Annotated in this window: 51 protein-coding genes, 1 tRNA gene and 2 pseudogenes (1 of these 54 running past the window's edge); 23 read left to right on the top strand and 31 right to left on the bottom strand. The window is 71.0% G+C overall.

The features are described 5' to 3' along the window. Positions 1–362, top strand: a pseudogene (locus C3488_RS08205) (sugar hydrolase); the annotation flags it as partial. 18 nt (positions 363–380) lie between these two features. Here the strand turns inward: C3488_RS08205 and C3488_RS08210 are convergent. The 5 genes from C3488_RS08210 to C3488_RS08230 all read right to left on the bottom strand — a co-directional run bounded on the left by C3488_RS08210 (position 381) and on the right by C3488_RS08230 (position 5906). Beyond that, positions 381–908, bottom strand: coding sequence for an STM3941 family protein (locus C3488_RS08210; RefSeq protein ID WP_258053335.1), 528 nt, complete (start codon positions 906–908; stop codon positions 381–383). A 134-nt stretch (positions 909–1042) separates the two neighbouring features. Continuing rightward, positions 1043–2476 carry a GH1 family beta-glucosidase gene (locus tag C3488_RS08215; protein WP_103838660.1) on the bottom strand — a complete coding sequence of 478 codons (1434 nt, stop codon included), beginning with the start codon at positions 2474–2476 and terminating at the stop codon, positions 1043–1045. Between the two features lie 138 nt (positions 2477–2614). After that, positions 2615–3517 (bottom strand): carbohydrate ABC transporter permease, encoded by a 903-nt coding sequence (locus C3488_RS08220; protein ID WP_103838661.1) that lies wholly within the window; start codon positions 3515–3517, stop codon positions 2615–2617. 11 nt (positions 3518–3528) lie between these two features. Then, positions 3529–4539, bottom strand: a complete 1011-nt coding sequence (locus C3488_RS08225) for a carbohydrate ABC transporter permease (RefSeq protein WP_103838757.1) — start codon at positions 4537–4539, stop codon at positions 3529–3531. Between the two features lie 5 nt (positions 4540–4544). Further along, a complete protein-coding gene (locus C3488_RS08230; RefSeq protein ID WP_103838662.1) occupies positions 4545–5906 on the bottom strand; it encodes an ABC transporter substrate-binding protein in 1362 nt (453 codons plus the stop codon). 336 nt (positions 5907–6242) lie between these two features. Here C3488_RS08230 and C3488_RS08235 point away from each other — a divergent pair, with 336 nt between their 5' ends. Continuing rightward, positions 6243–7298, top strand: a complete 1056-nt coding sequence (locus C3488_RS08235) for a LacI family DNA-binding transcriptional regulator (RefSeq protein WP_103838663.1) — start codon at positions 6243–6245, stop codon at positions 7296–7298. Between the two features lie 48 nt (positions 7299–7346). On the opposite strand, the pseudogene C3488_RS08240 reads toward C3488_RS08235, so the two are convergent. Both C3488_RS08240 and C3488_RS08245 read right to left on the bottom strand, forming a co-directional pair. Beyond that, positions 7347–7852 (bottom strand): annotated as a pseudogene (locus C3488_RS08240) (GNAT family N-acetyltransferase). A 25-nt stretch (positions 7853–7877) separates the two neighbouring features. Further along, a complete protein-coding gene (locus tag C3488_RS08245; RefSeq protein ID WP_103838664.1) occupies positions 7878–8321 on the bottom strand; it encodes a helix-turn-helix domain-containing protein in 444 nt (147 codons plus the stop codon). 77 nt (positions 8322–8398) lie between these two features. Between C3488_RS08245 and C3488_RS08250 the strand changes: the two genes are divergently transcribed. The 3 genes from C3488_RS08250 to C3488_RS08255 all read left to right on the top strand — a co-directional run bounded on the left by C3488_RS08250 (position 8399) and on the right by C3488_RS08255 (position 10500). Then, entirely contained in the window at positions 8399–9040 is a 642-nt protein-coding gene (locus tag C3488_RS08250) for an NADPH-dependent F420 reductase (protein ID WP_103838665.1), read from the top strand. A gap of 116 nt (positions 9041–9156) precedes the next feature. Next, on the top strand, positions 9157–9279 hold the full coding sequence (locus tag C3488_RS41420; protein WP_258053336.1) for a hypothetical protein: 123 nt from the start codon (positions 9157–9159) through the stop codon (positions 9277–9279). Positions 9280–9375: 96 nt separating this feature from the next. After that, the gene (locus tag C3488_RS08255) at positions 9376–10500 is read left to right on the top strand and encodes a DUF4037 domain-containing protein (protein WP_103838666.1); all 1125 of its coding nucleotides are present in this window, start codon (positions 9376–9378) and stop codon (positions 10498–10500) included. Positions 10501–10775: 275 nt separating this feature from the next. On the opposite strand, the gene C3488_RS40065 is transcribed toward C3488_RS08255, so the two are convergent. The 5 genes from C3488_RS40065 to C3488_RS08280 all read right to left on the bottom strand — a co-directional run bounded on the left by C3488_RS40065 (position 10776) and on the right by C3488_RS08280 (position 14581). After that, positions 10776–11456, bottom strand: a complete 681-nt coding sequence (locus tag C3488_RS40065; RefSeq protein ID WP_146067845.1) for a hypothetical protein — start codon at positions 11454–11456, stop codon at positions 10776–10778. 226 nt (positions 11457–11682) lie between these two features. After that, positions 11683–11755 (bottom strand) — tRNA-His (locus C3488_RS08265). Between the two features lie 128 nt (positions 11756–11883). Continuing rightward, positions 11884–12486, bottom strand: a complete 603-nt coding sequence (gene orn, locus C3488_RS08270) for an oligoribonuclease (protein ID WP_103838668.1) — start codon at positions 12484–12486, stop codon at positions 11884–11886. Positions 12487–12647: 161 nt separating this feature from the next. Continuing rightward, the gene (locus C3488_RS08275) at positions 12648–13883 is read right to left on the bottom strand and encodes a helix-turn-helix domain-containing protein (protein WP_103838669.1); all 1236 of its coding nucleotides are present in this window, start codon (positions 13881–13883) and stop codon (positions 12648–12650) included. Positions 13884–14260: 377 nt separating this feature from the next. Next, a complete protein-coding gene (locus C3488_RS08280) occupies positions 14261–14581 on the bottom strand; it encodes a hypothetical protein (RefSeq protein WP_103838670.1) in 321 nt (106 codons plus the stop codon). Positions 14582–14919: 338 nt separating this feature from the next. Between C3488_RS08280 and C3488_RS08285 the strand changes: the two genes are divergently transcribed. After that, entirely contained in the window at positions 14920–15447 is a 528-nt protein-coding gene (locus tag C3488_RS08285; RefSeq protein WP_103838671.1) for a universal stress protein, read from the top strand. 323 nt (positions 15448–15770) lie between these two features. Beyond that, a complete protein-coding gene (locus tag C3488_RS08290; RefSeq protein ID WP_103838672.1) occupies positions 15771–16337 on the top strand; it encodes a GPR1/FUN34/YaaH family transporter in 567 nt (188 codons plus the stop codon). Positions 16338–16501: 164 nt separating this feature from the next. On the opposite strand, the gene glmS is transcribed toward C3488_RS08290, so the two are convergent. Further along, the gene (glmS, locus tag C3488_RS08295; protein WP_103838673.1) at positions 16502–18319 is read right to left on the bottom strand and encodes a glutamine--fructose-6-phosphate transaminase (isomerizing); all 1818 of its coding nucleotides are present in this window, start codon (positions 18317–18319) and stop codon (positions 16502–16504) included. A gap of 66 nt (positions 18320–18385) precedes the next feature. Then, positions 18386–18643 carry a hypothetical protein gene (locus C3488_RS08300; protein WP_103838674.1) on the bottom strand — a complete coding sequence of 86 codons (258 nt, stop codon included), beginning with the start codon at positions 18641–18643 and terminating at the stop codon, positions 18386–18388. A gap of 165 nt (positions 18644–18808) precedes the next feature. On the opposite strand from C3488_RS08300, the gene C3488_RS08305 reads away from it, so the two are divergent. Beyond that, entirely contained in the window at positions 18809–20374 is a 1566-nt protein-coding gene (locus C3488_RS08305) for a metallophosphoesterase family protein (RefSeq protein ID WP_103838675.1), read from the top strand. Positions 20375–20397: 23 nt separating this feature from the next. On the opposite strand, the gene C3488_RS08310 is transcribed toward C3488_RS08305, so the two are convergent. The 13 genes from C3488_RS08310 to C3488_RS08365 form a co-directional block, all read right to left on the bottom strand. Beyond that, complete coding sequence (locus tag C3488_RS08310; RefSeq protein WP_103838676.1) at positions 20398–21276, bottom strand: DUF4429 domain-containing protein; 879 nt, start codon at positions 21274–21276, stop codon at positions 20398–20400. A 128-nt stretch (positions 21277–21404) separates the two neighbouring features. Then, positions 21405–23177 (bottom strand): IucA/IucC family siderophore biosynthesis protein, encoded by a 1773-nt coding sequence (locus tag C3488_RS08315; protein ID WP_103838677.1) that lies wholly within the window; start codon positions 23175–23177, stop codon positions 21405–21407. Beyond that, positions 23174–23716, bottom strand: coding sequence for a GNAT family N-acetyltransferase (locus C3488_RS08320; protein ID WP_103838678.1), 543 nt, complete (start codon positions 23714–23716; stop codon positions 23174–23176). Before C3488_RS08320 ends, C3488_RS08315 begins: the two co-directional genes overlap by 4 nt. Further along, positions 23713–24996: a lysine N(6)-hydroxylase/L-ornithine N(5)-oxygenase family protein gene (locus tag C3488_RS08325; RefSeq protein ID WP_103838679.1), complete on the bottom strand. Its 1284-nt coding sequence runs from the start codon at positions 24994–24996 to the stop codon at positions 23713–23715. The genes C3488_RS08320 and C3488_RS08325 overlap by 4 nt, the downstream gene beginning before the upstream one ends. Further along, on the bottom strand, positions 24980–26446 hold the full coding sequence (desA, locus tag C3488_RS08330) for a lysine decarboxylase DesA (protein WP_103838680.1): 1467 nt from the start codon (positions 26444–26446) through the stop codon (positions 24980–24982). The genes C3488_RS08325 and desA overlap by 17 nt, the downstream gene beginning before the upstream one ends. Before the next feature lie 121 nt (positions 26447–26567). Continuing rightward, a complete protein-coding gene (locus C3488_RS08335) occupies positions 26568–27413 on the bottom strand; it encodes a siderophore-interacting protein (protein WP_103838681.1) in 846 nt (281 codons plus the stop codon). 68 nt (positions 27414–27481) lie between these two features. Next, positions 27482–28531 (bottom strand): ABC transporter substrate-binding protein, encoded by a 1050-nt coding sequence (locus C3488_RS08340; protein WP_103838682.1) that lies wholly within the window; start codon positions 28529–28531, stop codon positions 27482–27484. A 197-nt stretch (positions 28532–28728) separates the two neighbouring features. Next, entirely contained in the window at positions 28729–29103 is a 375-nt protein-coding gene (locus C3488_RS42355) for a Uma2 family endonuclease (RefSeq protein WP_308460659.1), read from the bottom strand. A gap of 77 nt (positions 29104–29180) precedes the next feature. After that, positions 29181–29345 (bottom strand): hypothetical protein, encoded by a 165-nt coding sequence (locus tag C3488_RS42360; protein WP_308460660.1) that lies wholly within the window; start codon positions 29343–29345, stop codon positions 29181–29183. Positions 29346–29380: 35 nt separating this feature from the next. Then, positions 29381–30541, bottom strand: a complete 1161-nt coding sequence (locus C3488_RS08350) for an acyl-CoA dehydrogenase family protein (RefSeq protein ID WP_103838683.1) — start codon at positions 30539–30541, stop codon at positions 29381–29383. Between the two features lie 2 nt (positions 30542–30543). Beyond that, positions 30544–31482: a hydroxymethylglutaryl-CoA lyase gene (locus tag C3488_RS08355; protein ID WP_103838684.1), complete on the bottom strand. Its 939-nt coding sequence runs from the start codon at positions 31480–31482 to the stop codon at positions 30544–30546. Further along, entirely contained in the window at positions 31479–33458 is a 1980-nt protein-coding gene (locus C3488_RS08360; RefSeq protein ID WP_103838685.1) for a biotin carboxylase N-terminal domain-containing protein, read from the bottom strand. Before C3488_RS08360 ends, C3488_RS08355 begins: the two co-directional genes overlap by 4 nt. Positions 33459–33471: 13 nt before the next feature. Next, on the bottom strand, positions 33472–35088 hold the full coding sequence (locus tag C3488_RS08365) for a carboxyl transferase domain-containing protein (RefSeq protein WP_103838686.1): 1617 nt from the start codon (positions 35086–35088) through the stop codon (positions 33472–33474). Positions 35089–35174: 86 nt separating this feature from the next. Here C3488_RS08365 and C3488_RS08370 point away from each other — a divergent pair, with 86 nt between their 5' ends. The 3 genes from C3488_RS08370 (at position 35175) to tesB (ending at position 37978) form a co-directional block, all read left to right on the top strand. Continuing rightward, complete coding sequence (locus C3488_RS08370; protein WP_103838687.1) at positions 35175–35783, top strand: TetR/AcrR family transcriptional regulator; 609 nt, start codon at positions 35175–35177, stop codon at positions 35781–35783. 135 nt (positions 35784–35918) lie between these two features. Beyond that, the gene (locus C3488_RS08375) at positions 35919–37076 is read left to right on the top strand and encodes an acyl-CoA dehydrogenase family protein (protein ID WP_103838758.1); all 1158 of its coding nucleotides are present in this window, start codon (positions 35919–35921) and stop codon (positions 37074–37076) included. Positions 37077–37111: 35 nt separating this feature from the next. Further along, positions 37112–37978, top strand: a complete 867-nt coding sequence (gene tesB, locus C3488_RS08380) for an acyl-CoA thioesterase II (RefSeq protein WP_103838688.1) — start codon at positions 37112–37114, stop codon at positions 37976–37978. 33 nt (positions 37979–38011) lie between these two features. Here the strand turns inward: tesB and C3488_RS08385 are convergent, their stop codons facing one another. Then, positions 38012–38809, bottom strand: coding sequence for a phosphatase (locus C3488_RS08385; RefSeq protein WP_103838759.1), 798 nt, complete (start codon positions 38807–38809; stop codon positions 38012–38014). Positions 38810–38980: 171 nt separating this feature from the next. Here C3488_RS08385 and C3488_RS08390 point away from each other — a divergent pair, with 171 nt between their 5' ends. The 6 genes from C3488_RS08390 to C3488_RS08415 all read left to right on the top strand — a co-directional run bounded on the left by C3488_RS08390 (position 38981) and on the right by C3488_RS08415 (position 44217). Beyond that, positions 38981–39982, top strand: a complete 1002-nt coding sequence (locus C3488_RS08390) for a serine protease (protein WP_181138929.1) — start codon at positions 38981–38983, stop codon at positions 39980–39982. Positions 39983–40131: 149 nt separating this feature from the next. Further along, positions 40132–41145 (top strand): hypothetical protein, encoded by a 1014-nt coding sequence (locus C3488_RS08395; protein ID WP_103838690.1) that lies wholly within the window; start codon positions 40132–40134, stop codon positions 41143–41145. Next, the gene (locus tag C3488_RS08400) at positions 41145–41645 is read left to right on the top strand and encodes an Ig domain-containing protein (RefSeq protein WP_146067846.1); all 501 of its coding nucleotides are present in this window, start codon (positions 41145–41147) and stop codon (positions 41643–41645) included. The genes C3488_RS08395 and C3488_RS08400 overlap by 1 nt, the downstream gene beginning before the upstream one ends. Continuing rightward, positions 41642–42085, top strand: a complete 444-nt coding sequence (locus C3488_RS08405; protein ID WP_146067847.1) for an Ig domain-containing protein — start codon at positions 41642–41644, stop codon at positions 42083–42085. The genes C3488_RS08400 and C3488_RS08405 overlap by 4 nt, the downstream gene beginning before the upstream one ends. A gap of 3 nt (positions 42086–42088) precedes the next feature. Next, positions 42089–43861 carry an SUMF1/EgtB/PvdO family nonheme iron enzyme gene (locus C3488_RS08410; protein ID WP_103838693.1) on the top strand — a complete coding sequence of 591 codons (1773 nt, stop codon included), beginning with the start codon at positions 42089–42091 and terminating at the stop codon, positions 43859–43861. After that, entirely contained in the window at positions 43858–44217 is a 360-nt protein-coding gene (locus C3488_RS08415; RefSeq protein ID WP_103838694.1) for a CU044_2847 family protein, read from the top strand. Before C3488_RS08410 ends, C3488_RS08415 begins: the two co-directional genes overlap by 4 nt. Before the next feature lie 13 nt (positions 44218–44230). On the opposite strand, the gene C3488_RS08420 is transcribed toward C3488_RS08415, so the two are convergent. Continuing rightward, positions 44231–45715 carry a PucR family transcriptional regulator gene (locus C3488_RS08420; RefSeq protein ID WP_181138930.1) on the bottom strand — a complete coding sequence of 495 codons (1485 nt, stop codon included), beginning with the start codon at positions 45713–45715 and terminating at the stop codon, positions 44231–44233. Between the two features lie 218 nt (positions 45716–45933). Between C3488_RS08420 and C3488_RS08425 the strand changes: the two genes are divergently transcribed. The 6 genes from C3488_RS08425 to C3488_RS08450 all read left to right on the top strand — a co-directional run bounded on the left by C3488_RS08425 (position 45934) and on the right by C3488_RS08450 (position 55908). Continuing rightward, positions 45934–47394, top strand: a complete 1461-nt coding sequence (locus tag C3488_RS08425; protein ID WP_103838696.1) for a sodium:solute symporter — start codon at positions 45934–45936, stop codon at positions 47392–47394. A gap of 106 nt (positions 47395–47500) precedes the next feature. Next, entirely contained in the window at positions 47501–48508 is a 1008-nt protein-coding gene (gene speB, locus C3488_RS08430; RefSeq protein WP_103838697.1) for an agmatinase, read from the top strand. Beyond that, complete coding sequence (locus C3488_RS08435) at positions 48505–50241, top strand: thiamine pyrophosphate-binding protein (RefSeq protein ID WP_103838698.1); 1737 nt, start codon at positions 48505–48507, stop codon at positions 50239–50241. Before speB ends, C3488_RS08435 begins: the two co-directional genes overlap by 4 nt. Positions 50242–50622: 381 nt before the next feature. Beyond that, entirely contained in the window at positions 50623–51486 is an 864-nt protein-coding gene (locus tag C3488_RS08440; RefSeq protein WP_181138931.1) for a serine hydrolase, read from the top strand. 151 nt (positions 51487–51637) lie between these two features. Then, positions 51638–55375, top strand: coding sequence for an ABC transporter ATP-binding protein (locus tag C3488_RS08445; protein WP_103838700.1), 3738 nt, complete (start codon positions 51638–51640; stop codon positions 55373–55375). A gap of 146 nt (positions 55376–55521) precedes the next feature. Then, on the top strand, positions 55522–55908 hold the full coding sequence (locus C3488_RS08450) for a hypothetical protein (protein WP_103838701.1): 387 nt from the start codon (positions 55522–55524) through the stop codon (positions 55906–55908). Between the two features lie 13 nt (positions 55909–55921). On the opposite strand, the gene C3488_RS08455 is transcribed toward C3488_RS08450, so the two are convergent. Together C3488_RS08455 and C3488_RS08460 are read right to left on the bottom strand one after the other, a co-directional pair. Next, positions 55922–56518 (bottom strand): hypothetical protein, encoded by a 597-nt coding sequence (locus C3488_RS08455; protein WP_103838702.1) that lies wholly within the window; start codon positions 56516–56518, stop codon positions 55922–55924. Between the two features lie 113 nt (positions 56519–56631). Further along, positions 56632–57671, bottom strand: the 3' portion of a protein-coding gene (locus C3488_RS08460) for a glycoside hydrolase family 3 protein (RefSeq protein WP_103838703.1). It continues 787 nt past the right edge of the window; 1040 of the gene's 1827 nt are visible here — the last part of the coding sequence; its start codon lies beyond the right edge, outside the window; it ends in the stop codon at positions 56632–56634.

Below are 57671 nucleotides of genomic sequence, written 5' to 3' on the forward strand. Positions count from 1 at the left end.
TGGCGATGGACTACGGCCCCGCGTACAGCGGCGACATGGGCACCTACGCCGAGCAGGCGGCGACCGCGACGCAGGCGCAGATCAAGAGCGTGCTGGGCCTGACCGACAGCGCGGCCTGGAAGACGGTCGCGGTCACCCCGATGATCGGCGTCAACGACGTCTCCTCCGAGATCTTCAAGGTGGAGGACGCCGCCCAACTGGTGACCTTCGCCAAGTCCAAGGGCCTCGGCTGGCTGTCGATGTGGTCGGCCGCACGCGACAAGCAGTGCGACGGCGGCCCCAAGCCGACGGCGGACCCGACGTGCAGCTCGATCACCCAGGACAGGTTCGCGTTCTCGAAGGCGTTCGGCGCCTACAAGTAGTGCCTGTTCTCCAGGGTGCTACCGCCTGATCCTCAACTCGGGGTGGTGGCGGCGCATGGCCGCCACCACCTCGTCGAGGTCCACGGGGAGCGTGGTCGCCGAGATGGTCGCCGGGCTGTAACCGAAGCGCAGGTTGGCCTTGCCGGCGATCCGGGCCGTACGCGGTGCCCGCGCCAGGTAGGCGTCCGGATCATTGAGCACCAGTTCGATCACGCGCTGAGAGGTGGAGCGGACCCTGATCTCGCGGACGGTGACCTCCGCGATCTCCGTCCAGCGGATCGAGCCCAGCATCACATGGGTCAGGCCCTCGCCGGTCAGCACCAGTTCGGGCCGGCGTCGCAGAAGGCGGCCGATCGCCACGCAGGCGCACAGGCCGAAGAACAGCACGGCGGCCGCGCCCGCGAGGACGCCTTTGAGCGTGGCGTGGTCGATCAGCAGCCAGACGCCCAGAGCCACGAACGCCAGCGAGCCGAAGGCCGTCAGTGAGGTCCGCCGCAGCGAGGACGGGTAGGTGGTTGCCGCTCTGTCCGCGGCTTCGGTGGTCACGCGACCGAACCCTAGGGGAGTGGGCCACGCGAGGGAGCCCCTTTGCGGCAGGCTTCGGGCGGCACGGCGGACCACCGGGGCGCGGCACCTCCCTCCTGTGCCGCGCCCCGAGCCCTTGTCCCCCCCCGGGCCGGTCAGTCCTCCAGCGGCGGCAGCTCCCCGGTCCGCGCCGCCCGGCTGTACCAGTGCGCGCTGGACTTCGGGGTCCGCTCCAGGGTCGTGTAGTCCACGTACACCGCCCCGAAGCGCTTCCCGTAGCCGTACGCCCACTCGAAGTTGTCCATCAGGGACCACAGGAAGTAGCCCCGCACGTCCGCCCCGTCCGTGATCGCCCGGCGCACCGCCGACAGGTGCCCGTGCAGGTAGGCGATCCGCTCCGGGTCGTGGACGCGGCCGTCCGGGTCCGGCTTGTCGTCGTAGGCCGCGCCGTTCTCCGTCACGTACAGCGGCAGGCCCGGCGCCTCCCGCGTGTAGCGCATGAGCAGCTCGTGCAGACCGGTGGGGTCGATCGTCCAGCCCATCTCGGTGCGCTCGCCCGGGGTCTGGTGGAAGGCCACGTCGTCCGCTCCCGGCCAGGGCGAGTAGGCGCTGGCGCCGTGACCGTCAGGGCGTGGGCCGCTCGCCTGCTCGTCGGCCGCCGAGACCAGCGTCGGCGCGTAGTAGTTCAGGCCCAGCGCGTCCAGCGGCTGGTGGATCGTCTCCAGGTCGCCGTCACGGACGTGGGACCAGTCCGTGACCGACGACGTGGCCGCCAACAGGGTTTCCGGGTACGCGCCGTGCAGCATCGGGCCGTGGAAGACGCCGTTCGCCAGGTCGTCGATCTTCTGACCCGCCGCCAGGTCTGCCGGGTCCTGCGAGACCGTGCGCACCACGGAGGGGTTGAGGCTGACCGTCACCGCGTTACGGGCCGGCATCACGGACCGCAGGGCCGAGGCGCCGAGGCCGTGGGCCAGGTTCAGGTGGTGGGCCGCGCGCAACGACGCCGCCGCGTCCGTACGGCCCGGGGCGTGCACCCCGGAGCCGTAGCCCAGGAAAGCGCTGCACCAGGGCTCGTTCAGGGTGATCCACTGCTCCACGCGGTCGCCGAGGGCCTCGCCCACGATCTGCGCGTACTCGGCGAACCGGTACGCCGTGTCCCGCTCCGGCCAGCCGCCCGCGTCCTCGAGTTCCTGGGGGAGGTCCCAGTGGTAGAGGGTGATCGCCGGCCGGATGCCGTGCGCGAGGAGCTCGTCCACCAGACGGCGGTAGAAGTCCAGGCCCCGCTGGACCGCCGGGCCCCGGCCGGTGGGCTGCACGCGCGGCCAGGAGATCGAGAAGCGGTACGCGTTCAGGCCCAGCTCGGCCATCATCGCGACGTCCTCGCGGTAGCGGTGGAAGTGGTCGACAGCGATGTCACCGGTCTCGCCGTCGGCCGTCTTGCCCGGCGTGTGGCTGAAGGTGTCCCAGATGGAGGGGGTGCGGCCGTCCTCCCGCACCGCCCCCTCGATCTGGTACGCGGAGGTCGCGGCGCCCCAGAGGAAGGCGGGGGGGAAGGTAACCGGGGGTGCCGACTGTGCGGACTCAGACATGGAAGCGCTCCCATACGAGGTCGTGAAGACCGATGAGTTGGAGATGAGGAGGAGGGGGGAAGGGAAGGGGCCGGAGCGGCGGTGATCCGGCCCCGTCGGCGGTGGGCGTCCACGACGGGCGAACACGACGGATGCGCGTCAGCCCTTGACCGCGCCCTGCATGATGCCGCCCACGATCTGCTTGCCGAAGATCGCGAAGACCAGCAGCAACGGCAGTGTGCCGAGCAGCGCGCCCGCCATGATCAGCGACTGGTCGGGGGTGTAGCCGCGGCCCAGGCCCGCGACCGCGACCTGCACGGTCGGGTTGCCGTTCTGGGTCAGGACCAGGAACGGCCACAGGAAGTCGTTCCACGTCTGCACGAACATCAGCATGCCCAGGACGGCCATCGCGGGGCGGGCCGCCGGGAACACGACGTGCCACACCACGCGCCAGCTGCTCGCGCCATCCATCCGGGCAGCCTCGATGATCTCGTCCGGCAGCGCCTGGAGCAGGTACTGCCGCATGAAGAACACCCCGAACGCGCTCACCAGCGACGGCAGGATCACGGCCTGCAACTGGTCGGTCCAGTCCAGCTTGGCGACCATCATGTACAGCGGGATCACGCTCAGCTGCGGCGGGACCATCATCGTGCCGATGACGATCAGCATCAGGGCGCCCTTGCCCTTGAAGCGCAGCTTGGCGAAGGCGAACCCGGCGATCGTCGACAGGAAGACGATGGTCGCCGCCGAAACACCCGCCACGAACGTGGTGTTGAAGAACGCCTTGCCCAGATTGGCGTCGTTCCAGGCGATCTCCAGGTTGTTGAACAGGTTCGACCCGAACCAGAAGGGCGGGGGCGTCTGCGCGAGCCGGTTGTTGTTGCGCGAGGCGGCGATCGCCGTCCACACCAGCGGAAGCAGCGAGCCGATGCTGAAGAGGATCAGGATGGCGTAGGCCACGGGACCGGCGTGGAGCTGCCCGCCGGCGCGCGCCGCCTTGGGCCGGCGTACGCGTTTGGGCTCCCGGGTCTTCTCCTCGGGCTTCGTCAGGGTCGTCGTCACGGCCGGTTCTCCTAACTGCTGGCGCGCAACCGGCGCGAGATGACGTAGTTGACGATCCCGATCACGATGAGGATCAGGAACATCGTCCAGGCGATGGCGGAGGCCCGGCCCAGGTGCTGGTTCACCCAGCCCTGCTCGTACAGGTACAGACCCAGCGTCTGGAACTGGTGCTCGGCGCCGCCCGACGCGCCCTTGTTCGCGTCGAACAGCAGCGGCTCGCCGAAGACCTGGCTGGCGCCGATCGTCGACACGACGACCGTGAACAGGATCGTCGGCCGCAACTGGGGCAGCGTGACATGGAAGAACTGCTGCCAGCGGTTGGCCCCGTCCAGGGCCGCCGACTCGTACAGGTCCTGGGGGATGGCCTGCATCGCCGCCAGGTAGATCAGCGCGTTGTAGCCCGTCCAGCGCCAGATGACGATGGACGAGACGGCTATCTGCGAGGGCCACTTCTCGTTCTGCCAGTCGATGGCGTCGATCCCGACGAAGTGCAGCGCCCAGTTGATCATGCCGTAGTCGCGCCCGAAGAGCAGCACGAACACCAGCGAGGCGGCCGCGATCGAGGTCGCGTACGGCGCGAGCATCACGACCCGGTAGAAGGTCGAGGCGCGCAGCTTGTAGTTGAGGATGTGGGCCAGGCCCATCGCCATCAGAAGCTGCGGGACGGTCGAGATGATCCCGATGGTCAGGGTGTTCTTCGCCGCGTTCCAGAAGAAGTCGTCGTCGAAGATCCGGGTGTAGTTGCGCAGCCCCGCCCACTCCATGTCGGTGGGCGCCGTCAGCTCCACCGTGTGCAGCGAGGCCCAGGCCGTGTAGAGCAGCGGGAACAGGCCGAAGGCGATGAAGAGCAGGAAGAAGGGCGAGACGAAGGCGTACGGGCTCCAGCGGAGGTCACGCTGCCAGCGCCGGGAGAGTCGTGCGCGGCGCCGCTGCTCCGCCTCCGTGGGTACGGCGGGCGGGCGGCCCGGGGCCGCGCCCCCCTCCTTGGCGGGGGGCGCGGCGGTGTCGTGCCGGGTGGCCATGCCGGTCACTTCTCCAGGTTGTTGTCGATGGTCTTCGTGGCCGTGTTCCAGGCCTCCTCGGCCGACTTGCCCTTCGTCACGAGGATGACGCCGTTGTCGGTCAGACCCTGCTGGATGATCTGGTCCTTCGGGCCGATGATCTGGACCGGGCTGGACTTGGCGGCCTGCGCGAAGATCGTGCCGATCGGGGCGTCACCGGTCATCTCGTTCTTGGCGCCGGTGACCTCGGGGGAGCTGTACGCCGCCTGCGCGCTCGGGAAGCTGCCCTGGACGCTGAACAGCTTGGCCTGCTGCGCGGGCGCGGTCAGCCAGGCGGCCAGTTCCTGGGCCTCCTTCACGTGCTTGCCGTTCTTCGGCACGGTCAGGAAGGAACCGCCCCAGTTGCCGGACCTGGGCGCGACGGCCACGTCCCACTTGCCCTTGGCGTCCGGCTTCGACTTGCCCTTGATGTAGCCGAGCATCCACGGCGGGCAGGCCATCGCGGCGAACTTCACGTTGGCGATCGTCTGGTCCCAGGTCGGCTGGAACTGCGTCTGGGCGCCGACCAGCCCCTTCTTGGCGGCGTCCGCGGTCAGGTCGAAGGCGGCCTTGACGGCCGGGTTCGTCTTGTAGATGACGTTGCCGGAGGAGTCGTAGAACTTCTTCTTCTCACTGCTGAGGACGGCGTTCAGCAGACCGCCGGGGGAGTCCCAGAAGGTGGTGCCCTGCGGCGCCTTCTTCTGGTACCGCTCGCCGACGCTGACGAGCTTGCTCCAGTCGCCGGACCACAGCTTGCCGACCTCGGTGCGGTCGGTGGGCAGACCGGCCGCCTGGAAGAGGTCCTTGCGGTAGCAGACCGCCATCGGGCCGACGTCGGTGCCGAGGCCGATCGTCTGGCCGTCCTTGGTGGTGGCCTGCGCCCACTTCCAGTCGAGGAAGTCGCTCTTGTTCACGCCGGAAACCTTGGAGAGGTCCGTGAGCTTGGCCGCCTGGGTGCTGACGACCTCGGCTATGTTGCCGACCTCGACGCCCTGGATGTCCTGCAGACCGCTGCCGGTGGTGAGGTGGTTGACGAGCGCCGGGTAGTAGTTCTCGTTCCGCTCGGTGACGTTCTCGGTGATCTTGATGTTGGGGTGGAGCTTCTCGTACTCGGCGTAGAGGCCGGCCTCCTTGAAGCCGAAGGTGCCGAAGAGACCGAGGCTGATCGTGGTCTTGCCGCTGCCACCGCCGTCCTGCGGCGAGCCGGACTTGTCTCCGCCGTCGTCGGCACAGCCGGCCAGCAGCCCGGCGCCCAGCACTGCGACGGCCGTGAGGGCTATCGCCTTGTGGCCGATGGGGGTCCCCCCGCTCGAGCGGAGTCGAGAGTGGGGGAGGGTACGTGCTCGCATGTCGTCCTCCAGTTGCCCTGACGTGCCGACCCCCCGGCCAACTTCTTTGCTGGGCCCGTGTCTTGTCGCTGCGGCTCGGGCGGGGAACGTGCGGGATGTGTATGGGGCAGGTACTGTGGGAGCGCTCCCACAAGTGATGTGTTGAAGGGTCGTGCGTCCGGGCGGGGGTGTCAAGGGAGCTGACGCTGTCAGACGCGTTCAGTTATCGGGACGTTAACTGGCCGCCGTGGAGGACCGCCCCCGGGCGCGATCGTCCCCAAGCGGCGGTCGCGGAGCCGCACGGGACTGTTACATTCCAGGCCAGGCGCGCGACGCGCGGTGTGACGGGAGGCGACCATGGCAGGCCACGGAACGCGGGGCCGGAGTGGCCGGCGGCCGACTCTTGAGGAGGTCGCCGCACGGGCCGGCGTGGGCCGCGGCACGGTCTCCCGGGTGATCAACGGCTCGCCCCGGGTGAGCGACGCGACGCGCGCGGCCGTCGAGGCGGCGGTCGCCGAGCTGGGGTACGTGCCGAACACGGCGGCCCGGGCACTGGCCGCGAACCGAACGGACGCGATCGCGCTCGTCGTCCCCGAGCCGGAGACACGGTTCTTCGCGGAGCCGTACTTCTCGGACATGGTGACGGGTGTCGGGGCCGCGCTGTCGGACACCGAGATGCAGCTGCTGCTGATCTTCGCGGGCAGCGACCGGGAGCGGCGCAGGCTGGCGCAGTACCTGGCGGCGCACCGGGTGGACGGCGTCCTGCTGGTCTCCGTCCACGCGGACGACCCGCTGCCCGACATGCTGGCCCAGCTGGAGATCCCGGCGGTGATCAGCGGCCCCCGCTCGGCGTCGGAGACCCTGCCGTCGGTGGACTCGGACAACTACGGCGGCGGTCGCTCGGCGGTGGAGCACCTGATCGCCCGCGGCCGCGCCCACATCGCCACGATCACCGGCCGCCTCGACGTCTACGGCGCCCAGCGGCGCATCGACGGCTATCGGGACGCGCTCAGGGAGGCGGGCCGTGAGGTGGACGAGGCCCTGATCCTGCCCGGTGACTTCACCGAGGAGGGCGGCCGGCGCGCCATGACGGAACTGCTGACCCGCCGCCCGGACCTGGACGCGGTGTTCGCGGAGTCGGACGTGATGGCGGCGGGCGCGCGCCGGGTGCTGCGCGAGGCGGGGCGCCGTATCCCGGACGACGTGGCGCTCGTGGGGTACGACGACTCGGCGATCGCCCGCCACATGGACCCGCCGCTGACGAGCGTGCGCCAGCCGATCGAGGAGATGGGCCGGGCGATGATCGACCTGCTCCTGGACGAGATAGCGGACCGCCGCCCGGTGGCCTCCCGGACACTGGACCGGCGGCAGGTGGTGCTGCCGACGGAACTGGTGGCGCGGGACTCGTCCTGACGCGCCCGTAGCGGTCGCCCGGGCACGCGCCCCTGCGCCGCGTGCGTGTCAGCCCGGCAGCGACAGCTCCCACCTGACCTCTCCGTCCTGGCACAGGTCCGTCGGTGCCAGTCCGGTCGCCGCCGCCACGGACTGCGACGCCCGGTGGGCCGGGTGGATGTGCGCGATGACGGTGGTGAGGTGCTGCCGCGCGCGCCAGTCGACCAGTCCCCGGGCCGCCTCCGTGGCCGGCCCCCGGCCCTGCCACGCGTTCCGACGACCCACGCGATCTCCGTGGCGCGGTCGGTGACCGTCGCCTGCACCGTGCCCACGAGACGGGACTCCCCACGCTGGAACAGCACCCAGTTGCACCAGGAGACGGCCGGGTCGGGGGAGCCGGAGACCAGCCGTTCGCAGCGTGCGCGCAGGGCGGCCGGGGAGAGCGGCACGCCGCCGGTGTACGTGTGCAGCCTCGGGGCGGCCAGGGTCTCGGCCATCTCCTCGGCGTGGTCGACGCGCAGGGGCAGCAGGTCCAGGCCCAGGCGGGCGGTGCGGATCGGTTCGGGGCTGAGCACTCGGTGGGGCCTTCTCTGCGTCTTCTCACTCGGCGGGGTGACCGGAAGCGAGAGCCGCCCCGTGCGTGCGTGCGGGCCGTGGCCGGCCGGACGCAGCGAACGTCGCGCGGGCCGTCGCCGGGTCCCCGCGCTCCTGCGCCGCCATCACCTCGTCGCCGTGCTCGAACGCCCAGGCGCCGAACGCCTCGATCGGCGGCAGCAGGCTCCGCCCCAGTTCCGTGAGTCCGTAGTCGACGCGGGGTGGGGCGCCCGGGCGGGCGCGGCGCTCGACCAGCCCGTTGAACTCCAGTCGGCGCAGGGTCTCGGTGAGCACCTTGGGACTGACGCCGCCGATCCGCTCGCGCAGCCGGCCGGGGCGCTCGGGGCCCTCGCGCAGCGCCCAGATCACCACCGGGTTCCAGGTGTTGGCCAGCAGGTCGAAGGCGAGCCGGGCGCGGCAGTCGGCGATGAAGCCCTGGTCGACGGTCACTTACCGAATGGTGCCCGAACAGCTTCCTACTGTCGTTCCGAATACGGGAACCGGACCACCACACGGGAGTGGGAACGATGAGGATCGGGATCGCCGGCACCGGCGCCATGGCGAACGCCCTGGGCGGCCAGTGGGCACGGGTCGGCCACGACGTACTGGTGGGCGGCCGGGACGCGGGCCGCTCGGCAGCCCTGGCCGAAAGGATCGGCGGACGGGCGGGAAGCCTGCGCGACGTTGTCGAGCACGGTCGGGACGCGGTGCTGCTGGCGGTGCCGTACGCGGTGGCCGCCGACGTGGTGTCCGGTCTGTCCGACACCCTGGCGGGCCGCACGCTGATCGACTGCACCAACCCGGTCGGCCCGGGCTTCCTCCTGGAGACCGCGGGCGGTCCCTCGGCCGCCGAGCGCATCGCCGCAGCCGCCCCCGGCGCACGCGTGGTCAAGGCGTTCAACCTCTGCCATGAGAGCGTGTGGCGGCTGACCCCGCCCGTCTTCGACGGCCGTCCCCTGGCGGTTCCGCTGTGCGGCGACGACGCCTCGGCCCTGGAGACGGTACGCCGCCTGGTGCACGACCTCGGCTGCCGGCCGCTGGACGGCGGGCGGCTGGAGCGGGCGGCCCTGCTGGAGGCGACAGCGGCCTTCCTCATCGGACTGTGGGTGGGCCAGGGGGCGGACGCCCAGGCGATCGCACCGCCGTTGGAGTACTCGGGGGCCGTGTGAGGGGCCGTGCCAACCGGTCCCGGACGGACTGCGACCATGGGACGCATGCGAGAAGGCGGTGCGATACGGGCAGTCGTGGCGGGGGCGTGCGGTGTGCCGACGATGTCCCTGGCGGCGTGCGCGAGTTCGAATTCGCCTCCGCGGCCGACGGCCGGGCGGACCATGCCCTGCCGCGCACCCTCGACCCGAAGCAGCACCCGGTCGTGGTGATGGGCGACGGGACGGAGCTGAACGACTGACGGAGCCTCTGGCCGGGCCTCCCGCGGAGCCTGTGGCGAGGATGCCGCGCGGATAACCGGTGGTCCCGGCGGGAACAGGCCCGGCACAGTGAGGTCATGGCGACCTCCGAAGCCCGGTTCATGCCCGGCCTGAAGCTGTCCGCGATCCTGTACGAGGAGGCCGTGGGGCCGCTCCTGCGCGAGGCCTTCCCGGGACTGCGGTACGCGGCGGCGCGGATCGGCAGTGGTTCCGAGGTGCTGGGTTTCGACACGCCCCGCTCGGCGGATCACGAATGGGGACCCCGGCTGGAGCTCTTCCTCACGGCCGAGGACCGCGCCCGGCACGGCGACGACATCCGCCGCCTTCTGTCCGAACGGCTGCCCAAGCAACTGCGTGGCTGGCCCACCCACTTCCAGGAGAGCGACGACCCGCTGGACCCGGTCGGACGTATGCGGCCGACCGACGGGCCGGTCAACCACCGTGTCGACGTGCACGACGTGGAAGGGTGGCTGGCAGAGCGGCTCGGGCTGCGCTCGGGCGACACGGAACCGAGCGTGCGCGCCTGGCTGGCGATGCCCCAGCAACGGCTCGCCGAGACCACCGGCGGCGCGGTGTTCCACGACGGGCCCGGCACCCTGACCGCCGCCCGGCGCCGGCTGGCCTGGTACCCGGAGCAGGTGTGGCGGTACCTGCTGGCGTGCCAGTGGCAGCGCATCTCGCAGGAAGAGGCGTTCGTGGGACGCTGCGCGGAGGTCGGCGACGACATCGGCTCCGCCGTCACGGCCGCCCGCCTCGTACGGGACCTGATGCGGCTGTGCCTGCTGCTGGAGCGCCGGTACGCCCCTTACGGCAAATGGCTCGGCAGCGCGTTCGCCCGGCTGCCGGTGGCGGCGTCGCTCGCTCCGTCACTGCGCGGTGCGCTCGCGGCGACGGACCACCCGGACCGGGAAGGGCACCTGTGCGACGCGTACGAAGCGGTCGCTTCCCTGCAGAACGCCTCCGGACTGGCCACCCCGGTGGACCCGAGGCCCCGCCCCTACCACGCGCGCCCGTTCCTCGTCCTGCACGCCGAGCGCTTCGCACAGGCCCTGGCCCGCACGGTCACGGACCCCTGTCTTCGCGGCCTGCCCCTGGTCGGAGGCGTGGACCAGTGGGCGGACAGCACCGACCTGCTCAGCCGTCCCGACCTCATCGGTGCGCTGTGGCACGCCGCAGGCCCTGACACGCAGGTCAGCCGGTGACCCCACACCCGCAGGCCACCGGCTGACCACCGCTTGTGTGCCAGGCTCGGTCAGGACGCTGTCGCCCGTGTCGAGATCGCAGATCCAATGACTCACCCCCACGTTCGGCGGGCTCCTGCCCCAGGACTTCGGGACCTTCGCCAGGTCCCGTGCGGTCCTGCCCGGAGGCCGCTCGGCGGCCGAGCCGCTGAAGCCGCAAAGCCTCCGCGACGCCTCGGAGGAGGCGACGTCATCGGAGGCCGATCACAACCTGCGTTCCTCGCAGGCCCTGCCGTTCACCCGGTCGCAGAGGAAGAGCCACCGAGCGAGTCGATCTGCCGTTGCAGCACGGCCTCCGCAGCCGCCTTGTCCGCGGTGGCGTCGGTGAATCGGCTGATCCGGACGAAGACGTCGCCCCGGACCGCGGCGACTTCCACCCGGACGTTGCCCAGACTGTCCGGTTTCTCGGCGACCGAGCCCTCCCCCTGCACGGCCGAGTCGGTGAAGGTTGCAAGCGAGTTCTGCTTCCAGCTCGCGGTGAGGTCGGCGTACATGCTCCGGGCGCCCCGCGTGGAGCGGAACTGCACCATGAACACCTCGGTCTGGCTGCCGTCGTCACCGAACCAGCCTCGGCGCGCCGCTGTGACGAAGCCCCGCTGGGTTGCCCTTGCCTTCTCGTACGCCCGCGCGTCCGGGCGGTAGAAGTTGTCGACGAAGCCGGTCAGGTCGAACACCCCCGTCGGGGTCCTGGTCCACGTCTGAGCACCGGCCGGCAGCGGGAGCACCCTGGCCAGCAGCTGTGCTCCGACGCCGGTCGCCGACCCGGATGGAGAGGCAGATGGTGAGGTGGACGAGGCCGTGGACGGTCTCGTGGCGCTCGGCTTGGGCTCGTCGTGGCCCGCCGTGACGGTCTGGTGCGTCGTACAGCCCGCCAGTGTCATGGCGATGGCCAGGAACGTGAAGGATGTGACCTTCACACGTGAATGTTTCACCACCGCATGATCATGTCGGATCGCAGATGGGCGGTCCAGTGTGATTCAGAGCACAAGAGACTGGCTCGATGCCGGGTGGCGGGCGGCTGTCAGCCGGCCGAAGTCGGGGACGGTTCCTCGGGCGCCCGGTGGTCAGGTCACTGGAGGAGCCGCCGGAAGAACAGAAGAGGCCGACAACCTCGTTACCGAAGGTTGTCGGCCTCTGACTGAGGGTGAGTGACGGGACTCGAACCCGCGACATCCTGGACCACAACCAGGTGCTCTACCAGCTGAGCTACACCCACCATGACCGGTGTTTTCGCAGTGGTTTCCCCCACCGGCCGAGAAAAAGTGTACAGGGTCCGAAGGGGTGCTCGCGCCAGCGTTTCCCCGGGCGTCGGGCGTGGCGCCCCGTCGGGCCCCGTCGAGGCCGCTACCGAGCGGGCAGCACGTGCTTGGCCGCGATCGCGCGCGCCGTGTCGGAGTCGGGGCCCGGCTGCGGTACGAAGATCGCCTCCCGGTAGTAGCGCAGCTCGGCGATCGACTCTCGGATGTCGGCCAGCGCCCGGTGGTTGCCGTTCTTCTCCGGACTGTTGAAGTACGCCCGCGGGTACCAGCGCCGGGCCAGCTCCTTGATCGAGCTGACGTCCACGATCCGGTAGTGCAGGTAGTCCTCCAGCGTCGGCATGTCGCGGGACAGGAAGCCGCGGTCCGTGCCGACGGAGTTGCCGCACAGGGGCGCCTTGCCAGGTTCCTTGACCCACTCCCGTACGTAGGTCAGGACCTGCTCCTCGGCGTCGGCGAGCGTCGTGCCCGCCGCCAGCTCGTCGAGCAGTCCCGAGGCGGTGTGCATCTGACGCACCACCTCCGGCATCGTCTCCAGTGCCGCGTCCGGCGGCCGGATCACGATGTCCACCCCCTCGCCGAGTACGTTCAGCTCGGAGTCGGTGACCAGCGCGGCCACCTCGATGAGCGCGTCGTCGGACAGCGAGAGGCCGGTCATCTCGCAGTCGATCCACACCATGCGATCGTTCATGTGTCCCACCTTATGGCCCGGGCGTGGCATGCGGACCGCCCGTGCATGTGACCTGTGCACGGGCGGATACGGCGACGGGCGGGACCGGGGTCGTGCGACCCCCGTCCCGCCCGTCCTCACCGGTGGGCCGGTGCTGCCGGTGCGCCGGCACGGCGGTGGTGCTACGGCGCGCTGCGCTGCCCCGGCACGCCCGGGCGGCCCGCCGCGTACAGCTCGGGCACGTGCTTGCCCGAGTGGTCCGTGGACAGGGGCGCCGAGGGGCCGATCCCGTTCGTCGCGGCCGTCCGGCGGGTCTGCATCGGGACCGGGGCGGACTCGGCCGCGGCCTGCGACGCCGGCGGGCCGCCGGAGCTCTCGGCGTCCGCCTGCCGGTCGCTCTGCGGGCGACGCGCCCGGTAGGCGGCACGGTAGGCCGCGGGCGACGAGCCGAGCTGGCGCCGGAAGTGGCCGCGCAGCGCGACCGGCGAGCGGAAGCCGCAGCGTCCGGCGACCTCGTCGACCGAGTAGTCGGAGGTCTCCAGCAGTCGTTGCGCCTGCAGCACCCGCTGGGTGATCAGCCACTGCAGCGGCGCGCTGCCGGTCAGCGAGCGGAAGCGCCGGTCGAACGTCCGCCGGCTCATGTACGCGCGCGCCGCCAGCGTCTCCACGTCGAACTGTTCGTGGAGGTGCTCCAGCGCCCAGGCGACGACCTCCGCGAGCGGGTCGGCGCCGATCTCCTCGGGTAAAGACCGGTCGAGATAGCGCTCCTGGCCTCCGCTGCGGCGCGGCGGGACGACCAGGCGCCGGGCGAGCGCGCCCGCCGCCTCGTTGCCGTGGTCCGTGCGCACGATGTGGAGGCACAGGTCGATGCCGGCGGCCGTACCGGCCGACGTCAGGACGTCCCCGTCGTCCACGAACAGCTCGCGCGGGTCGACGTGCACCGACGGATAGCGCTTGGCCAGCGTCGGTGCGTACATCCAGTGGGTGGTGGCCGGCCGCCCGTCCAGCAGCCCGGCGGCGGCCAGTACGAAGGCGCCGGTGCACAGCCCCACGATGCGGGCGCCCTCCTCGTGCGCCCGGCGCAGTGCGTCGAGCGCCTCCTCCGGCGGCGGAGAGGTGATCGACCTCCAGGCCGGCACCACGACGGTGCCCGCCCGCGAGATCGCCTCAAGGCCGTACGGCGCGGTGAGTTCCAGGCCCCCTGTGGTCCGCAGCGGGCCTTCCTCGCCGGCCGCCACCAGCAGGCGGTAGCGCGGCACTCCGGCGTCCTGGCGGTCAATCCCGAACACCGACAGTGGAATGGAACTCTCGAAGATGGGGCCGCCGCTGAACAGCAGCACCGCGACGATCTCCTTGCGGCGTCGCCCCGACAGCTTCCGGGCCGCGGCGTCCGGCGCGGCAGTTGCGTCGTGGCTCATCCTGCTAAGCCCCCCTCGGTGGTCGCGGCTCCTCGGTTGTGTCGCTCCTGCACGTTTCCCCTCGGTCCTGCACGAGTCCCCCGCCGTAGACAGTCATGATCGAATCTACTGTGTCGCGCGGTGCCGGCGTGACCAGTTCACCATCCGGCACATTGTCGACATGGCAACTTGGCGTGAAGCATTCGATCACGAAGGGTTGCACTCGTGGAGCGTGCAGGGAAGTGCGCCTCGTCCCGGTGGCCAATCCCCGTAGGGTGCGCGCGTCGCCCGGGGCCCTTTCCGCGCAGGTCGAACGGGGGGTGAGGGGCCGCTCGACGATGTAATGCACGGGATTGAGAAGTTGGCTGAAAAGATACGGGCGCGTGCGCGGAAACCGGTCAGTCGACCGGAGTGTGTCCACCACTGTGACGTCCGCCTCTGTGCGCCCCCGTTCCGGTCCGGCTGTGGCGTCCGCGATGCGGGGCGATCTCCTCGGCCCGCAGGCGCGCGGCACCCCGCTCCGACTGCCGCAGGAGGGTGCGGCAGGCCGCGGTGACGGCGACGAGGCCGAGAGCGGTGCTGATGGCGGCGGCGAGGGAGATGCCGTAACAGACGAGGACGACGGGGACGAGGACGCAGCAGAAGGCGGCCCAGCGGATCACGTCGCTCGCGGTGTCCGGCGCGGGGCGGTTCCGGGGTGCGGTGCGGGGTGCGGGCACGGGGTGCTCCCTGGGGCGGGGGTTCGCCCGGTTCAACGCGGGTCCGTCCCGTCGGTCACTGCGGCGCTCAGCGGTCGCAGCGGCCACGCAGACACGCGGCGCCCCTGAGGGAACGCCGTGCGAAACGCCGTGCGAACCGCCTGTACGGGCCAGCAACCATTGCGTTACGGGCGTTCCCTCGTGCATGCTCCCTGGAACCCTGTGCACCCTGCGCGGGATCTGGGCCAAGGAGGCGTGCCGCCGTACCCTTGAGGGTATGGGGACGGGAAGACGATTCCCGGACACAGGTCCGCCGCACACCGTCGTCCCCGACAAAGGATCACATCGCCGAGACAGCCATGGCCGGTCACGAATTCTCCGAACCCGCGGACCGCAAGCGGCCGGTCGCCGACCCGACGGCGACCGATCCCCTGGCGGCGGAAGAGCCACGCCCTTCATGCGATCCCGCGTTCAAGCACGGCGTTGTCGTCGGCTTCGACGGCTCCACCTCCAGCGAGCGCGCCCTCGCGTACGCGATCGGCATGGCGTACCGCTCGGGGTCGGGCCTGATCATCGTCCATGTCGCCAATCGGCTGCCCACCACGGTGTGGGCGGGCTGCGAGCCGCCGGTCTTCGTGGACGTGCCGGACCACCGTACGGAGGTTCTGGGGCTGGAGCTGGCCTGTGCGGATCATCTCGCCGACGTGCCCTGGATCCTGGTCGAGCGCGGCGGCGACATCTGCCACGAACTCGAAGAGGTGGGCCGGGAGTACGAGGCGGACGCGATCGTCGTCGGCTCCACGCACGGCATCGTCGGCCGCATCTTCGGTTCGGTCGCAGGCCGCCTCGCCAAGCGCGCCCAGCGCCCGGTGATCGTCATCCCCTGAGTCGCCGCCCGGCGTGTGCTGACCGGCTCGGCTGCCGGTGTGCCCCTGCGGAGTGTGCGCCGCCCGCGGGCGTACGCGGTTGCTGACGCCGTTCCCCGTCCCCTGGAGGGGCGCGATTTACAGCCACCGCGCGCCCTCGGCGCGCACCCGAGCCGTTGTGATTCCGCAACTTCCCGTTGGCCCAGGTGAGATGCGCCGTGGGTACGGGCAACTCCCTTTCCGCGCCCCCTGAATTCTTTCGCGTCCAGAGGTGTTTGTGCCCTTGTGAAGGGCATATATCGGTCACCGCGCACCGTACACGCAGGATAAGAAGGGAGCCCGCCGTGGACAACGACGTCTCTGCGGGAGGCACCACCACCATCGTCGGCCGGCTGGCGCTCGGCGTCACGCTGCTGGCCTTCGGGCTCGGATCCACCAAGGTCATCGACGGCGTGACGACGGCCGACGCCGTGTCACTGGCCCACTATGTCGGCGGAGTGGCCCTGTTCGTCGCCGGCCTGCTCGCCCTCCGCGACCGTGACACCGCTAGGGGCACCGCCTTCTCGGCGCTCGGCGCCCTGTGGTTCACCTGGGCCGTCACGGCCGGCAACCAGATGTCCGACCACGCCGCCGGACTCTTCCTCCTGCTGTTCGCCCTGGTCACCCTGAGCCTGGCGCTCGGAGCGGCCGGCGGCCTGCTCGACCAGGGCACCTACGGGCTGTTCTTCGTCTCGCTGCTGCTGCTCGCCATCGGCCGCCTCGCCGGCAACGACGCGCTCGGCAAGGCCGGCGGCTGGTTCGCCGTGGCGGCGGGAGCGGTGGCCTGGTACGCGGCGACCGCGGCCCTCGCCCACTGGCCCACGACCCTTCCGCGACGCGCTGCCGGCCGGGGGGTGACGGCCGCCGGCTGAGGCAGCGACCGGCCGGGATGGGGGTCCCCCCTGTTCGAGCGAAGTCGAGAACTTGGGGGAGGGCGGCCCCGGCCTTCCGAAAGAGCAACCCCCTGTGGTGGTGGCACACAGGGGGTTGCCGACGTCCGAACCCGCCAGACCGCGGCGCAGTCGGCCGGTGCGGACTACTCCACCGTCACGGACTTCGCGAGGTTCCGCGGCTTGTCGATGTCCCGGCCCAGCGCCAACGCCGTGTGGTAGGCGAGGAGTTGCAGCGGAATGCCCATCAGGATCGGGTCCAGCTCGTCCTCGTTCTTCGGCACCACGATGGTGTGGTCGGCCTTCTCCTGCTCCTGGTGCGCCACCGCGAGGATCCTGCCGCTGCGGGCCTTGATCTCCTCCATGGCCGCGCGGTTCTTCTCCAGCAGGTCGTCGTCCGGCACGATCGCGACCGTCGGCAGGGCCGGCTCGATCAGCGCCAGCGGACCGTGCTTGAGCTCGGAGGCCGGGTAGGCCTCGGCGTGGATGTAGGAGACCTCCTTCAGCTTCAGCGAGGCCTCACGGGCCACCGGGTAGCCGCGCACACGCCCGATGAACAGCATCGAACGGGCGTCCGCGAACTGCTCCGCCAGCTTCTTGATCTCCTCCTCCTGCTCGAGGATCTCGGAGATCTGCTCGGGCAGCTTCCGCAGGCCCTCGATGATCCGCTTGCCGTCACGGACGGACAGGTCGCGGGTGCGGCCCAGGTGCAGCGCCAGCAGCGCGAACGCCACCGTCGTGTTCGTGAAGCACTTGGTGGACACCACGCACACCTCGGGCCCCGCGTGGACGTAGATCCCGGCGTCCGACTCCCGGGCGATCGCCGAGCCGACCACGTTGACGACGCCGAAGACCCGCGCGCCCTTGCGCCTGAGCTCCTGCACGGCCGCCAGCACGTCGTACGTCTCACCGGACTGCGACACCGCCACGTACAGGGTGTCGGGGTCCACGACGGCGTTGCGGTAGCGGAACTCCGACGCCGGCTCGGCGTCGGCCGGGATACGGGCCAGCTCCTCGATCATCTGGGCACCGATCATGCCCGCGTGGTACGAGGTGCCGCAGCCGAGGATCTTCACCCGGCGGATCTGCCGCGCCTCGCGGGCGTCCAGGTTCAGGCCGCCCAGGTGGACGGTCGAGAACCGGTCGTCGATGCGGCCGCGCAGCACCCGGTCCACGGCGTCGGCCTGCTCGTGGATCTCCTTGTGCATGTAGGTGTCGTGGCCGCCCATGTCGTACGACTCGGCCTCCCACTCCACGGTGGTCGGCTCGGCCGTCGTACGGGTGCCCTCGGTGGTGTAGGTGCGGAAGTCGTCGGCCTTCAGCGTCGCCATCTCGCCGTCGTCCAGCGTCACTATCTGGCGGGTGTGGGCGACGAGGGCGGCCACGTCGGAGGCGACGAACATCTCCTTCTCGCCGATGCCGAGGACGACCGGGGAGCCGTTGCGGGCCACCACGATCCGGTCCGGGAAGTCGGCGTGCATCACGGCGATGCCGTACGTGCCCTCCACGACCCGCAGCGCCTGGCGGACCTTCTCCTCCAGCTTCTCGGCCTGGGAGCGGGCGATGAGGTGGGTGAGGACCTCGGTGTCGGTCTCGGAGAGGAACTCGACGCCGTCCGCCTCCAGCTTCTTCCTCAGTTCGGCGGCGTTGTCGATGATGCCGTTGTGGACGACGGCGACCTTGCTGTCGGCCGACAGGTGCGGGTGCGCGTTGACGTCGGAGGGGGCGCCGTGGGTGGCCCAGCGGGTGTGGGCGATGCCGGTGGTGCCCTTGAAGCGCGCGGGGACCTTGGCCTCCAGGTCGCGGACCCGGCCCTTGGCCTTGACCATCCTCAGGCCCGCCGACTTCGGCGAGGTGATGACGATGCCCGCCGAGTCGTAGCCGCGGTACTCCAGCCGCTGCAGACCCTCCAGCAGGAGCGGGGCCACATCGCGCTTACCGATGTATCCGACGATTCCGCACATATGTTTCCTTAAGTCCCTTTTTACCCCGTCTGGATGGGGCGGTCGTCCGGTGGCTCAGTCGTGGACTCAGCCGTAGACGATGCGCCGCAGTTGCCGGAGCGTGAGCTCGGGCGGTGCCACCGCGCGGTACTTCAGGTCCGCCTCGATCCGTTCGAAGATCGACGCGTTCACCAGTCCCTGGGCCTGCAGTTCGCGGTGGCGGCGACGGACGAACTCCTCGGTCGTCTCGTCGAAGTAGGCGAGCACGTCCTGGACCACACGCAGTGCCTCGCCCCGGCCCAGGGGCGTGGTTCGCGTCAGGTGATCAACAAGTTCGTCGTGCACCCGGTAGATCCTGAGGTAAGAGCGCCGGAATCGCAAGAATCGTGCCCGATTTCGGGCAGATGACGGTTGAAGTTCTTATGGGGTCCCGTTCGACGGCTGTCCATCCTGTGTCCTGCGACACGTTGATTGGGTGGAGGAAGTTCTGGCCACATGGACATACCTCGTATGGGAGTACCGGAGAAGCTCGCGGCCCGCATGAGCATGGCGGAGCAGCACGAGTACCTGCGCGCGAGATTCTCCCGGCGCACGATGATCAGAGGCGGTGCGGTCACCCTGGGCGCCGTAGCGGGTGGCGCATTCGTACCGGGTGCCACCGCCCGGGCCGCCGTCCCGACCCAGAGCACCGCCCCCGCCGTCGAGAGTGTCGACGGCGCCCTGGTCGCCCCCTTCGGCCGCCACCTCGCCTTCGGCGACGACCCGCGCACCGAGATCACCGTCTCCTGGCAGGTCCCGGTCGCGGTGCGGAACCCGTTCATCCGGATCGGCGCCCACCCCTGGGACCTGTCCCGCAAGATCCCCGCCGAGGTCCGCGCCCTCCACACGCCGGCGGGCGTCGGCGCGAGCGGCGATCACACCCAGTACTACCTGCACGCCCAGCTGACCCACCTGCGCCCCGGCAGGACCTACTACTACGGCGTCGGCCACGAGGGCTTCGACCCGGCCGAGCGCCACCTGCTGGGTACCCTCGGCACCTTCACCACCGCCCCCGCGCACAAGGAGCCGTTCACCTTCACGGCCTTCGGCGACCAGGGTGTCAGTTACCACGCGCTGGCCAACGACAGCCTGATCCTCGGCCAGAACCCGGTCTTCCACCTGCACGCGGGCGACATCGCCTACGGTGACCCGTCCGGCGCCGGCAAGACCTCCGACACCGGCTTCGACTCGCGCACCTGGGACCAGTTCCTCGCCCAGACCGAGTCGGTCGCCAAGTCCGTGCCGTGGATGGTCTCCTACGGCAACCACGACATGGAGGCCTGGTACTCGCCCAACGGCTACGGCGGCGAGGAGGCCCGCTTCACGCTCCCCGACAACGGGCCGGACAAGAAGAACCTGCCGGGCGTCTACTCCTTCGTCTACGGCAACACGGCGATCATCTCGCTGGACCCGAACGACGTCTCCTTCGAGATCCCGGCCAACCTCGGCATCTCCGGCGGCACCCAGACCACGTGGTTCGAGGCGCAGCTGAAGAAGTACCGCGCGTCGAAGGACGTCGACTTCATCATCGTGTTCTTCCACCACTGCGCGTACTGCACCTCCACGGCGCACGCCTCGGAGGGGGGCGTGCGACAGGAGTGGGTGCCGCTGTTCGAGAAGTACACGGTGGACCTGGTCATCAACGGACACAACCACCAGTACGAGCGCACCGACGTGATCAAGGGCGACAAGGTCGCCAAGAAGCTGCCGATCGGCGAGACGGCCTACCCCGAGACCGAGGGCGTCGTCTACGTGACGGCGGGCGCGGCCGGCCGCAGCCTGTACGCGTTCAGCGCGCCGGACTCCTACGAGGGACACCTGAACGAGGTCGACTCCGTCGCCTCCTTCGTCAACACCAAGGACGGCAAGGTCGACGAGACCGTCGCCTGGTCCCGGGTGCGCTACCTCAACTACTCGTTCCTGCGCGTGGACGTCGAGCCCGCACCGCGCGGCCACTACGCCAAGCTGAAGGTCTCGGGCATCGCCGAGACCGGTGACCGCATCGACCACTTCACGGTGGCGCGCCGGGCCAAGTAGCGGAACCCCACGGCAGGCGGTCCTCACATCCTCTTGAGGACCGCCTGTTTGGCCATCGCGAACTCCTCGTCGGTGAGCACCCCTTCGCGGTGCAGCTCGCCCAGCTCCCGCAGCCGCCGCAGCAGGGCGTCGTGCTCGTTCTCCGCGGCGTCCCGCGCGGGCGCGGGCAGTTCCTTCGGCGGCGGTACGGCGTCCACGGGCGCCGCCGGGTGCGGCAGCCGGGCCTGGACGGCCGCCGCGACGAGCGCCATCAGCGCGTCCTTCTTGAAGCCCCACAGCTCCACCGAGTTGGGGTCGTACTTCGGCGGCGCCTTGGTCTCGGCCCCGCGCACGGTGAAGCGGAGACAGCCGTTCTCCAGACCGACCGCCGGCTGCCACTCCACGGCGGTGATGTCGGCGACCGGCAGTGTGCGCATGCCGGCGGCCTGCTTCGCGTCCTCCGTCTTCCAGTTCCACTCCAGGCGTACCTGCTCGCCGTCGAAGCTCGCCGTGCCGTCCCCGGCCGACACCGACAGCGGGACGGAGGGGCCGGGCAGCAGATAGCGGTCGACCGGCTCGGTGGGCACCTGGGCCAGCACCAGCGCGTCCCGCACCTCGTCCGCCACGTACTCGGCGACGCCGTAGCGGTCGGACTCGACGGTCAGCTGGTACGGGTCGTCGGAGTCCTTCAGCCTGCGCCCGGTCGCCTGCAGCAGCGGGCAGGCGCCGTCGCGCAGCCGCAGCCTGAGCCGTCCGGTCCTCTTCCCCTGCTCGAAGGAGATCCCCGCCAACGCCTCGAGCGGAACGGTCAGTTCACCCAAGGTGCGACGGAAGAGCCCGACGCTCTTGTCGCGGCCCGGGGTCAGCCGTAAGGCGTCACCGTCGAAGATCCACGTACCGTCCTTCTGGATGATTTCCGCCATGCCGGGGATTGTTCCACCCCGTTCGCGAGACAGTGGTCCGTACCCATCGGGTCCGGAGCCCGGTGGCCGAAGCGTGTCGGGCACCCCGGCGGACCGTGCACCGGGGTGCCCGCCCGTCCACGAAGGGCCTACAGGCCCGCGATCGGGTTCTTCAGGGTCCCGGCCAGTTGCAGCGCCCCCGACGGGTCCGCCAGGTCCACCATCTGCCTGTTGTTCCGCAGTTGCAGCCGGTTGAGGCAGGACAGGGCGAACTCCGGTGCGAACAGGTCGTACTGGCGGAACCTTTCGGCGAGCTGCGGGTTCGCGTCCTGGTACTCGTGGGCGACCTCCGCGACCGTCCGCCAGAAGTCCTCCTCCTCGAGGATCCCCTCGGCGGCCAGGTGCGCCGCCAGGAAGCGGAAGAAGCAGTCGAAGACGTCCGTGAAGACCGACAGGAGCTTCTTGTCCTCCGGGACCTCCACACGGATGCGCGCCACCTCCGGCGGCAGCACCGCCTCCGGGTCCATGACCGCGATCTCCTCCGCTATGTCCTTGAAGATCGCCCGCTGCACGACGCCGTCCTTCAGGACGAGGACGACGTTCTCGCCGTGCGGCATGAACACCAGGTCGTAGGCGTAGAAACTGTGCAGCAGCGGGGTGAGGTAGGCCCGCAGATAGTGCCGCAGCCACTCCCTCGGCGGGAGCCCCGAGCGCTCGATCAGCGCCCCCGCGAAGGACGCGCCCTCATGGTCGACATGGGCGAGGGACGCCATGGTGGCCAGGGTCTCGCCGTCCTGGAGCGAGGGCACCGGGCTCTCCCGCCACAGGGCCGCCAGCATCTTGCGGTACGGGGAGTAGCGGTCGGTGGCGGCCTCGTACTCCAGGTGGCGGTAGCCGACGGCCGCACGCTCCCTGATGATCGTCAGGCCCGTCGCCTTCAGTACCGGGTCGTTCTCGATCAGCCTGGCCAGCCAGTCGTTGATCGCCGGGGTGGCCTCCATGTACGCGGCCGACAGCCCCCGCATGAAGCCCATGTTGAGCACGGACAGGGCCGTCTTGACGTAGTGCTTCTCCGGGTGCGAGGTGTTGAAGAAGGTCCGTATGGACTGCTGCGCCAGGTACTCGTCGTCGCCCTCACCGAGGCACACCAGGTTCCGGCGGGCGACCTCGGCGGCGAAGGTGACGGTGAGCTTGTTCCACCATTGCCAGGGGTGGACGGGCAGGAGGAGGTAGTCGGCCGGGTCCAGGCCCTGGTCGCGCAGGATGCCGTGGAACCGCTCGAGGGTCTCCGCTCCCAGCTCCTGCCGGATGAACGACTCGTACTCGAGACCGACGCCCGCCGTGAACGCCGCCCGCGAGCGGTGCGCCGCCAGCCACACCAGCCGCACCGGGCTCGCGGTCTCGGGCGCGTACGACAGGTACTCGTGGATGCCGAAGCCGAGACGCCCGTTGTTGGCGACGAAGCAGGGGTGGCCCTCCGTCATCCCGGTCTCGATCGCCTGGAAACCGGAGCGGGCCAGCTCCGCCGACGTGACCTGCGGCTTGGCGAGCTTATAGCAGATGCCGGAGACGGTGGAGGAGATCTCCTCCAGGTAGACGGGCAAAATGTCCTCGCTCAGGCCCAGCGACCGCCTCAGCTCGACGAAGAAGTCCAGCGCGGCGAGAGGCAGTTCGCCACCGCCGCGGTGGCGGGTGATCGATTCCGCGTCGACCTGCCAGTGGTCGAGGGCACGCAGGGTGGCCGTGAAGCGGTAGCGGGTGAGCCCGTCGTCGCTGTGGACGGTGTACCGGCCGTCCTCCTCCAGCTCGGGCGTGATCAGCCGTTCATGGGCGAACTCGGCGAGCGCCTTGCGTATGAGGAGACGGTTGGCCCTCTCCCAGCGCTCGGGGGACAGGTGGGCCACGGCGTCGGCGAGGGTCATGCCGGCACCGCCTTTTCGAACCGCTCACGGGTGCAGAAACTCAACAGGGCCTTCTTCTCGGGCTTCTCGATCTCGCGTTCGGGCACGAACCCGACCGCCTCGTTCAGGGCGTGCACGGCCGTGTTGCGCACATCGGGCTCGACGACGACCCGCCGCGTGGCGGAGTCCTCGAACAGGTGCCGCATCACAGCGGTGATGACGGCCCGGGTGAACCCGTGCACGGGTGTGTCGGCCGGTGCCACCAGGAAGTGCATGCCGACGTCGCCCGGCTCCGGCTCGTACAGCCCGACCAGCTCCCGGTGGGCCGGGTCGTACCTCTCCACCAGGAAGGCGGGGTCGCCGTCGTGCAGCCCGAGGAGCGCATGGTGGTGCTCGTCGGCCGCGATCTCGCGGTAGGCGCGCTCCACGTCGCCGACCGTGGCGTCCTGCATCATCCAGAAGGTGGCCTTGGGGTGCGTGACCCAGGCGTGCAGCAGCTCGGCGTCCCTGCCGGGGTCGACGGGGCGGAAGGCGAAGGTGCCGATGCCGACGGTGCTCATGCGGCGAACTCCTGGAAGGCGATCGTCTTCTCGACGGGGTAGTACTCGGTGCCGAGCAGCTCCCGGATGATGTACGCGTTCCGGTAGGCGCCCATGCCCAGGTCGGGTGAGGTGATCGAGTGGGTGTGGACGCCGGCGTTCTGCAGGAACACGCCCCGGCCGGTGACGTCGATCGCGTAGTTGCGGGCCACGTCGAAGTTGCCGTGCCGGTCGTAGCGCAGACGGTCGCGGATCGGCCTGAGGAACTCGGGTTCGACGTACTTGTATCCGGTGGCGAGGATCAGGGCCTGGGAGCGCAGCTCGTAGTCCTTCTCCTGCTCCTCCTGGCGGAAGGTGAGGGTGTAGGTGCCGTCCCCGTACGTGGCCCTCGTCAGCGCGGAGTTGGTGAGCAGGCGGGTCGGGACCGGGCCGTCGAGGTTCTTCTGGTACAGCAGGTCGAAGATCTCGTTGATCAGATCGCTGTCGATGCCCTTGAACAGGCACTTCTGCTGCTCGTTGAGGCGGTAGCGGGTCCGCTCGGGCAGCGCGTGGAAGTAGTCGATGTACTCCGGGGAGGTCATCTCCAGCGTGAGCTTGGTGTACTCGAGGGGGAAGAAGCGCGGGGAGCGGGTCACCCAGTTCAGCCGGTAGCCGTGGACGTCGATCTCCCCGAGCAGGTCGCGGTAGATCTCCGCGGCGGACTGGCCGCTGCCGACGAGGGTGATCGACTCCTTGGCCTGGAGGTGGTGCTTGTGGTCCAGGTAGCGGGAGTTGTGGATGACGTCACCGCCCAGACCACGGCAGGGCTCCGGGATGTGGGGAGGGGTGCCGGTGCCGAGGACGAGATGACGGGCCCGGTAGGTGCCTCCGTCCTGCGTCCGTACGACATACACCTCGTCCTGGTCCGCGTACGTCACCTCGGTGACCGTCGTGTTGAAGCGGACGCCGGCGACTTTCTCGGCGGCCCAGCGGCAGTAGTCGTCGTACTCGACGCGCAGGGGGTAGAAGTCCTCGCGGATGTAGAACGAGTACAGCCTGCCCCGCTCCTTGAGGTAGTTGAGGAAGGAGTACGGGGAGGTGGGGTCGGCCAGGGTGACAAGGTCCGACAGGAACGGGGTCTGGAGGTGGGCGCCCTCCAGGAGCATCCCCGAGTGCCACTCGAAGGTGGGCTTGGACTCCAGGAAGACGCCGTCGAGGCCGTCGATCGGCTCGGTGAGGCAGGCGAGGCCGAGGTTGAAGGGGCCGAGCCCGATCCCGACGAAGTCGTACGTCTTCCCGGTGGCTTCAGGACGCGCGGTCAAGGGACTCTCCCAGGTACTGCTCGGCGTGGCCGGCGATCAGATCGAGGACGGTGGCGATGTCGTCCACCGTGGTCTCGGGGTTGAGCAGGGTGAACTTCAGGTAGTGGCGGCCCGCCACCTTGGTGCCCGCGACGACCGCGTCACCGGAGGCGAACAGGGCCTTGCGGGCGTGCAGGTTGGCGCGGTCGATGTCGGCCGGGTCGGTGACGGCGGAGGGGATGTGGCGAAAGACGAGCGTGGACAGCTGCGGCTCGACGACGACGTCGTAGCGCGGGTCGGCGGCGAGCAGCTTCCAGCCCTCGGCCGCCAGGTCGCAGACCTCGTCGAAGAGCTGTCCGATGCCGTCGGCGCCCATCACGCGCAGCGTCATCCACAGCTTGAGGGCGTCGAAGCGCCGGGTGGTCTGCAACGACTTGTCCACCTGGTTGGGGATGCGCTCCCGCACCGCGCTGCGCGGGTTGAGGTACTCCGCGTGGTAGGTGGCGTGCCGCAGCGTGGCGGCGTCGCGGACCAGGACGGCCGACGAACTCACCGGCTGGAAGAAGGACTTGTGGTAGTCGACGGTGACCGAGTCGGCGCGTTCGATGCCGTCGAGGAGGCCCCGGCGGCGGGGCGAGACCAGCAGTCCGCAGCCGTAGGCCGCGTCCACGTGCATCCAGGTGCCGTACTGGGCGCACAGCTCGGCGATCTCGGGCAGCGGGTCGATGGAGCCGAAATCGGTGGTGCCGGCGGTGGCGACCACGGCCATCGGGATCAGACCGTCCCGGGTGCAGCGCTCCAGCTCGCGGGCGAGGGCGACGCTCTGCATGCGCCGGTCGCGGCCCACGGGGACGGCGACGACGGACTCGGGGCCGAGGCCGAGGAGTTTCGCCGACTTCCTGACGCTGAAGTGGCTGACCTCGGAGGTGAAGACGCGCAGCCTGGCGAGCGTGTCCGATGCTCCCCACCCTGACCGCCCCGGCTTGGCCTCCTCGCGGGCCAGCAGCAGGGCCTGGAGGTTGGACTGGGTGCCGCCGGAGGTGAACACGCCGTCGGCGGCCGGGCCGAGGCCGATCCGCCCGGCGGTCCAGTCGATGAGCCTGCGCTCGATCAGGGTGCCGCCCGCCGACTGGTCCCAGGTGTCCAGGGAGGAGTTGACGGCGGACAGGACGGCCTCGCCGAGCACGGCCGGGATGACGACCGGGCAGTTGAGGTGGGCGAGGTAGCGGGGGTGGTGGAAGTAGACCGCGTCGCGGAGGTAGAGCTCCTCCAGCTCGTCCAGGGCCGCGGTGGTGTCGTGCAGCGGGCGGTCCAGGTCGATCCCGTCGATGCGGGGCGCGAGGGCGTCGACCGTGACGCCGGTGAACGGACGGTCGGTGGTGGCGAGTCGGTCGGCCACCCGCTCCACTCCTTCGGTCACGGAGCGGCGGTAGTGCTCCGCGGTGATGTCATTGAGCAGGTGCGAACGCATGTGGGTCCTCCGGTGGGGGAGTCCGGGCGGGACAGCAGAGGGGCGAAGTCGTCTCTCTCGACACTTAAGTTAGCCTAACCTAAGTTTGATCTAGGGAAACTCCGCCCCGTCGTGACCGCCGTCACTGCTGCTCGCGTACCTGCTCCTCGCTCAGCCCGTGCCGCCAGTAGCCGACGAAGGTGACACGCCGTCGGTCGACGCCGCGCTCGCCGACGAAGTGCCGGCGCAGCTCCTTCACCCGGCCGGCCTCGCCCGCGATCCACACGTACGGGGCCTTCGCGGGCGGGAGTTCGGCGTCCCGCAGCGCGGCGAGAGTCATGGGGGACCTCTCGCCGTCGCGTACGAGCCAGGTGATCTCGGCGTCGGCCCGAGTCACCAGGTCCTGGATGTCGCCGGCCTGCCCGACCTCCAGCCAGACCTGGGCGCGCGCGCCCGGGGGGAGCGACTCGAGGATCGCGGAGGCGGCGGGTACGGCGGTCTCGTCGGCCCAGATCACCACCAGGTCGGTGTCCTCAGGCGGACGGAAACGGATCGCGCGGTTGTCCTCGACGGCCGGACCGAGGAGGACGACCCGGTCGCCGGGGGTGGCCCGGGAGGCCCAGCGGGAGGCGGGGCCGGCGGGTGCCGTGGCGGCCGGCTCGATGCCGTGCAGCACGAAGTCGATGTCGATCTCGTCGGGGTCGCGGCGCAGGGCGCGCAGCGTGTACGAGCGCATCACCGCCCGTACGTCGTCGGGGAGTTCGCGCCAGTTGTGCCACCAGTCGTCGCCGAGGTGAAGGGGGATGACGGGCTCCGGCTGCCCGGGGTGCGGCAGGAACAGGGACAGGCTCTGGTCGCGTCCGTCGGAGCGGAAGGCGTTCAGGTCGTCTCCGGCGAAGGTGACCCGGACGAGAGACGGGCCGAGCCGCCTCGTCCGTACGACCTGAAGGGAGAAGAAACGGAACGGGGCGGCTACGGCCGTCGTCATGAGTACTCCTGAGCCGTCGTCAGGGAAGGGGGAGCGGGAGGGGAGCGGGAAGGGGCGGGAAGGGAGGTTCAGCTGACCTTCTTGGCCGTCTCGATCGCCTTGGCGAGGTCCTCGAGCAGCGGGGCGCACTTGTCGTACGACAGGATTGGCTCGGGGTTGCGGGCGATGACCTGGCCCGCCTTGACCGCGGGGAGCTTCTTCCAGGTCGCCTCGGTGATGTCGGCGGGCTGGATGGCCGAGGTGCGGTTGTCCATCATGATGACGTCGGCCTTGTACTTGTCGACGTTCTCCCAGCTGAGGTTCTCGAACCAGCCTCCGCTCGCCTTCAGCGCGGAGGCGGGCGGCTCGACGAAGTTCACGCCGAGGGCCTTGAAGTACTCGAGGTCGATCGAGAGGTCGGTTCCGGAGACGTAGAAGACGTCCTGGCTCGCGGAGCCCGCCAGCACCTTGATGTCCGGCTTGGCCTTGGCGGCGGCGCGCAGCCGGGCGGCGGCGTCCTCGAACCGCTTCTTCGCCTGCGCGGTCCTCGCGGAGGCGGTGTCCGCACCGAGCGACTCGGCGAGCTCCAGCATCCGCTGCAGGGGCTCGGGCATCTGGCGGTCGTAGACGGAGATCCCGACGCTCGGAGCACCCACGGCGAGGATCTTCTTCTTGGACTCCTCGGGCACGTACCAGAGCGTCCCGGCCGCGTCGAACATGGTGGTGACGAGGAGGTCGGGGGCGAGGGCCGCGTACTTCTCGATGTTGAACTGGCCCCATTCGTTGCCGAGGACCGTGACCTTGTCGACGTCGAGGTCGCCGGCCTGGACGTCGGCCTTGCCGTCCTTGGTCCTCGTCGGGCCGAAGACGCCCTTCACGTCGACGCCGTAGTCGTGCAGCGCGGCGGCGACGCCGACGAACGCGACGATGCTCGACGGCACCTTGTCGGCCTTGGCGGTCTGCCCGCGGTCGTCCTTGAACGACCAGGGACCGGACTTGCCGCCCGCGGCCCCGCTGCCCGAACCGCCGCTTTTCGCTTTCTCGTCCCCGCAGGCCGCGAGCACGGCACCGAGGCCGAGGGCGCCGCCGGCGGTGAGGACGCCGCGGCGGGTGAGACGGGTGGAGGGAGCTTTGGGCATGGGTGAGGTCTGCTTTCGTGCGTACGGGACGACTGACCGGATCGAGGTTAGGTTAGCCTAACCTCATGTCCTGTCCAGAGGGCCGGTCGGGTCCGGGCGGCGGTCAGCGAGAGGGGCCGTGCCCGCACGGCACAAAAGAACCCCGACGGTCCGGTGGTCGCGGTGTCCGTCGGGGTGCGGGTTCGTCCGAGAGGTCGTCAGGTGGCCGGCGCCCCGTCGTCGGCCGTGCTCGTGCCGTTCCCGGCCTTGCCGTAGCGGCGGAAGGCGGACGTGTCCATCGTCCAGGGCCCGAACGGCATCGAGTCTTCGAAGATGTAGGGCTCCTTGCGGGTACAGCGGTTCGTGCAGGGATCGGAGTGCACCTCGATGGTGCCGGTGCGAGGGTCGACGATCATGTAGTGGCCGATGCCCGTCGCGGGATACTCGATGAGCTTGAGCTTTTCGCCGTAGTCGTTGCCCGGGTCGGAAGGTGCAACGATCTCGACGACGGCCGGCACCTGTGTGGCGTCCACGGCGAAATCTTCCTCGTCGAGCGCGAGTTCCGGGATGACGACGGCGTCAGGGCGCCGCATGCGGCCGATCGCCGCGTGCTCGACCTCGGGGCCGTTCTCGCAGATGTACCCGGGACGGGTGGCAGGCAGCTGGGCGTTCAGCTGCTGCGGATGCGTCGGACCGTCCCCCCGTGCCGCCTCGAGGGGCTCATCATCGCGAGGAAGGGGCCGGACGGGCCGATCTCGACGTTCCCGGCCCCTTCCAGGTGCTCCGCGTACGCCGTCAGCTCCTCGGCGATGGCGCGCATCTTCGCGTAGTCCATGCGCGTAGCTGACTGAGACCTCCGCTCCAGACCGCTCAGCCCGCCAGGCCCAGCTCCCGGGCGATCAGCATCCGCTGTACCTCGCTCGTGCCCTCCCCGATCTCCAGGATCTTGGAGTCGCGCCACATACGGGCCACCGGGTACTCGTTCATGAAGCCGTAGCCGCCGTGGATCTGGGTGGCGTCGCGGGCGTTGTCCACCGCGACCGTGGAGGAGTGGAGCTTCGCCAGGGCCGCCTCCTTCTTGAAAGGCTCGCCGGAGACCAGACGGGACGCGGCGTCGCGCCAGGCCAGACGGGCCGTGTGGGCCTTCATCTCCATGTCGGCGATCTTGAACTGGACGGCCTGGTTGGCGCCGATCGGACGGCCGAAGGCATGACGTTCCTTCGCGTACTTCACCGACTCGTCCACGCAGCCCTGCGCCAGGCCCGTCGCCAGGGCCGCGATCGCGATGCGGCCCTCGTCGAGGATGCGGAGGAACTGGGCGTAGCCCCGGCCTTCCTCGCCCAGGAGGTTCTCGGCGGGGACGCGGACGTCCGCGAAGGACAGCTCCCGGGTGTCGGAGGCGTTCCAACCGACCTTCGAGTAGGGGGCCGCGACCGTGAACCCGGGTGTGCCGGACGGGATGATGATCGAGGAGATCTTCGGGCGGCCGTCCTCCGTGCGGTCGGTGACCGCGGTGACGGTGACCAGGCCCGTGATCTCCGTACCGGAGTTGGTGATGAAGCACTTGGTGCCGTTGATCACCCATTCGTTCGTCGACGTGTCCAGGCGGGCCGTCGTGCGGGTCCCGCCCGCGTCCGAGCCGGCGTCCGGCTCCGTCAGGCCGAACGCGCCCAGGATCTCGCCCGAACACAGGCGCGGGAGCCACTCCTGCTTCTGGGCCTCCGTGCCGAAGCGGTAGATCGGCATCGCGCCGAGGGAGACCCCCGCTTCGAGGGTGATGGCGACCGAGGAGTCCACGCGGGCCAGCTCCTCCAGCGCGATGCCCAGCGCCAGGTAGTCGCCGCCCATGCCGCCGTACTCCTCGGGGAACGGCAGCCCGAACAGGCCCATCCGGCCCATCTCGCGGACGATCTCGTAGGGGAACTCGTGCCGCTCGTAGAAGTCGCCGATCTTGGGCGCGACGACGTCGTGCGCGAACTCCTCGACCGTGCGCCGGAGTTCCTCCAGCTCGGGGGAGAGGTGGTGGTCCATGGTCATTCCTTGTGGGAGAGGGCTCGGACGGTGCGGGAGGGGCTCGGCCGGTCCAGATGCGCGGCCATCCACACGCTTGTGGCGGTGAGCCGGCCGAGGTCGACCCCGGTGTCGACGCCGAGGCCCTGGAGCATCCAGACGAGGTCTTCGGTGGCGAGGTTGCCGGTCGCGGACTTGGCGTAGGGACAGCCGCCGAGGCCGCCCGCGGAGGCGTCGACGGTCGTCACGCCGTGCTGGAGCGCCGCCAGGGTGTTGGCGAGCGCCTGGCCGTAGGTGTCGTGGAAGTGCACGCCGATCGCGCTGGTCGGCACGCCCTCCTCGTTCAGCTGTGACAGGAGGGCCTGCACATGGCCCGGGGTCGCCACCCCGATCGTGTCGCCCAGGCTGAGCTCGTCGCAGCCCATGTCCAAGAGGGACTTGCAGACGCGGACCACCTGGTGGACGGGGACCGCGCCCTCCCAGGGGTCCCCGAAGCACATCGACAGATAGCCGCGGACGTGCACCTTCTGCGCCTTTGCGCGCGCGACCACCGGTTCGAACATCGCCAGCGCCTCGTCCACCGTGCGGTTGAGGTTGGCCTTCGCGAAGGACTCGGTGGCGCTGGCGAAGACGGCGATCCTGCGGGCGCCCAGCGCGAGTGCGCGGTCCAGGCCGCGTTCGTTCGGCACGAGGACCGGGAGCTCGACGGGCAGTTCACCGACCAGCGGGAACAGGTCCTCCGCGTCGGCGAGCTGGGGCACCCACTTGGGGTGGACGAAGCTCGTCGCCTCGATCGTCGTCAGGCCCGCGTCCGCGAGACGGCGGATGAAGTCCGCCTTCACCTCCGTCGGTACCGTGCGCTTCTCGTTCTGCAGGCCGTCGCGCGGGCCGACCTCGTGGATCCTCACCCGGGCGGGGAGGCCCTGCGCCGGTACGGTCATGGGCAGTTCACGAACGGTCATCGCTCCGCCTCCGTGCCGTCCTCGGGGCCTTCCTCGTGCGCCGCGATCACGGCCAGCACCTGGTCCATGGCGACCGTGGTGCCGGGGGAGACGTCCAGTTCGGTGACGGTCCCGGCGTGCGGGGCGGAGATGACGTGCTCCATCTTCATCGCCTCCACCACCAGCAGGCTCTGCCCGGCCGTCACCTCGTCGCCGACGGCCACCTTGACCACCGTCACCGTGCCGGGCATGGGCGCGGTCAGCGAGTCGGTGCCGGAGCGGGCGGCGCCGGTGAGGGATGCGGCGACCGGGTCGTGGTCGCGCACGTGCCAGGCGTCGCCGTCGCGGCCCAGCCAGTCGCGGGCGCGGTGGAAGGTGTGGCGTACGCCGTCCAGGACGACGGACACGTGGTCCTCGGTGACCGTGTGGGTGCCGCGGGGCGTGTACTGCACCGGCTCGTGCACCCGCAGCGGGAAGGCGACCGGCCTGGGCTCGCCCCCGAGCCGCCAGCCGCTCGGCACGGAGAACGGGTCGATCCAGCCCTCCCCGCGCGGCGTCAGCGCGTCCAGGCGCACGGAGGCGGCGGCCTCGTAGACCTCGTCCGGCACCTGCGTCGGGATCAGTGAGTCGACCTCGCGCTCCACCAGTCCCGTGTCCAGCTCGCCCGCCACGACCGCCGGATGGGCCAGCAGTCGCCGGAGGAAACCGGCGTTCGTCTGCACGCCCAGGGTGACCGTCTGCGCGAGGGCCGCGCGGAGCCTGCGCAGCGCGGTCGCACGGTCCGGGCCGTAGGCGATGACCTTCGACAGCATCGGGTCGTAGAGGCTGCCGACCTCCGTGCCCTCGGACAGGCCCGAGTCGGTGCGGATGCCGTCGCCCTGCGGCTCGTGCAGCCTCAGCACCGTGCCGCCCGAGGGGAGGAAGCCCCGTGCGGGGTCCTCGGCGCAGATACGGGCCTCGATCGCGTGCCCCGTGAGGGTGATGTCGTCCTGCTTGAAGGACAGCCGCTCGCCCGCCGCCACCCGTAGCTGGCACTCGACCAGGTCCAGGCCGCCCGCGGCGTCAGCCGCACCAATGGATACAGCCAGCTCGGTGACCGGGTGCTCCACCTGGAGGCGGGTGTTCATCTCCATGAAGAAGTACGATGACGGGTCGCCGCCCGGCACGATGAACTCCACCGTGCCCGCGCCCTCGTAGCCGCAGGAGCGGGCCGCCCGGACCGCCGCCTCGCCCATCGCCGCACGCGTGGCCTCGTCGAGGAGCACGCTCGGCGCCTCTTCGATGATCTTCTGGTGGCGGCGCTGGAGGGAGCACTCGCGCTCGCCCAGGTGCACCACGTTCCCGTGGGCGTCCGCCAGGACCTGGATCTCGATGTGGCGGGGACGGTCGATCCACCGTTCGACGAGAAGCGTGTCGTCGCCGAAGGCGGCGCGGGCCTCGCGACGGGCGGCGGCGATCTCGTCGGCCAGCGCCGAGGCGTCCCGCACCAGCCGCATGCCCTTGCCGCCGCCGCCCGCGCTGGGCTTGAGCAACACCGGCATGCCGATCTCGCGGGCGGCATCGGCCAGCTCCGCGTCCGTCAGCCCGCTGCCGTTCGACCCCGGTACGACCGGCACTCCGGCCGCCCGTACCGTCTCCTTGGCCCGGATCTTGTCGCCCATGAGCGCGATCGCGTCCGCAGGCGGCCCGATGAACACCAGCCCCGCTTCGGCGCACGCACGCGCGAACGTCGCGTTCTCCGCGAGGAAGCCGTACCCGGGGTGCACCGCCTGGGCTCCGGTCCGGGCGGCGGCCTCCAGCAGGCGCTCCACGGACAGATAGCTCTCGGCCGCCGGCGCCGGCCCGATCCGTACCGCCGTGTCGGCCTCGCGGACGTGCCGGGCGTCGGCGTCGGCGTCGGAGAAGACGGCCACCGAGCGCACGCCCATCGACCGCAGCGTGCGGATGACGCGGACGGCGATCTCGCCCCGGTTGGCCACAAGCACTGTCTCGAACATCGTCAAGCCCCCCTCACATCCGGAAGACGCCGAACTGGGGTTCACCCAGGGGCGCGTTGGCGCACGCGGTCAGGGCCAGGCCCAGGACCTGACGGGTCTCCAGCGGGTCGATCACGCCGTCGTCCCACAGGCGGGCCGTGGCGTAGTAGGCGTTGCCCTGGCGCTCGTACTGGTCGCGGATCGGCGCCTTGAACGCCTCCTCTTCCTCCGCCGCCCAGGGCTCGCCGCGTGCCTCCAGCTGATCGCGCTTGACGGTCGCGAGGACCGAGGCGGCCTGCTCGCCGCCCATCACCGAGATCTTGGCGTTCGGCCACATCCACAGGAAGCGCGGTGAATAAGCCCGGCCGCACATCGAGTAGTTGCCCGCGCCGAACGAGCCGCCGATCACCACCGTGAGCTTCGGTACGCGCGTGCAGGCGACCGCCGTCACCATCTTGGCGCCGTGCTTGGCGATGCCGCCCGCCTCATAGTCGCGGCCCACCATGAAGCCGGAGATGTTCTGCAGGAACACCAGCGGGATGCCGCGCTGGTCGCACAGCTCGATGAAGTGGGCGCCCTTCTGGGCGGACTCGGAGAACAGGATGCCGTTGTTGGCGACGATCCCCACCGGGTGGCCGTGGATCCGTGCGAAGCCGGTGACCAGGGTCTGCCCGAACTCCGCCTTGAACTCGGCGAAACGGGAGCCGTCCACCACACGCGCGATGACCTCGCGGACGTCATAGGGGGTGCGGGAGTCGACCGGCACCGCCCCGTACAGCCCGTACGGGTCCACCTTCGGCTCGACCGACGGGACGACCTCCCAGGGCAGCGCACCGCGCGCGGGAAGCGTGGCGACGATGTTCCGCACGATCCGCAGCGCGTGCGCGTCGTCCTCCGCCAGGTGGTCCGTCACGCCGGACACACGCGCGTGGACCTCGCCGCCGCCGAGCTCCTCCGCGGTGACGACCTCACCGGTGGCCGCCTTCACCAGGGGCGGACCGCCCAGGAAGATGGTGCCCTGGTTGCGCACGATCACGGCCTCGTCGCTCATCGCCGGGACGTACGCCCCGCCCGCCGTGCAGGAGCCGAGGACGGCCGCGATCTGCGGGATGCCGGCGCCGGACATCCGCGCCTGGTTGTAGAAGATCCGCCCGAAGTGCTCACGGTCGGGGAAGACCTCGTCCTGCATGGGCAGGAAGGCACCCCCCGAGTCGACGAGGTAGACGCACGGCAGGCGGTTGTCGAGGGCCACCTCCTGCGCCCGCAGGTGCTTCTTCACCGTCATCGGGTAGTACGTGCCGCCCTTGACGGTGGCGTCGTTGGCGACGATCACGCACTCGCGGCCGCTGACCCGCCCGATCCCGGCGATCACCCCGGCGGCCGGCGCCTGGCCGTCGTACATCCCCTCGGCGGCCAGCGGGGCCAGCTCCAGGAAGGGCGAGCCGGGGTCCAGCAGGGTGTCCACGCGGTCGCGCGGCAGCAGTTTGCCGCGCGCCGTGTGGCGTGCGCGGGCCTTCTCGCCGCCGCCCAGCCGGGCCGCGGCCAGCTTGGCGTGCAACTCCTCCACCAGCGCGCGGTGCGCCGCCTCGTTGGCCCGCCAGGCCTCCGACGCGGGGTCTGCCGCGCTCGTCAGCTCCGGTGCCTCGTGCATCCTGCGGTCCCCTCACCTTGTTAATGAGCGTTAACGCATTTCCTTCAGGTTAACGACCGCTAACCTCCCTGTCTAGAATTGTTTTCATGGCCACGAGAACCGACGCCCCCACCCGTCGCGAGCAGATCCTCAAGGAGGCCGCGCGGCTGTTCGCCGAACGCGGCTTCCACGGCGTCGGTGTCGACGAGATAGGGGCCGCGGTCGGCATCAGCGGACCCGGTCTGTACCGGCACTTCGCGGGCAAGGACGCGATGCTCGCCGAGCTGCTCGTGGGGATCAGCGGGCAGCTGCTGACCGGGGCCAGGCGGCGGGTCGCCGAGGCCGACGGAGGTCCCGGCGGGCGGAACCCGGAGGCGGTCCTCGACTCGCTGATCGAGGGGCACATCGACTTCGCGCTGGACGACCGTCCCCTGATCACCCTGCACGACCGCGAGCTGGACCGCCTCCGGGACAGCGACCGCAAGCTGGTGCGCCAGCTGCAGCGGCAGTACGTGGAGCTGTGGGTGGAGGTGCTGCGGGAGGTGTACCCGGGGCTGGCGGAGCCGGCCGCCCGCTCGGCGGTGCACTCGGTCTTCGGCCTGCTCAACTCGACCCCGCACCTTGGGCGGCCGGGCTCGCTGCCGGGGCGGGGGACGACGGCGGGGCTGCTGCACCGGATGGCGCGGGGGGCGTTCGCGGCGGCGGGGGCGGAATGAGCCGGGGGTCTGCTCCGCAAGCGTGACGAGCGTTACGGCCGGGGGCCTCTGGACTGCCGTCCGTACTCGCCGGTACGGTGATGTCTGAGCAAGCGCTTAGACATGGCCGGAAGTATCCAGCTGGAGGTGGCGGCGGTGCGCCGTACTGTGTTCAACGAGGACCACGAGGCGTTCCGGGAGACCCTGCGCGCCTTCATCGAGGCCGAGGTCGTACCGGTGTACGACGAGTGGTTCGCGGCCGGTCAGGCGCCGCGCGACTTCTACTACAAGCTCGGCGAGCTGGGCATCTTCGGCATCAGCGTGCCCGAGGAGTTCGGCGGCGCGGGCCTGGACACCCACAAGTTCGAGGCCGTCCTCTACGAGGAGACCGCGCGCGCGGGCGTGCAGTTCGGCGGCTCCGGCGTGCACGTCCTGCTCGCCCTGCCGTACATCAAGATGCTCGCCACCGACGAGCAGAAGAAGCGCTACCTGCCGAAGTTCGTCACCGGCGAGGAGATGTGGGCCATCGCGATGACCGAGCCGGGCACCGGCTCCGACCTCGCGGGCATGAAGACCACCGCCAAGCTCTCCGAGGACGGCACGCACTACGTCCTCAACGGCGCCAAGACGTTCATCACCGGCGGCGTCCACGCCGACCGCGTCATCGTCTGCGCCCGCACCGCCGCCCCGCGCGAGGACGACCGCCGCTTCGGCATATCCCTGTTCGCCGTGGACACCAAGTCCGAGGGCTACTCCATCGGCCGCAAGCTGGACAAGCTGGGCCTGAAGACCTCCGACACCGCCGAGCTGGCCTTCGTCGACGTCAAGGTGCCGGTCGAGGACCTGCTCGGCGAGGAGAACAAGGGCTTCTACTATCTCGGGCACAACCTGGCGTCCGAGCGCTGGGGCATCGCCTTCGGCGCCTACGCGCAGGCCAAGGCCGCCGTCCGGTTCGCCAAGCAGTACGTGCAGGAGCGCACCGTCTTCGGCAAGCCGGTCGCCCACTTCCAGAACACGAAGTTCGAGCTGGCCGCCTGCCAGGCCGAGGTGGACGCGGCGGAGGCCGTCGCCGACCGCGCGCTGGAGGCCCTGGACGCCGGAGAGCTGACCCCCGCCGAGGCCGCCTCAGCCAAGCTGTTCTGCACCGAGGTCGCCCACCGCGTCATCGACCGCTGCCTCCAGCTGCACGGCGGCTACGGCTACATGAACGAGTACCCGATCGCCCGTCTGTACGCCGACAACCGCGTCAACCGCATCTACGGCGGCACCAGCGAGATCATGAAGACGATCATCGCCAAGGACATGGGTCTGTAAGGTCCGCGAAGAAGGTGCCGGATACAACTGACGCCATGAGTCAGGCACTTCAGTCCCTGCTCGATCTGCTCGACCTGGAGCGGATCGAGCGGGACATCTTCCGCGGCCAGTCCCGGTCCGCCGTGGTTCCGCGCGTCTTCGGCGGGCAGGTGGCGGCCCAGGCACTGGTCGCCGCCGGGCGCACCGTCCCCGAGGAACGGCACGCGCACTCTCTGCACGCGTACTTCCTGCGCCCCGGCGACCCCGGTGCGCCCATCGTCTACAACGTGGACCGCATCCGCGACGGCCGCTCGTTCACCACCCGCAGGGTGGTCGCGGTCCAGCACGGGCAGCCGATCTTCCACCTCTCCGCCTCGTTCCAGACGTACGAGGAGGGCCTGGAGCACCAGGCGCCGATGCCGCCCGCGCCCGACCCGGCCACGCTGCCCACCTCCCACGAGAGGCTGCGCGGCTACGGCCACCTCGCCCCCGAGGTCGTGGAACGGTTCCTGGAGGCCCGCGAGGCCGTCGACCTGCGGTACGTCGACGAGCCGCCGTACGGCAGGTTCGGGGAGCCGCGCGAGCCGCACTCCCAGGTGTGGTTCCGCACCAACGGCAAGCTCGACGACGACCCACTGCTGCATGTCGTCCTCGCCACCTACGTCTCCGACATGACGCTTCTCGACTCCGTGCTGCTCGCGCACGGGCGCGGCGGCTGGGCCGTCGGGGACGTGGTCGGGGCCTCGCTGGACCACGCCATGTGGTTCCACCGGCCGTTCCGGGCCGACGAATGGCTGCTGTACGACCAGGAGTCGCCGTCGGCCTCAGGGGGACGCGGGCTGGGCCAGGCCCGCATCTACACCCAGGACGGGCGGCTGGCGGTCACGGTGATCCAGGAGGGCGTGGTCCGCGTCCCCCGCTGAGGGGACTCGGCTGCGGGGGCTCGGCTGAGCGGCTCAGTCGTCGTCGGTCAGGCCCGCCGCGTGCAGCAGGTACGCCGTCAGCGGGTCGTAGTGGCGAGGGCTCGTGACGTGGTCGTCGAGCGGGACCGTCACCTGGACGGTGCCCTCGGCCTCGGCGATGAAGAGCGCCGGATCGTTGCAGTCGGCGTACCCGACGGAGTCGATGCCGAACTGTCCCGCGCAGCCCGCCCAGCCGTGGTCGGCGACGACCAGGTCCGGCAGTGGGCGTCCCTCGGCCTCCAGGCCCTTCAGGATCGCCCGCATCGGCTCACCCGAGTGCGTGTGCCACAGGGAGGCGCCGTGCTCCAGGACGGCCACGTCCGCGAACTGCAGGACGTACCCCTCGTCCGTCCGCAGCCCGTCCGGGATCACGACGATCTCGCAGCCGGCCGCGCGCAGGGCGGCGGCGGTGGCGCGGTGCACGTCGAGGAGGCCGCCGGGGTGGCCGGTGGCGAACAGTACGCGCTGCCCGCCGTCGGCGGCCTTGCCCAGGCGGGCCGCGAGCCGCTCCAGTGCGTCCACCGTCAGTTCCGGGTCGATGGTGTCCTGGCCGTAGCGGTACTCGGCGTCGTCGTTCACGCCGCAGCGCTCGGCCATGACCGCGAGGACGTCCTGCTCGTCCCTCCAGCGGTCGCCGAGCTCCAGGCCGAGCCAGTAGTCGCGGTCGCCGTTCGCGAGCTTGCGGTAGTGGGAGAGGTTGTTCTCGCGGGGCGTGGCGACCTCGCCCGCGATGCGGGTCCGGACGAGGTGGACGAGGAGCTCGGCACGGCTGGGGATCCCGGGTATCGGCATGTGCCCCATTCTGCCGGGGCCTTCCAGGCGCCGGGGAACGGTCGCAGCACGGATGCTCCGTACTTCTGGTCACATCCGCGGTAGGGACGGATGTCACGGCGCCTGGAACCGTGCACTACCCTCCGTGCGTTTGACGTAACGACGGGTGCGGCAGAGGTGAGGGGGTCGGCGGTGAGCCTGGCGACACGGCCGCCGTGGCAGGTACGGGTGCACAGGGGACAGGGGCGCGTCGTGGGCGGTGGCACCCTGTGCGCCAACGACATGGTGCTCACCTGCGCCCATGTCGTCGGCCCGGTCGGCACCGAGGTGCACGTCGACTTCCCCTTCCTGCGGGGCGGCGGGGCCGTCCGCGCCCGGGTCGTGGCGGCACCGGACGCCGTCACCGTGGGCGGCCAGGACGACGTCGCCGTACTGCGGCCGGAACGGGTACCGCCAGGTGCGATGCCCGCGCCCTTCGCAGAGACCGACGAGCCCGACCCCCGGGGCGAGTGCAGGGCGTACGGATTCCCCGGCGGGCATCCGGAAGGGGTGTGGGCCGACGGGCTCCTGATGGGCCGGACGGGTTCCGGTCTCGTGCAGTTCGAGTCCGCCCGGCTCCAGGGGCACGCGACGGCCCCCGGCTTCAGCGGCTCCCCCCTGTGGCACGAGGAGACGCGGACCGTCATCGGGCTGGTGGCCGCCGTGGAGGGGGACACCGGACTGCGGACGGCATACGCCGTTCCGGTGGACGGGCTCCGCAAGCACTGGCCCCAGCTGTCGGAGCCCCATCCGGTCCGGCTGTGGGTGCACGACCCCTACGGGGCGCCCCCGAGGATGGTGCCGCTGCGCGGCGGCGGCAGGGAACGCCGCGAGTACTGGATCGGGCGAGACGGGGGCACACCCGAACTGCCGGACATCGTGCTGGCGTCCAGACCCCCGCACGTGGTCGGCCGCTGGCACTGCCGACTGGCCGGCGAGCACGCGCACTGGTTCGTCGAAAGTCCGTCGACCGGCCCCCGGACCTATGTGCGCCGCGCGGGCCGGACCGACGAGGAGGCGGTTCCGGATCGGGGGAAGTTGCGGTTGCACAGTGGTGACACTGTGCTGATCCCGGCCCTTGTGCCGGGTCGATCTACTGTTGCCCACTGGGAGTTGGAGTTCGTCGACGACAGGCGTACGTTGCCCCCCGACTGAACCCGGGTGGGTGACAGGGCGGTGTCGCGGCGTCGGCGTGCGCCCTCACGGCGCCTCAGGCCCGTGGCGCCCACCTCCCGAACCACCTGCCGTACGAGAGAATCGAATCCCTCATGTCCCGACTGCGATGGAAGTTCTTATGGTGCGGCGTGCTGGGGGCGGGCGCGGCGATGCTCCTGGTCGCCACGGGGGCGACCAGGCTCGTACCGCCGCTCGGCCGGCTCGTCGACCACGGTGGCGCGTCCCGCGTCCTGGCGACGGCGGTGCTCGCGGTCGACGTATGGGTCCTGCTGCTGCTCGGCGTCCAACTCGTCCTCATCCGCCGAGAGGGCGCGGTACTCGCCCGTGAGAGGCAACAGGGACCCCGCGCGGTCGGACCACTGACCTCGCAGTCCGCTGTGCATACGGAGGTGTACCGGGCCCTCGTCAAGGTCGCGCAACTCCCTGCCTCCACGCAGGCGGGAGACGGCAAGGCCGCCTTCCTCACCTCCGGGTACTCCTCCGTCCGAGCGGCGCGCGCCGAGACCCCGTACACCCTGTTGCGTGCCCTCGTCTGGGCGCTGCCCGCGCTTGGATTCATCGGCACGGCCGCGGAGATGGCGCGCGCCATCGGCGGGCTGAGCAGTGCGGTCAAGGAGACCGGCTCCTACAACCAGCTGGCCAACACGCTGGTACCGCATGTCATCCAGCCGCTCGCCGGGGCCTTCAGCATCACGCTGTTCGCGCTCGGCAGCAGTGTCGTCGGGCACGTGCTGCTCACCATGGTGCACACTCGGGAGGAGCGGCTCGCCCTGGACCTGGACGAACTGGTGCTGGAGCGGATGGGCGCGCTGCGCCCGCAGCAGAGCACCGCTCAGGCGGCCCTCACCCTGGAGCACGCCATGAGCGGCGCGGCCCAGTCGCTGACGTCGCTGACGGGGGAGCTCCGCCGGCTGGGCGAGGAGGCGAGGAAGGCCCGGATCGAGGGACAGGGATCGGGGGCGCCCGAGCGGCACACCGAACTCATCCAGCAACTATCCGGAATCGGGCGGCAGTTGATGGGGATCCAGGCCGACATCCGGGAGGGCCTGTCCCAGGAGATGGTGCTGGCACCGGTCCGCCGGCCTCAGCAGTTCCCGGAGCAGAACGGCCAGACGCCCCGCACCGGTGACGGGGCACGGTGATGCGCGCCTTCGGGGGCGGCGGCGGGTTCGGCGGTCGGAGTGGCGGCGGGGGCGACCACGCTCCCGTGGAGCTGCGGTTCATCGACCTGCTGCTCATCATCATCGCCATCCTGATGTTCATGGCCGTTCTCCTCAGCCTGGTCAGTGCCAACGCACCCGCCAGCGAGGCGAAGCAGCCGCCGGTCCGCAAGGTCGCGATCACCACGGCCAGGGCGCCGGACGCGCTGGCCGGCGAGCCGTACGCGCTCACCCTCGCGGCCGAGGGCGGGCAGGGCACATACCGGTGGGTGCAGTCCGGTGGCACGTTGCCCCCGGGGCTGTCGCTGTCCCGGGACGGCGTGGTGAGCGGCAGCCCGGAGCTGGCCGGCGCAAAGGGATCGGCGAAGACCACGGCGACCGTCCGTGTCCAGGACTCGGCGGGGACTCGGCGGAGCGGACCTTGTCCTGGTCCGTGCGCCGGGCCCAGGACAAGGGCGCCGCCAAGCCCAGTCTGCGGGTGACGGCCGAGACCCTGTCCGTACCCGACGGCAGGCGCGGTCAGACGTACCGGCCGCACCGGTTCACGGCACAGGCGGGTACGGCGCCCTATACCTGGCAGGCCGTGGAGGGGTTGCCGGACGGCATGACGCTGAGCGCGGGCGGCGAGCTCGGCGGGAAGCCCGCCAAGGCCGGGAGCTTCACCTTCCAGGTGCGGGTGACGGACCACAACGGGGCGCAGGCCGTGCAGCAAGTGCGGCTCTCCGTCGGGGAGGTGGCGGCCCAGCAGGACGACGGCTGGAGCTTCCCGCCGTGGGTGGTGGTGCTGGTGGCGTTGCTGGGGCTTCTCGGGGCGCTGAACGTGGCGCTCATCGTCAAGGCCGTCATCTTCGGCGAACCGGACAAGGTGGTCCGCGGCACGGAGGGCGTGGTGAACAGGCGCAGGCGCAGGCGGAGGTACTGACGGATGGGATTCAGGAGAGGCGCACGCCTGAGCACCGGACACGTGGTGCTCGAAGTGCGCAGAGGAGGCTTCTCCGAGGTCGCCGTCGTCAAGGGGGCGCACGACGAGCTCCTCGCCGTGAAGCGGATCAGCGACGAGGTCCGGGCGCAGGTGGGCGAGGGCGTCGACCGCGCGTTCCTGCGCGAGTGCGAGCTCGCGGTCAAGGTGCTCGGGGATGTCCCGCACACGGCCCGGCCGCGGATCGCCATTCCGGTCCTCTCGCAGAGCGGGCCCGATGACGTCGGGATCGAGCTGCTGGGACCCGCGCTGTACATGGACTACGTCAACGGCCCGTCCCTCGCCGATCTGCTGCGCACCGGACCGCTGTCGCTGAGCCAGTCCGCCCGGGTCTGCGGATACGTCGCCGAGTCACTGGCCAGGGCCCTCGACTCGGCAGGTGAGCCACGGGTGGTCCACCGGGACATGAAGCCGAGCAACATCCTGCTGACCCGTGCCAACGAGGTACGCCTCATCGACTGGGGTCTGTCGGAGGTCAAGGGTGTGTCCGGGCTCTCCGTCCGCATCGAGTACCTGTCCCCGCAGCGGGCCGCGGACATGGACCTGGCTGATCCGGCCGATGACGTCTACGCCCTGGGCATGGTGCTGCACCAGTGCCTGACCGGCCGGTTCCCCGGCTACGACGTCAGAGGGGGCACCGGGAGACTGCGTCAGGATCTGGCGGAGCGCTGCCCGGACGTGCCGGAGGAACTGGCCAACATGGTCGTGGCGATGCTGTCGCCGCGACCCGACAACCGGCCGGAGGCGCGGTCGATCGCCGGAACGCTGCTGCACCCCGACATGACGGCCGCGCTCGCGCAACGGGACCTGACCCAGCCGTTCTGCCGGGACTGCGGTCTCGTCGGCCGGGCGGTCCCGTGTGCCGTCTGCGGCGGGGAGGTACGGCGTCGGGTGGCCCGCGAGCCCGCTCCGGGAATGGTGCGGGTGCCCGCCGGGACGTTCGTCCACGGGCTCACCGAGGCCCAGGTCCGGCACGCGCTGATCATGGCGAACATGGCCCCCACGGACGACCAGGTGCGCGTGCTCACCGGTTCCGGGGTCCGGCGCGTGCACTGCCCGGCCTTCGACATCGACCGCACACCGGTGACCAACGAGGAGTACGCCGTGTTCCTGCAGAAGGTCGGCTACCCGGAACCCGAGGGCTTCAAGGCGGCTCTCGCCGAGGCGCCGGATCACCCGGTGACCTCGGTGAGCTGGAAGGACGCCCTGTGCTATGCCCTGTGGCGCGGCAAACGGCTGCCGACCCCATTGGAGTGGGAGAAGGCCGCACGCGGCGCCGAGGACGACCGGATGTACCCGTGGGGCAACACCTTCGAAGCCGAGCGGTGCGTGCACCGCAGGGCGCCCGGAGCGATGCCGACTGCGCGGACCGTGCGGACGGGGCCGGTCGGCCGGCTGCCCGGCGGACAGTCCCCGTGGGGCGTGCACGATCTGGTGGGCAACGTCAACGAGTGGGTCTCGGAGGGGAAGACGCCCGGGTTTCGCGGAGCGTGCGGAGGAGCGGCAGGCGAGGTGCTGCCGGTGTACGGCTTGGTGTCGTACCAGAGCCAGGCCCATGTCGACTACGCCAGCACAGCCGTCGGGTTCCGCTGCGCGGCGGACGTCGTCCACGACGTCGTGCCGTACGACGGCTCCGAGTCGTCCGACTCCGTCCGACCTGGCGGGCACCACGACGCCGCATCGACCGAACGAGCGATGACCGGAGTGAGGACGGCATGAGTGAGCTGGTGCGCTTCCCGCTGCAGGACGGCGGAGAGGTGCTGGTGGAGGCGCGGGAGAACGAACCGGGACTGGTCGGCGCGAGCCGAGCCGACGGGGTGGTCGCGACGGGCGTGACCACCTTCGACCGGGCACTCGACGGGGTACGGGGAGCCGCCGACGCAGCCCTGCGCAGCTTCCGCGGTCTCGCTCAGCGCCCGGACGAGGTGCAGATCCAGTTCGGGGTACGGCTCACCGCCGAAGCGGGCGCGGTGATCGCCAAGACCGGGATGGAGGGGCAGTTGCAGGTGACGATCACCTGGTCGAGGACAGCGGACGTCCCGCCGACGGGGGATGCCGCGAGCACCGGGTCCTGATCTTCGGCGGAGTTCACCGTCGGCCGAGCGCGAACCACAGCTCCATCCGTACGTCCGGATCGTCCAGGTCCACCTCCAGCAGGGCCGCGCACCGCGCGATCCGTTGCCGCACCGTGTTGCGGTGGACCGACAGGGCGACCGCCGTGCGGTCCCAGCTGCCGTGCAGGGACAGCCAGGTGCGCAGTGTCTCGGTGAGGGCGGTGCCCTGGGCCAGCGGTGCCAGCAGCGTGCGGGCGTGCAGCTCGGCCTCCGCGGGCGGGACCAGGTCCGCAAGGCCCGTGCGCTCGCCGTGCCGGACCAGCGCCGTGCGGGTCGCGCGGGCGCGGGCCAGGGCGCGGGCGGCCTGGGTGTCGGCGGCGGCCCAGTCGCTCGGGGCGGCAGGGGCGCTGAGGCCCAGGGTCCAGCCGGGCTGCGGGGCTGTGGCGCGGTCGGCCGGGACCAGTACCCGTACGGACCCGTCCCCGAGATCGACCAACGTGGACCCGAGCGCGGTCCCGAGCGCGGACGCGGCCACGGCGTCGGGCGCGGGTCCGTCCCGGGTGGGCCGGGCGTGCACCACCACCCACCGGTCCCCGCCGAGCAGGGGCGCGACCGCCTCCGGCGGGGCGCCGAGCAGCAGCCGTACGAGCGCCGAGGAGCGGGCCGCGCCGGTGCCGCTCTGCTGCTCCCCGGTGAGGAGCGTGAGGAGCACCGCCGCGACGGAGGCGATGGTGTGGTCGCCGGGGTCCCGCCGTGGTGCCGCCACTCCGAGCACGAAGCCCTGCCCGGAGCCGAGGACGTAGGCGGCGAGACGGGTCCCGGCGACGGTGTCGGTCGCCGACGCGGGGGTGGGGCCCGCGGGGCCGCCCGGGCGGACCACTCCCGCCAGCTCGCCCAGCGCCCGGGCCGCCTCCCCGGGGGCACGCCCCGCTCCCGCCAGTTCGGCGCCGTCCGGTCCGTACAGCACCGCCCGGCCGCCCACCCGCTGCGCCAGCTGCCGCAGCACCGACGGCACCGGGTCCGGGCGGGACGCCGCCGCGGCCAGGCTCTGCTGGGCCTCCGTGACGCGGCGCAGCTCCGCCAGCCGCGCCTGGGCCATCAGCTGCCACACCGCGCGGGCCACGGCCGAGAACGTCGTCTGCGGCGGGACCTCGAGCAGCGGCAGCCCGTAGTGGTCGCAGGCCGTCACCAGCGCCCGCGGCACCGTGTCGTGCACCGGCGCGAGACCGAAACCGAGCGCCGCGCCGCCCGCCGCCACGATCCGGGACACGTAGTCGTCGAAATAGGTCCCCGAGCCCGCCGCCTCCGGGATGTGCACGCCCGCCGTCAGCAGCAGCTCGCCGCCCAGCAGGTACGGGTAGGGGTCCGCCATCTCCGAGGTGTGCGCCCAGTGGATCGCCGTGTCGGCGTCCCTGGGCCCGGCGATCTGCCGCAGGGCAAGGTCCTCGCGGGCCAGCAGGGCGGAGAGCGGTACCGGTGGGGTCGGCGGTACCGCCGGCGCGGAGGGCGTGTCCGGCATGGTGGACGGTTCCTCCATCCCGTTCGGTTCAGATGGATGAAACGTACACTTCGCAGTCGCTTTCCGGCCACCTAGTGTCAGTCCAGACCGGCAGCCGCGGGTACGGGCGGATGTCCCCGCGAGCCCCTGCCGCCCCCGGTCGAGCCGAGCGGCCGACCGCGTCCCCGAGATCCATCTGCACGACACGCCACCGGGAAGTGCGCGAAGGAGGGCCCCACATGGCCGTCGACTACACAGTGATCGTCGTCTACCTGGCCGGCATGCTGGCCATGGGCTGGTGGGGCATGCGCCGCGCCCGCTCCAAGAGCGAGTTCCTGGTGGCCGGGCGCCGCCTGGGGCCCGCCATGTACTCCGGCACCATGGCCGCGATCGTCCTCGGCGGCGCGTCCACCATCGGCGGTGTCGGCCTCGGCTACCAGTACGGGCTCTCCGGCGCCTGGATGGTGTTCACCATCGGCCTCGGTCTGCTCGCGCTCTCGGTCTTCTTCTCCGCCCGCATCGCCCGCCTGAAGGTCTACACCGTCTCCGAGATGCTCGACCTCAGATACGGCGGCCGGGCCGGTGTGATCTCCGGCGTGGTCATGTGGGCGTACACCCTGATGCTCGCGGTCACCTCGACCATCGCCTACGCCACCATCTTCGACGTCCTCTTCGACATGAACAGGACGCTCGCGATCGTCCTCGGCGGCTCCATCGTCGTCGCGTACTCCACGCTCGGCGGCATGTGGTCCATCACGCTGACGGACATGGTGCAGTTCGTCGTCAAGACGATCGGCGTGCTGCTGCTCCTGCTGCCCATCGCGGTCGTCAAGGCGGGCGGCTTCAGCGAGATGAAGGCCAAGCTGCCGACCTCGTACTTCGACCCGCTGGGCATCGGGGGCGAGACGATCTTCACCTACATCCTGATCTACACGTTCGGCATGCTGATCGGGCAGGACATCTGGCAGCGCGTGTTCACCGCGCGCAGCGACACGACCGCCAGGTGGGGCGGCACGGTCGCCGGCACCTACTGCCTGGCCTACGCGCTCGCCGGCGCCGTCATCGGTACCGCCGCCAAGGTCCTGTTCCCCGAGTTGGGCAGCGCGGACGACGCGTTCGCGACCATCGTCAAGCAGGAACTCCCCGTCGGTGTAAGGGGGTTGGTGCTCGCCGCCGCCCTCGCCGCGGTGATGTCGACCTCTTCCGGCGCGCTCATCGCATGTGCGACCGTCGCCAACAACGACATCTGGTCGCGGCTGCGCGGTGTCGTGCGCCGCGACGAGGGGGCGCACGACGAGGTGAAGGGCAACCGCGTCTTCATCCTGATCATGGGGGTGGCGGTGATCGGCACGGCCATCGCGCTGAACAACGTGGTCGAGGCGCTGACCGTCGCGTACAACCTGCTCGTCGGCGGTCTGCTGGTCCCGATCCTGGGCGGCCTGCTGTGGAAGCGCGGCACCGTCCAGGGCGCGCTCGCCTCGGTGGTGGTCGGCGGTCTCGCCGTCATCGTCCTGATGGCGTCCTACGGCATCCTCGCCAACGAGCCCGTCTACTACGGTCTGACGGCCTCTCTCGCCGCCTACGTCGTCGTGTCGCTGGTGACCAGGCCGACCGACGAGGCCGTCCTGGCCGCGTGGCGGGAGCGGCTCGCCGGACGCGGCGCGGCGAGCACGGAGGAGCCCGTGGTGATGGGGACCTGACCCTGTTGCCTCGGCCCGGCCGCCAGGGGGCGGCCGGGCGGTGCGGGGCCCGCCGGAGGGCTCCGCGACACTGGAAGAAACACGCATTTCCTGGAGGAGTCCGACGATGAGCAGCACCGAGAACCCCGCAGCAGGCGGCAGCCGGCCCCGCGGCCCCGTCGACTCGTCCCGCATCCCGCGGTACGCGGGCCCCGCGACCTTCGCCCGGCTGCCCCGCCTCGACGAGGTCGGCACCGCGGACGTCGCCGTCGTCGGCGTGCCGTTCGACTCGGGCGTCTCCTACCGCCCGGGCGCCCGCTTCGGCGGCAACGCGATCCGTGAGGCGTCCCGCCTGCTGCGCCCGTACAACCCGGCGCAGGACGCCTCCCCCTTCGCGCTCGCCCAGGTCGCGGACGGCGGCGACATCGCCGTGAACCCGTTCGACATCCACGAGGCGGTGGAGACCGTCGAGGCCGCCGCCGACGAACTGCTCGGCACCGGCGCCCGCCTGATGACCCTCGGCGGCGACCACACCATCGCACTCCCGCTGCTGCGCTCGGTGGCCAAGAAGCACGGCCCGGTCGCGCTGCTCCACTTCGACGCCCACCTCGACACCTGGGACACCTACTTCGGTGCCGAGTACACCCACGGCACCCCGTTCCGCCGCGCCGTCGAGGAGGGCATCCTCGACACCTCCGCGCTCTCCCACGTCGGCACCCGCGGCCCGCTCTACGGCAAGCAGGACCTGACCGACGACGAGAAGATGGGCTTCGGCATCGTCACCTCCGCCGACGTCTACCGGCGCGGCGCCGACGAGGTCGCCCACCAGCTGCGCCAGCGCATCGGCGACCGCCCGCTGTACATCTCCATCGACATCGACTGCCTCGACCCGGCGCACGCCCCCGGCACCGGCACCCCGGAGGCGGGCGGCATGACCTCCCGCGAACTCCTCGAGATCCTGCGGGGCCTCGCGTCCTGCAACCTGGTCTCGGCGGACGTCGTCGAGGTGGCGCCCGCCTACGACCACGCGGAGATCACGTCGGTGGCCGCGTCCCACACGGCGTACGAACTGACGACGATCATGACCCGCCAGATCGCGGCGGCCCGCACCGGTGAGGAGACCGAGAGCAAGTGACGCACGACCACGACCTGGTGCTCCGTCCCACCACCGCCCAGACGGAGGCCGCGCTCAACCCTCCCACCCGTCGCCCGGCCACCACCCCTCATGGAGGCGCTTCGTGCCACGTGACGACGGGCCGCAACGGCGGAGACCTGGTCGTGGAGACCCTGGCCGGGCTGGGCGCGACGACGGTCTTCGGCCTGCCCGGCCAGCACGCGCTCGGCATGTTCGACGCGCTGCGCCGCTCCGACCTCAGGTACGTGGGGCTGCGGGTGGAGAACAACGCCGGGTTCGCAGCGGACGCGTACGGGCGGATCACGGGTGAGGCGGCACCGCTGCTGCTCTCCACCGGCCCCGGCGCGCTGACGTCCCTGGCCGCGCTCCAGGAGGCCGCGGCGGCGTCGGCGCCGGTGCTGGCCATCAGCAGCCAGGTCCCGACCGCGGGCCTGGGCGGCGGTCGCCACGGCTATCTGCACGAACTCCCCGACCAGGCGGCCTCGTTCCGTGGCGTGGTCAAGTCGGTCCACACGGTCCGCACCCAGTCGCAGATCCCGTCGGCCATCGCGCAGGCCTGGAAGTCGGCGCTGACGGTGCCCCACGGCCCGGTGTGGGTGGAGATCCCGCAGGACGTGCTGCTCGCCGAGACGAGGCTGCCGGTGGTGACGGCGATGGACGCGACCCCGGACGAGCTGCCGCCGCGCCCCGAACTCACCGCGGTGGCCGCGCATCTGCTGTCGCGTGCCGACCGTCCGGCGATCATCGCGGGCGGGGGAGTGGTCAGGTCGGACGCGTCCGGAAAACTGCTGGCGCTCGCCGAGAAGCTGAACGCCCCCGTCGTCACCACCTTCGGCGGCAAGGGCGCCTTCCCCTGGGAGCACCCGCTGTCCCTCCAGTCCTGGCTGGAGGACCGCCACACCACGGACCTCCTCGAGGACGCGGACGTCCTGCTGGTGGTCGGCTCGGGCCTCGGCGAACTGTCCTCGAACTACCACACGTTCAAGCCGCGCGGCCGGGTCGTCCAGATCGAGGCGGACCTCGGCAAGCTGGAGTCCAACCACCCGGCCCTCGGCATCCACGCGGACGCCCGCCTGGCGCTCCAGGCGCTGCTGGAGACGGTGGAGGCCCGGGAGGACGAGGGGGCTCCGCAGCGCGTACGGACGCTGCTGTCGAAGGTGGCCGAGCGGATCGCGTCCCAGGACCTGACCCTGGAGCAGGAGGTGCTGGCGTCGGTGCGCCGCGCCCTGCCGGCCGGCTCCCCGTCCTTCTGGGACATGACGATCCTGGCCTACTGGGCCTGGTCGGCCTTCGACGCGCAGGCTCCCAACACCATGCACTCCGCGCAGGGAGCGGGCGGTCTCGGCTACGGCTTCCCGGCGGCCCTCGGCGCGGCGGCGGCGGACCCCACGCGCCCCGTCCTGGCGGTGTCGGGCGACGGCGGAGCCCTGTACTCCGTCGCGGAACTGGCGACGGCGCGGCAGTACGGCCTCGACGTCACCTGGCTGATCGTCGACGACGGCGGCTACGGCATCCTGCGCGAGTACATGACGGACGCCTTCGGCCAGGCCACGGCGACGGAACTGGTCCGCCCCGACTACGTGGCCCTCGCGGAGTCCTTCGGTGTCCCGGGCGTGCGTACGACCCCCGAGACCCTGGAGGCCGACCTGGCGAAGGCCCTGGCGGAACCGGGGCCTTCGGTGGTCGTCCTGCCGGCGCTCCTGCGGATGTTCGCACCGACGCACCTCAGCTGAGACGGGGCCGTGTGCGGATCACCTGAACAACGGCTCGTGCGGTGCAGGCGCTCTCCTTCACCGCCGTGCCGTGCTTCTGCACGGACCGTGGTCAGCCTGCGCGTGAGCCGTTGGTGGGTGAGAGCATGGTAAGCGGACGGCAAGTGAGAGCTTCCTCACAAGGGTGCCGCCATTGCGGGTGTGAACCGGCCTGCGAACGACTGTGTGAGCGAACTCGCCTACAACTTTCGGATATTCCCGTGAGTCAATAGGGCACGAGCGTGCCGGGGGCGCGCTTTTGTCCATGTAAGAGGATGGTTAACCTCCATGAGTCACTGGATATCCGGCAATTTCCGGACATTTAAGAGAGCTCGGGTCCTCGCGGCCGGGCTCGGCGTCGGTATGCTCGTACCGTTCGTGGCGGCCGCCGCACCCGCTGCCGCCGCCACGCCCACCGTCGGCTGCACCTCGGGCAAGGCGGGCCTGGCCGCCAAGCTGCAGAGGGACATCACCTCGGCCCTCGCCGGCCGCAGGGGCACCGTCGCGGTCGGCCTGTACGACCGCTCGACCAACACCACCTGCTCGCTGCGCAGCACGTCCGCCTACGACTCGGCCAGCGTGGTGAAGGTGACCGTGCTCGCCACCCTGCTGTGGGACGCCAAGAAGCACAACCGCTATCTGACGAGCCGCGAGAACAGCCTCGCCACGGCCATGATCACGAAGTCGGACAACAACGCCACCAGCACGCTGTGGAAGCAGTTGGGCCTGACGAAGATCAAGGGCTTCCTCGCAGCCGCCGGCATGTCCCAGACCAAGCCGGGCGCGAACGGCTACTGGGGTCTGACCCAGATCACCGTGCAGGACGAGCAGAAGCTGCTCAAGCTCATCACCGCGAAGAACTCCGTGCTGAGCGACAACTCCCGCGCCTACATCCTGAAGCTGATGGCGAACGTCATCTCCTCGCAGCGCTGGGGCACTCCGGCCGGCGCGCCCTCCGGCGTGGCCGTGCACGTCAAGAACGGCTGGCTGCAGCGCTCCACGCACGGCTGGCGGGTGCACAGCGTCGGCACGTTCAACGGCCGCGGGCACGACTACATGATCACCGTGCTGACCTGGGACAACAGCACGATGAACTACGGCGTCACCACCATCCAGAACGTGGCGAGGGTCATCCACAAGGACCTGGTGCCGACGACGTCCACCACGAGCACGTTCGTGCCCACGAGCACGCCGCAGGAGGCGTACCCGGCGGTCCCCGCGAACTGACACGGCCGAACTCCCGATGATCCGCGCAGCCGGTCCGGAGCACGCGGCTCTCCTACCCGCTGGTAGGAGTCCGAATGTTGCGGAGGGATGAAATCCGCTGCTGACGGCGTTGGTGCCTTCCGGTAGACCAGGTCTGAAGGAGGGCACCGGCGTGGCTGAGCACGAGGGGGAGCATCGCGGCTGGGCGCGGCGACTGGCGGGGTACGCCTGGCGGTACCCCAGGGACGTCGTCCTCGCCCTGGGCTCCTCCCTCGCCGGCATGGCGCTCACGGCCCTGGTGCCCCTGATCACCAAGGTGATCATCGACGACGTCATCGGCAACCACAGCAGGCCCATGGCCCCCTGGGCCGGCACGCTGATCGGCACGGCCGTCCTCGTCTACGTCCTCACCTACATCCGCCGCTACTACGGCGGACGGCTCGCTCTGGACGTCCAGCACGACCTGCGGACGGACATGTACGGGACGATCACCCGGCTGGACGGGCGGCGTCAGGACGAACTGTCCACCGGGCAGGTGGTCGGCCGCGCCACCAGCGACCTCCAGCTGATCCAGGGCCTGCTCTTCATGCTCCCGATGACCATCGGGAACCTCCTGCTCTTCCTGGTCTCCCTGATGGTCATGGCCTGGCTGTCGCTGCCGCTGACCCTGGTCGCCCTGGCGGTCGCGCCCGCTCTGTGGTTCGTCGCCAAGCGCAGCCGGTCCCGGCTGCACCCGGCGACCTGGTACGCCCAGGCCCAGGCCGCCGCCGTGGCGACGGTGGTCGACGGCGCCGTCAGCGGCGTTCGGGTGGTGAAGGGCTTCGGGCAGGAGGAGCAGGAGACCGGCAAGCTCCGGGAGGTCGGGCGCCGGCTCTTCGCGGGACGCCTGCGGACCATCCGGCTGAACGCCAAGTACACCCCGGCCCTCCAGGCCGTGCCCGCTCTCGGCCAGGTCGCCATGCTGGCGCTCGGCGGCTGGCTCGCGGTGCACGGGCACATCACGCTCGGCACGTTCGTCGCGTTCTCCTCCTACCTCGCGCAGCTCGTCGGCCCGGTCCGCATGCTCGCGGTGGTCCTCACCGTCGGCCAGCAGGCCCGCGCGGGCGCCGAGCGGGTCCTGGAGCTGATCGACACCGAGCCGTCGCTGAAGGACGGCACCAAGGAGCTGCCCGCCGACGCCCCCGCGACGGTCGAGTTCGACGACGTCTCCTTCGCCTACGAGGACGGGCGTCCGGTCCTCGACGGGCTCTCCTTCGAGATCCGCCCCGGCGAGACCCTCGCCGTCGTCGGATCCTCCGGCTCCGGAAAGTCCACGGTCTCGCTGCTGCTGCCGCGCTTCTACGACGTCACGCACGGTGCAGTCCTGGTCGGCGGCCACGACGTGCGGGAGCTGACCCTGACGTCCCTGCGCGCCGCGATCGGGCTGGTTCCCGAGGACTCCTTCCTCTTCTCGGACACCGTCCGCAACAACATCGCCTACGGCCGCCCCGACGCCACCGACGAGCAGATCGAGGCCGCCGCGCGCGCCGCCCAGGCGGACCGTTTCATCGCCGAGCTGCCCGACGGCTACGGCACCAAGGTCGGCGAACACGGCCTGACCCTCTCCGGCGGCCAGCGCCAGCGCATCGCGCTCGCCCGCGCCATCCTCACCGACCCCCGGCTGCTGGTCCTCGACGACGCGACCTCGGCGGTGGACGCCCGCGTCGAGCACGAGATCCACGAGGCCCTGAAGCAGGTCATGGAAGGCCGCACGACCCTGCTCATCGCCCACCGACGCTCCACCCTCAACCTCGCCGACCGCATCGCGGTCCTCGACGGCGGCCGTCTCGCCGACATCGGCACCCACGAGGAGCTGCAGGAGCGCTCCGCCCTCTACCGCCGTCTCCTCACCGACCCCGACGAGCTGGGCGGTGTCTCGCCGGGTCACGCCCAGCCCTCCGCACCGGAGGAGGACACCAGCGTCCGGGACGAGCTGGACGCCGAGTTCGACGCCGAGCGCGGCGTCACCCCGCGGCTGTGGACCGGCGACCGCGAGCCCAAGGACCACGCCCTCGCCGGCACCCCGGCGACCCCCGAGCTGCTCGCCCAGGTCGAGAAGCTGCCCCCGGCCACCGACACCCCGGGCGTCGACGAGGCACGCGCCGTCCGGCCGGAGGAGTCCTACGGCCTCACCCGGCTGCTGCGCGGCTTCGGGCTGCCCCTGCTGGTCAGCCTCGCCCTCGTCGCCGTGGACGCGGGCATGGGGCTGCTGCTGCCGATCCTGATCCGGCACGGCATCGACCAGGGCGTGTCCCGGATGGCCGTCGGCGCGGTCTGGTCCGCGTCCCTGCTGGCGCTGGTCACCGTCCTGATCCAGTGGGCGGCGCAGGTCGGCGAGACCCGGATGACCGGACGCACCGGCGAACGCGTCCTGTACTCCCTGCGACTGAAGATCTTCGCCCAGCTCCAGCGGCTCGGCCTCGACTACTACGAGCGGGAGCTGACCGGCCGGATCATGACGCGGATGACGACCGACGTCGACGCGCTGTCGACGTTCCTGCAGACGGGGCTGGTGACGGCCTTCGTCTCCGTCGTCACCTTCTTCGGCATCATGGCCGCGCTGCTGGTGATCGACGTACAGCTCGCCCTCGTCGTGTTCGCCACGCTGCCGCCGCTGATCGTGGCGACCGTCTTCTTCCGCCAGGCCAGCGTGAAGGCGTACGAACTCGCCCGCGAGCGGGTCTCGGCGGTCAACGCGGACCTCCAGGAGTCGGTGTCCGGGCTGCGGATCCTTCAGGCCTTCCGGCGCGAGCGGGACGGCGGGCGGCGGTTCGCCGAGGGCAGTGACTCCTACCGCCAGGCGCGCATCCGCGGCCAGTGGCTGATCTCCGTCTACTTCCCCTTCGTGCAGCTGCTGTCCTCGGTGGCCGCGGCGTCCGTGATGATCTCCGGCGCCCACCGGGTGGAGGCCGGGACGCTGACGACGGGTGCCCTGGTCGCGTACCTGCTGTACATCGACCTGTTCTTCGCGCCGGTGCAGCAGCTCTCGCAGGTCTTCGACGGCTACCAGCAGGCCACGGTGTCGCTGGGCCGCATCCAGGAACTCCTCCAGGAGCCCACCACCACGAAGGCCGCCGAGGAGCCGCTCCAGGTGCTGTCGCTGCGCGGCGACATCGCCTTCGAGGGCGTCCACTTCGCCTACGGCGACGACGAGGAGGCGCTGACCGGCGTGGACCTGACGATCCCGGCCGGGCAGACCGTCGCGTTCGTCGGTGAGACCGGCGCGGGCAAGTCTACCCTGGTCAAGCTCGTCGCCCGGTTCTACGACCCCACGCGCGGCCGGGTGCTGGTCGACGGCACCGATCTGCGCTCGCTGGACCTGACCTCGTACCGGCACCGGCTCGGCGTGGTGCCGCAGGAGGCGTACCTGTTCCAGGGAACCGTCCGGGACGCCATCGCGTACGGGCGTCCGGAGGCGACCGACGCCGAGGTGGAGGCCGCGGCGCGGGCGGTCGGCGCGCACGACATGATCGCCCGCCTCGAGGGCGGCTATCTGCACGAGGTCGCCGAGCGCGGCCGCAACCTGTCCGCCGGACAGCGGCAGTTGATCGCGCTGGCCCGCGCGGAGCTGGTGGACCCCGACGTCCTGCTGCTCGACGAGGCGACCGCAGCACTCGACCTGGCCACCGAGGCCCAGGTCAACCAGGCCACGGACCGCCTGGCCGGCCGCCGCACGACGCTGGTCGTGGCGCACCGCCTGACGACGGCGGCCCGCGCCGACCGGGTGGTGGTGATGGACCACGGCCGCATCGCGGAGGACGGCACCCACGAGGAGCTGCTGCGCCGCGGCGGGCGGTACGCCGAGCTGTGGCGGACGTTCGTGGGGGCGCCGGAACCGGGGCAGGAGGAGCCGGTCGGCTCCTCGGCCTGACGCTCCGTCGAATTCAGGAAATTCTGCGGAGGTTGCCCCAAACGTTCGAAAATGTGGCCTGTGTGCATCAGCGTGATGCAACCATCTGCCCTACGACATGCGTCCGTACAGCAGTACGCTCATCGTCGCGGGGAGGGACCACAAAGGTGGACAAGAGTGCGATACGCCGGCGCCTGGCGCTCGGCATGACCGTACTGACGGCGTCCGGGCTGATCGCACTGGCGAGTCCGGGACACGCGGAGGCGGCCGGCTACTGCCCGGGACGCCAGGTTCGTACGCTCTCGTTCTCCACCGGCTCCGTACAGGTCTACAAGCGCGACGGCTATGTGTGCGCGGTGACCTTCGCCAAGCGGGTCTCCGGCAGGAAGACCATGTCGGTGAGCGTGCAGGCGCGCGGCAGCCGTCCCGCGGCCGACGTCGGGCAGTACACGCACCACGCCGGACCCGTCACCGTGCACGCCGGCCACCGGTGCGTGTGGATCCGCGGCTCCGTCGGGTCGGGATCGGTCAGTTCGGGGTGGACCCTCTGCTGACGCGGCCCCGCGCTCACAGCCGCCGGGCGCACCCCACCGGTCTGCTGCCGCCCAGCTGGACGTAGAGCGCCGTCGACGGCGGGCACTGCGAGCGGCGCGCGACTGCCGACGTCACCCTGTACTCGGGCGTGCGCCCGCCCTTGCCGTCACAGGCCGTCTCCCGCACCTCGCCCCTGCCCGTGCCGTACACGCAGTCCCCGACGATCGTCCGCGGGCCGCCTCCGCCACCGGGGTCGCCCGGGTGCGGCGGCTCCAGGTTCCGCATGCACGCATAGCCGCGCCGCACCACCCCGGAGGGGCTGATGTGCAGCACGAAGTCGGTGGTGGCGGGGCAGGCGGGGCCCTGCGCCGGGTCGCCGTCGTAACGGGCGACCACGCGGGCGGCGGCCCGTTCGCTCGTGCACGGCACTTCCGTGAAACCCGTCGTCCCGAAGGAACTGCACTCGTCCACGGCGAGGAACTCGGCGCCGAACCCGGACGGCACCGCGGACGTGGCACGCCCGCTCGGCCGGTCCCGCGCCGCCCCCGACACCGTCTGGCACCCGGAGAGTCCGCCCACCGCCAGCGCAGCGGCCATCAGCGCACCCAGCAACGCTCGCGTCCCTCGCATCGCAAACCCCCCGGTCCACCCCCGTCCAGCGTGACCCGCGGCCACGGCCCACGCCAGACGTCTCGGGCGCTTTGCGACATGTGGGGGCGGGGTGCCCGGTTCCCGGCGTACGGCTAGTACGACAGCCCGTACCCGGTCGGGTACAGCACCTGCGCCGGGTCGTCCGCCCGTTGCACCGGCACCGGCAGCTTCCCGCGCGGCCTCACCCGCCCCGCGATCACCCGCGCCGCGGCGCGCAGTTCGACGTCCGTCCAGGAGTACGACGCCAGGAAGGCGCCCACGTTCGGGAGCCGGGCGACGTCGTACGGATTCCGCACGGCGAGGGCGACCACCGGCTTCCCGGTGGCGGCCAACCTGCTCACCAGCGTCCGCTGGGAACTGGTCGCGCTCACGTTGTACGTGGCCACGACCACCGCGTCCGCGTCCTTCGCCGCCGCCGCCGCCTTCGCGATCGTCTCCGCCGAGGGGGCGGTGCCGGTGGACAGCGCGGTCGCCGTGAAGCCCAGCCCGGTCAGGGCGTTCGCCAGGACGGTGGTGGGCGGCCCGTCGGTGCCGGTCGGGGACGCGGGGTCCGCGCCGGCCACCAGCAGCCGGGGGTGGGTCCGGTGCGAGAGCGGCAGCAGTCGCTCCTCGTTGACCAGCAGCGTGGTCGTGCGGTCCGCGATGCGGTCGGCGGTGCGCAGATGCGCCGGGGTGCCGACCGTCCGCTCGACGCCGGCCGCGGTCACGTACGGCTGGTCCAGCAGCCCCAGCTTCGCCTTCAGGCGCAGGATGCGCAGCAGCGACTCGTCCAGCCGGGCCTCGGTCAGTTCGCCGCCCCGCACCGCGTCCAGCACCGCGTTCCAGGCGAGGTCCAGGTTCGGCGGGTTGAGCAGCTGGTCGACCCCCGCCTTGAGGGCGAGCACGGGCACACGGTCGTCGCCGTACTTCTGCCGTACGCCCTCCATGCCGAGCGAGTCGGTCACCACGACCCCGTCGTAGCCGAGCTCCTCGCGCAGGATGCCGGTGACGACGGGACGGGAGAGGGTCGCGGGGTCGCCCGAGTCGTCGAGCGCGGGCACCATGATGTGCGCGGTCATGACGGCGTCGACCCCGGCCCGGACCGCCGCCCGGAACGGCACCGCGTCCAGCCTCTCCCACAGCTCGCGGCTGT

Source organism: Streptomyces sp. Ru72 (genome assembly GCF_002920635.1).
GTDB lineage: Bacteria > Actinomycetota > Actinomycetes > Streptomycetales > Streptomycetaceae > Streptomyces.

Excerpts from the sequence above, each read along its gene's own strand:
- C3488_RS08215 (WP_103838660.1), bottom strand. The coding sequence starts at position 2,476 with ATGTCTGAGTCCGCACAGTCGGCACCCCCGGTTACCTTCCCCCCCGCC.
- C3488_RS08225 (WP_103838757.1), bottom strand. The coding sequence starts at position 4,539 with ATGGCCACCCGGCACGACACCGCCGCGCCCCCCGCCAAGGAGGGGGGC.
- C3488_RS08230 (WP_103838662.1), bottom strand. The coding sequence starts at position 5,906 with ATGCGAGCACGTACCCTCCCCCACTCTCGACTCCGCTCGAGCGGGGGG.
- C3488_RS08235 (WP_103838663.1), top strand. The coding sequence starts at position 6,243 with ATGGCAGGCCACGGAACGCGGGGCCGGAGTGGCCGGCGGCCGACTCTT.
- C3488_RS08250 (WP_103838665.1), top strand. The coding sequence starts at position 8,399 with ATGAGGATCGGGATCGCCGGCACCGGCGCCATGGCGAACGCCCTGGGC.
- C3488_RS08255 (WP_103838666.1), top strand. The coding sequence starts at position 9,376 with ATGGCGACCTCCGAAGCCCGGTTCATGCCCGGCCTGAAGCTGTCCGCG.
- orn (WP_103838668.1), bottom strand. The coding sequence starts at position 12,486 with ATGAACGATCGCATGGTGTGGATCGACTGCGAGATGACCGGCCTCTCG.
- C3488_RS08275 (WP_103838669.1), bottom strand. The coding sequence starts at position 13,883 with ATGAGCCACGACGCAACTGCCGCGCCGGACGCCGCGGCCCGGAAGCTG.
- C3488_RS08285 (WP_103838671.1), top strand. The coding sequence starts at position 14,920 with ATGGCCGGTCACGAATTCTCCGAACCCGCGGACCGCAAGCGGCCGGTC.
- glmS (WP_103838673.1), bottom strand. The coding sequence starts at position 18,319 with ATGTGCGGAATCGTCGGATACATCGGTAAGCGCGATGTGGCCCCGCTC.
- C3488_RS08305 (WP_103838675.1), top strand. The coding sequence starts at position 18,809 with ATGGGAGTACCGGAGAAGCTCGCGGCCCGCATGAGCATGGCGGAGCAG.
- C3488_RS08310 (WP_103838676.1), bottom strand. The coding sequence starts at position 21,276 with ATGGCGGAAATCATCCAGAAGGACGGTACGTGGATCTTCGACGGTGAC.
- C3488_RS08315 (WP_103838677.1), bottom strand. The coding sequence starts at position 23,177 with ATGACCCTCGCCGACGCCGTGGCCCACCTGTCCCCCGAGCGCTGGGAG.
- C3488_RS08320 (WP_103838678.1), bottom strand. The coding sequence starts at position 23,716 with ATGAGCACCGTCGGCATCGGCACCTTCGCCTTCCGCCCCGTCGACCCC.
- desA (WP_103838680.1), bottom strand. The coding sequence starts at position 26,446 with ATGCGTTCGCACCTGCTCAATGACATCACCGCGGAGCACTACCGCCGC.
- C3488_RS08335 (WP_103838681.1), bottom strand. The coding sequence starts at position 27,413 with ATGACGACGGCCGTAGCCGCCCCGTTCCGTTTCTTCTCCCTTCAGGTC.
- C3488_RS08340 (WP_103838682.1), bottom strand. The coding sequence starts at position 28,531 with ATGCCCAAAGCTCCCTCCACCCGTCTCACCCGCCGCGGCGTCCTCACC.
- C3488_RS42355 (WP_308460659.1), bottom strand. The coding sequence starts at position 29,103 with ATGCGGCGCCCTGACGCCGTCGTCATCCCGGAACTCGCGCTCGACGAG.
- C3488_RS42360 (WP_308460660.1), bottom strand. The coding sequence starts at position 29,345 with ATGGACTACGCGAAGATGCGCGCCATCGCCGAGGAGCTGACGGCGTAC.
- C3488_RS08350 (WP_103838683.1), bottom strand. The coding sequence starts at position 30,541 with ATGGACCACCACCTCTCCCCCGAGCTGGAGGAACTCCGGCGCACGGTC.
- C3488_RS08355 (WP_103838684.1), bottom strand. The coding sequence starts at position 31,482 with ATGACCGTTCGTGAACTGCCCATGACCGTACCGGCGCAGGGCCTCCCC.
- C3488_RS08360 (WP_103838685.1), bottom strand. The coding sequence starts at position 33,458 with ATGTTCGAGACAGTGCTTGTGGCCAACCGGGGCGAGATCGCCGTCCGC.
- C3488_RS08365 (WP_103838686.1), bottom strand. The coding sequence starts at position 35,088 with ATGCACGAGGCACCGGAGCTGACGAGCGCGGCAGACCCCGCGTCGGAG.
- C3488_RS08370 (WP_103838687.1), top strand. The coding sequence starts at position 35,175 with ATGGCCACGAGAACCGACGCCCCCACCCGTCGCGAGCAGATCCTCAAG.
- tesB (WP_103838688.1), top strand. The coding sequence starts at position 37,112 with ATGAGTCAGGCACTTCAGTCCCTGCTCGATCTGCTCGACCTGGAGCGG.
- C3488_RS08385 (WP_103838759.1), bottom strand. The coding sequence starts at position 38,809 with ATGCCGATACCCGGGATCCCCAGCCGTGCCGAGCTCCTCGTCCACCTC.
- C3488_RS08400 (WP_146067846.1), top strand. The coding sequence starts at position 41,145 with ATGCGCGCCTTCGGGGGCGGCGGCGGGTTCGGCGGTCGGAGTGGCGGC.
- C3488_RS08410 (WP_103838693.1), top strand. The coding sequence starts at position 42,089 with ATGGGATTCAGGAGAGGCGCACGCCTGAGCACCGGACACGTGGTGCTC.
- C3488_RS08415 (WP_103838694.1), top strand. The coding sequence starts at position 43,858 with ATGAGTGAGCTGGTGCGCTTCCCGCTGCAGGACGGCGGAGAGGTGCTG.
- C3488_RS08420 (WP_181138930.1), bottom strand. The coding sequence starts at position 45,715 with ATGCCGGACACGCCCTCCGCGCCGGCGGTACCGCCGACCCCACCGGTA.
- C3488_RS08425 (WP_103838696.1), top strand. The coding sequence starts at position 45,934 with ATGGCCGTCGACTACACAGTGATCGTCGTCTACCTGGCCGGCATGCTG.
- speB (WP_103838697.1), top strand. The coding sequence starts at position 47,501 with ATGAGCAGCACCGAGAACCCCGCAGCAGGCGGCAGCCGGCCCCGCGGC.
- C3488_RS08440 (WP_181138931.1), top strand. The coding sequence starts at position 50,623 with ATGCTCGTACCGTTCGTGGCGGCCGCCGCACCCGCTGCCGCCGCCACG.
- C3488_RS08455 (WP_103838702.1), bottom strand. The coding sequence starts at position 56,518 with ATGCGAGGGACGCGAGCGTTGCTGGGTGCGCTGATGGCCGCTGCGCTG.